55 protein-coding genes (1 of these 55 running past the window's edge) are annotated in these 56,879 nt (G+C 61.7%); 21 read left to right on the forward strand and 34 right to left on the reverse strand.

Translation table 11 applies throughout. The annotated features are described in order from the left end of the window. The 9 genes from F7R20_RS13215 to rpsB form a co-directional block, all read right to left on the reverse strand. Positions 1–439: POTRA domain-containing protein (locus F7R20_RS13215; RefSeq protein ID WP_280841985.1), on the reverse strand; the 439-nt coding region annotated here is incomplete at its 3' end. A gap of 74 nt (positions 440–513) precedes the next feature. After that, positions 514–1,866: an RIP metalloprotease RseP gene (gene rseP / locus F7R20_RS13220; protein WP_003198246.1), complete on the reverse strand. Its 1,353-nt coding sequence runs from the start codon at positions 1,864–1,866 to the stop codon at positions 514–516. A gap of 52 nt (positions 1,867–1,918) precedes the next feature. Continuing rightward, complete coding sequence (gene ispC / locus F7R20_RS13225; protein ID WP_003198244.1) at positions 1,919–3,109, reverse strand: 1-deoxy-D-xylulose-5-phosphate reductoisomerase; 1,191 nt, start codon at positions 3,107–3,109, stop codon at positions 1,919–1,921. Beyond that, the gene (locus F7R20_RS13230) at positions 3,106–3,912 is read right to left on the reverse strand and encodes a phosphatidate cytidylyltransferase (RefSeq protein ID WP_003198242.1); all 807 of its coding nucleotides are present in this window, start codon (positions 3,910–3,912) and stop codon (positions 3,106–3,108) included. The genes ispC and F7R20_RS13230 overlap by 4 nt, the downstream gene beginning before the upstream one ends. Beyond that, a complete protein-coding gene (gene uppS / locus F7R20_RS13235; protein ID WP_003198241.1) occupies positions 3,912–4,667 on the reverse strand; it encodes a polyprenyl diphosphate synthase in 756 nt (251 codons plus the stop codon). Before uppS ends, F7R20_RS13230 begins: the two co-directional genes overlap by 1 nt. 13 nt (positions 4,668–4,680) lie before the next feature. Continuing rightward, complete coding sequence (gene frr / locus F7R20_RS13240; protein WP_003198238.1) at positions 4,681–5,238, reverse strand: ribosome recycling factor; 558 nt, start codon at positions 5,236–5,238, stop codon at positions 4,681–4,683. Then, positions 5,235–5,978, reverse strand: a complete 744-nt coding sequence (gene pyrH / locus F7R20_RS13245; protein ID WP_003198235.1) for a UMP kinase — start codon at positions 5,976–5,978, stop codon at positions 5,235–5,237. Before pyrH ends, frr begins: the two co-directional genes overlap by 4 nt. A gap of 212 nt (positions 5,979–6,190) precedes the next feature. Then, positions 6,191–7,054, reverse strand: coding sequence for a translation elongation factor Ts (tsf, locus tag F7R20_RS13250; protein ID WP_003198233.1), 864 nt, complete (start codon positions 7,052–7,054; stop codon positions 6,191–6,193). Between the two features lie 194 nt (positions 7,055–7,248). Beyond that, positions 7,249–7,986, reverse strand: a complete 738-nt coding sequence (gene rpsB, locus F7R20_RS13255) for a 30S ribosomal protein S2 (RefSeq protein ID WP_003198231.1) — start codon at positions 7,984–7,986, stop codon at positions 7,249–7,251. Positions 7,987–8,418: 432 nt separating this feature from the next. Between rpsB and map the strand changes: the two genes are divergently transcribed. From map to F7R20_RS13280, 5 genes are all read left to right on the forward strand, one after another. Then, positions 8,419–9,201: a type I methionyl aminopeptidase gene (gene map / locus F7R20_RS13260; RefSeq protein WP_003198229.1), complete on the forward strand. Its 783-nt coding sequence runs from the start codon at positions 8,419–8,421 to the stop codon at positions 9,199–9,201. Positions 9,202–9,245: 44 nt separating this feature from the next. Then, positions 9,246–11,948, forward strand: coding sequence for a [protein-PII] uridylyltransferase (locus F7R20_RS13265; RefSeq protein ID WP_003198227.1), 2,703 nt, complete (start codon positions 9,246–9,248; stop codon positions 11,946–11,948). 136 nt (positions 11,949–12,084) lie between these two features. Continuing rightward, complete coding sequence (dapC, locus tag F7R20_RS13270; protein ID WP_003198225.1) at positions 12,085–13,284, forward strand: succinyldiaminopimelate transaminase; 1,200 nt, start codon at positions 12,085–12,087, stop codon at positions 13,282–13,284. A gap of 173 nt (positions 13,285–13,457) precedes the next feature. Then, entirely contained in the window at positions 13,458–13,799 is a 342-nt protein-coding gene (locus tag F7R20_RS13275) for a type II toxin-antitoxin system RelE/ParE family toxin (RefSeq protein WP_028237030.1), read from the forward strand. 10 nt (positions 13,800–13,809) lie between these two features. Beyond that, positions 13,810–14,112: an XRE family transcriptional regulator gene (locus F7R20_RS13280; RefSeq protein ID WP_003198220.1), complete on the forward strand. Its 303-nt coding sequence runs from the start codon at positions 13,810–13,812 to the stop codon at positions 14,110–14,112. Positions 14,113–14,292: 180 nt separating this feature from the next. On the opposite strand, the gene F7R20_RS13285 is transcribed toward F7R20_RS13280, so the two are convergent. The 3 genes from F7R20_RS13285 to F7R20_RS13295 form a co-directional block, all read right to left on the reverse strand. Next, entirely contained in the window at positions 14,293–14,652 is a 360-nt protein-coding gene (locus tag F7R20_RS13285; RefSeq protein ID WP_003198218.1) for a DUF6124 family protein, read from the reverse strand. A gap of 687 nt (positions 14,653–15,339) precedes the next feature. After that, positions 15,340–16,986: a Na+/H+ antiporter gene (locus F7R20_RS13290; protein WP_003198216.1), complete on the reverse strand. Its 1,647-nt coding sequence runs from the start codon at positions 16,984–16,986 to the stop codon at positions 15,340–15,342. Positions 16,987–17,169: 183 nt separating this feature from the next. Continuing rightward, positions 17,170–18,525: a hypothetical protein gene (locus F7R20_RS13295; protein ID WP_003198215.1), complete on the reverse strand. Its 1,356-nt coding sequence runs from the start codon at positions 18,523–18,525 to the stop codon at positions 17,170–17,172. A 176-nt stretch (positions 18,526–18,701) separates the two neighbouring features. Between F7R20_RS13295 and F7R20_RS13300 the strand changes: the two genes are divergently transcribed. The 4 genes from F7R20_RS13300 (at position 18,702) to F7R20_RS13315 (ending at position 21,850) form a co-directional block, all read left to right on the forward strand. Next, the gene (locus tag F7R20_RS13300) at positions 18,702–19,064 is read left to right on the forward strand and encodes an ArsC family reductase (protein WP_003198212.1); all 363 of its coding nucleotides are present in this window, start codon (positions 18,702–18,704) and stop codon (positions 19,062–19,064) included. Between the two features lie 32 nt (positions 19,065–19,096). Next, positions 19,097–20,131, forward strand: a complete 1,035-nt coding sequence (gene dapD, locus F7R20_RS13305) for a 2,3,4,5-tetrahydropyridine-2,6-dicarboxylate N-succinyltransferase (protein WP_003198211.1) — start codon at positions 19,097–19,099, stop codon at positions 20,129–20,131. 112 nt (positions 20,132–20,243) lie between these two features. After that, complete coding sequence (locus F7R20_RS13310; RefSeq protein ID WP_003198209.1) at positions 20,244–21,449, forward strand: cysteine desulfurase; 1,206 nt, start codon at positions 20,244–20,246, stop codon at positions 21,447–21,449. Then, positions 21,446–21,850, forward strand: a complete 405-nt coding sequence (locus F7R20_RS13315) for a SufE family protein (RefSeq protein WP_003198207.1) — start codon at positions 21,446–21,448, stop codon at positions 21,848–21,850. The genes F7R20_RS13310 and F7R20_RS13315 overlap by 4 nt, the downstream gene beginning before the upstream one ends. A gap of 117 nt (positions 21,851–21,967) precedes the next feature. On the opposite strand, the gene tcdA is transcribed toward F7R20_RS13315, so the two are convergent. Further along, positions 21,968–22,780, reverse strand: a complete 813-nt coding sequence (gene tcdA, locus F7R20_RS13320; protein WP_003198205.1) for a tRNA cyclic N6-threonylcarbamoyladenosine(37) synthase TcdA — start codon at positions 22,778–22,780, stop codon at positions 21,968–21,970. Between the two features lie 218 nt (positions 22,781–22,998). Between tcdA and dapE the strand changes: the two genes are divergently transcribed. From dapE to F7R20_RS13335, 3 genes are all read left to right on the forward strand, one after another. Continuing rightward, the gene (dapE, locus tag F7R20_RS13325; protein ID WP_003198203.1) at positions 22,999–24,150 is read left to right on the forward strand and encodes a succinyl-diaminopimelate desuccinylase; all 1,152 of its coding nucleotides are present in this window, start codon (positions 22,999–23,001) and stop codon (positions 24,148–24,150) included. Continuing rightward, positions 24,150–24,959, forward strand: coding sequence for a putative RNA methyltransferase (locus F7R20_RS13330; RefSeq protein ID WP_003198202.1), 810 nt, complete (start codon positions 24,150–24,152; stop codon positions 24,957–24,959). Before dapE ends, F7R20_RS13330 begins: the two co-directional genes overlap by 1 nt. An 82-nt stretch (positions 24,960–25,041) precedes the next feature. Beyond that, a complete protein-coding gene (locus F7R20_RS13335) occupies positions 25,042–25,419 on the forward strand; it encodes a hypothetical protein (RefSeq protein ID WP_003198200.1) in 378 nt (125 codons plus the stop codon). 147 nt (positions 25,420–25,566) lie between these two features. On the opposite strand, the gene F7R20_RS13340 is transcribed toward F7R20_RS13335, so the two are convergent. Further along, complete coding sequence (locus F7R20_RS13340; protein ID WP_003198198.1) at positions 25,567–25,776, reverse strand: cold shock domain-containing protein; 210 nt, start codon at positions 25,774–25,776, stop codon at positions 25,567–25,569. A gap of 240 nt (positions 25,777–26,016) precedes the next feature. Between F7R20_RS13340 and plsB the strand changes: the two genes are divergently transcribed. The 4 genes from plsB (at position 26,017) to F7R20_RS13360 (ending at position 30,288) form a co-directional block, all read left to right on the forward strand. Continuing rightward, positions 26,017–28,515 (forward strand): glycerol-3-phosphate 1-O-acyltransferase PlsB, encoded by a 2,499-nt coding sequence (plsB, locus tag F7R20_RS13345; RefSeq protein WP_003198195.1) that lies wholly within the window; start codon positions 26,017–26,019, stop codon positions 28,513–28,515. A 188-nt stretch (positions 28,516–28,703) separates the two neighbouring features. Next, positions 28,704–29,078 (forward strand): hypothetical protein, encoded by a 375-nt coding sequence (locus tag F7R20_RS13350; RefSeq protein WP_003198194.1) that lies wholly within the window; start codon positions 28,704–28,706, stop codon positions 29,076–29,078. Positions 29,079–29,169: 91 nt separating this feature from the next. Next, a complete protein-coding gene (locus F7R20_RS13355) occupies positions 29,170–29,565 on the forward strand; it encodes a YbaY family lipoprotein (RefSeq protein ID WP_003198192.1) in 396 nt (131 codons plus the stop codon). A gap of 33 nt (positions 29,566–29,598) precedes the next feature. After that, positions 29,599–30,288 (forward strand): DUF4197 domain-containing protein, encoded by a 690-nt coding sequence (locus tag F7R20_RS13360; protein WP_003198190.1) that lies wholly within the window; start codon positions 29,599–29,601, stop codon positions 30,286–30,288. Between the two features lie 135 nt (positions 30,289–30,423). Here F7R20_RS13360 and F7R20_RS13365 read toward each other — a convergent pair whose 3' ends face one another. Continuing rightward, the gene (locus F7R20_RS13365; protein ID WP_003198188.1) at positions 30,424–33,489 is read right to left on the reverse strand and encodes an efflux RND transporter permease subunit; all 3,066 of its coding nucleotides are present in this window, start codon (positions 33,487–33,489) and stop codon (positions 30,424–30,426) included. Between the two features lie 6 nt (positions 33,490–33,495). Continuing rightward, positions 33,496–34,596: an efflux RND transporter periplasmic adaptor subunit gene (locus F7R20_RS13370; protein WP_003198187.1), complete on the reverse strand. Its 1,101-nt coding sequence runs from the start codon at positions 34,594–34,596 to the stop codon at positions 33,496–33,498. Between the two features lie 94 nt (positions 34,597–34,690). Between F7R20_RS13370 and F7R20_RS13375 the strand changes: the two genes are divergently transcribed. Continuing rightward, positions 34,691–35,326, forward strand: a complete 636-nt coding sequence (locus F7R20_RS13375; protein WP_003198185.1) for a TetR/AcrR family transcriptional regulator — start codon at positions 34,691–34,693, stop codon at positions 35,324–35,326. A 229-nt stretch (positions 35,327–35,555) separates the two neighbouring features. Here F7R20_RS13375 and F7R20_RS13380 read toward each other — a convergent pair whose 3' ends face one another. Further along, positions 35,556–36,338 carry a class I SAM-dependent methyltransferase gene (locus F7R20_RS13380; RefSeq protein WP_003198183.1) on the reverse strand — a complete coding sequence of 261 codons (783 nt, stop codon included), beginning with the start codon at positions 36,336–36,338 and terminating at the stop codon, positions 35,556–35,558. Positions 36,339–36,429: 91 nt separating this feature from the next. On the opposite strand from F7R20_RS13380, the gene F7R20_RS13385 reads away from it, so the two are divergent. Then, a complete protein-coding gene (locus F7R20_RS13385) occupies positions 36,430–37,050 on the forward strand; it encodes a hypothetical protein (protein ID WP_003198181.1) in 621 nt (206 codons plus the stop codon). Position 37,051: 1 nt separating this feature from the next. On the opposite strand, the gene F7R20_RS13390 is transcribed toward F7R20_RS13385, so the two are convergent. The 7 genes from F7R20_RS13390 to ppc all read right to left on the reverse strand — a co-directional run bounded on the left by F7R20_RS13390 (position 37,052) and on the right by ppc (position 44,521). After that, positions 37,052–37,750 carry an extensin-like domain-containing protein gene (locus F7R20_RS13390; RefSeq protein ID WP_003198180.1) on the reverse strand — a complete coding sequence of 233 codons (699 nt, stop codon included), beginning with the start codon at positions 37,748–37,750 and terminating at the stop codon, positions 37,052–37,054. Positions 37,751–37,766: 16 nt separating this feature from the next. Then, positions 37,767–38,588 (reverse strand): isocitrate lyase/PEP mutase family protein, encoded by an 822-nt coding sequence (locus tag F7R20_RS13395; protein WP_003198178.1) that lies wholly within the window; start codon positions 38,586–38,588, stop codon positions 37,767–37,769. Positions 38,589–38,621: 33 nt separating this feature from the next. Next, positions 38,622–39,482 carry a DUF72 domain-containing protein gene (locus tag F7R20_RS13400; protein ID WP_003198176.1) on the reverse strand — a complete coding sequence of 287 codons (861 nt, stop codon included), beginning with the start codon at positions 39,480–39,482 and terminating at the stop codon, positions 38,622–38,624. After that, the gene (locus F7R20_RS13405) at positions 39,482–39,793 is read right to left on the reverse strand and encodes a hypothetical protein (RefSeq protein WP_003198174.1); all 312 of its coding nucleotides are present in this window, start codon (positions 39,791–39,793) and stop codon (positions 39,482–39,484) included. The genes F7R20_RS13400 and F7R20_RS13405 overlap by 1 nt, the downstream gene beginning before the upstream one ends. 386 nt (positions 39,794–40,179) lie before the next feature. Beyond that, complete coding sequence (tsaB, locus tag F7R20_RS13410) at positions 40,180–40,857, reverse strand: tRNA (adenosine(37)-N6)-threonylcarbamoyltransferase complex dimerization subunit type 1 TsaB (RefSeq protein ID WP_003198172.1); 678 nt, start codon at positions 40,855–40,857, stop codon at positions 40,180–40,182. A 94-nt stretch (positions 40,858–40,951) separates the two neighbouring features. Continuing rightward, positions 40,952–41,599, reverse strand: a complete 648-nt coding sequence (adk, locus tag F7R20_RS13415) for an adenylate kinase (protein ID WP_003198170.1) — start codon at positions 41,597–41,599, stop codon at positions 40,952–40,954. Positions 41,600–41,890: 291 nt separating this feature from the next. Then, entirely contained in the window at positions 41,891–44,521 is a 2,631-nt protein-coding gene (gene ppc, locus F7R20_RS13420) for a phosphoenolpyruvate carboxylase (protein WP_003198168.1), read from the reverse strand. Between the two features lie 180 nt (positions 44,522–44,701). Between ppc and F7R20_RS13425 the strand changes: the two genes are divergently transcribed. The 3 genes from F7R20_RS13425 (at position 44,702) to F7R20_RS13435 (ending at position 46,583) form a co-directional block, all read left to right on the forward strand. Further along, positions 44,702–45,046, forward strand: coding sequence for a hypothetical protein (locus tag F7R20_RS13425; protein WP_003198166.1), 345 nt, complete (start codon positions 44,702–44,704; stop codon positions 45,044–45,046). 283 nt (positions 45,047–45,329) lie between these two features. Next, on the forward strand, positions 45,330–45,743 hold the full coding sequence (locus F7R20_RS13430; RefSeq protein WP_003198164.1) for a DUF4398 domain-containing protein: 414 nt from the start codon (positions 45,330–45,332) through the stop codon (positions 45,741–45,743). Between the two features lie 51 nt (positions 45,744–45,794). Continuing rightward, positions 45,795–46,583, forward strand: coding sequence for an OmpA family protein (locus tag F7R20_RS13435; RefSeq protein ID WP_027913149.1), 789 nt, complete (start codon positions 45,795–45,797; stop codon positions 46,581–46,583). 188 nt (positions 46,584–46,771) lie between these two features. Here F7R20_RS13435 and F7R20_RS13440 read toward each other — a convergent pair whose 3' ends face one another. The 10 genes from F7R20_RS13440 to F7R20_RS13485 form a co-directional block, all read right to left on the reverse strand. Beyond that, entirely contained in the window at positions 46,772–47,101 is a 330-nt protein-coding gene (locus F7R20_RS13440) for a hypothetical protein (protein ID WP_003198160.1), read from the reverse strand. Further along, entirely contained in the window at positions 47,098–48,003 is a 906-nt protein-coding gene (locus F7R20_RS13445; RefSeq protein WP_003198158.1) for an alpha/beta hydrolase, read from the reverse strand. Before F7R20_RS13445 ends, F7R20_RS13440 begins: the two co-directional genes overlap by 4 nt. A gap of 145 nt (positions 48,004–48,148) precedes the next feature. After that, positions 48,149–49,426 carry a flavohemoglobin expression-modulating QEGLA motif protein gene (locus F7R20_RS13450; protein WP_003185001.1) on the reverse strand — a complete coding sequence of 426 codons (1,278 nt, stop codon included), beginning with the start codon at positions 49,424–49,426 and terminating at the stop codon, positions 48,149–48,151. Between the two features lie 36 nt (positions 49,427–49,462). Then, positions 49,463–50,017 (reverse strand): hypothetical protein, encoded by a 555-nt coding sequence (locus tag F7R20_RS13455; RefSeq protein WP_003198156.1) that lies wholly within the window; start codon positions 50,015–50,017, stop codon positions 49,463–49,465. Between the two features lie 141 nt (positions 50,018–50,158). Then, entirely contained in the window at positions 50,159–50,875 is a 717-nt protein-coding gene (locus tag F7R20_RS13460) for a TetR/AcrR family transcriptional regulator (RefSeq protein WP_003198153.1), read from the reverse strand. A gap of 101 nt (positions 50,876–50,976) precedes the next feature. Continuing rightward, positions 50,977–52,479: a lysine--tRNA ligase gene (gene lysS, locus F7R20_RS13465; protein WP_003198151.1), complete on the reverse strand. Its 1,503-nt coding sequence runs from the start codon at positions 52,477–52,479 to the stop codon at positions 50,977–50,979. A 109-nt stretch (positions 52,480–52,588) separates the two neighbouring features. Continuing rightward, positions 52,589–53,684, reverse strand: a protein-coding gene (prfB, locus tag F7R20_RS13470; protein ID WP_095963568.1) for a peptide chain release factor 2 whose coding sequence is annotated in 2 segments (ribosomal slippage) — positions 52,589–53,611 and positions 53,613–53,684 — 1,095 coding nt in all. Because the reading frame shifts where the segments join, the coding sequence is not laid out codon by codon here. 157 nt (positions 53,685–53,841) lie between these two features. Continuing rightward, complete coding sequence (locus F7R20_RS13475) at positions 53,842–54,843, reverse strand: diguanylate cyclase domain-containing protein (protein ID WP_003198149.1); 1,002 nt, start codon at positions 54,841–54,843, stop codon at positions 53,842–53,844. A gap of 45 nt (positions 54,844–54,888) precedes the next feature. Next, positions 54,889–55,899 (reverse strand): chemotaxis response regulator protein-glutamate methylesterase, encoded by a 1,011-nt coding sequence (cheB, locus tag F7R20_RS13480; protein ID WP_003198147.1) that lies wholly within the window; start codon positions 55,897–55,899, stop codon positions 54,889–54,891. Then, positions 55,896–56,879, reverse strand: partial view of a hybrid sensor histidine kinase/response regulator gene (locus tag F7R20_RS13485; RefSeq protein WP_003198145.1) — the 3' portion only. The gene runs 1,281 nt beyond the window's last position; 984 of the gene's 2,265 nt are visible here — the last part of the coding sequence; its start codon lies beyond the right edge, outside the window; it ends in the stop codon at positions 55,896–55,898. Before F7R20_RS13485 ends, cheB begins: the two co-directional genes overlap by 4 nt.

A 56,879-nucleotide genomic window follows, 5' to 3' on the forward strand; every position in this document is an offset into this window, starting at 1 on the left:
AGTAGCGGCCCTGGGCAACGTACTGGCGTTGCAGCTCGTTACGTACACCTTCGAGGGTGGCGCGCTGGAAGATCTCGCCTTCGGCCAGGCCGGATTGCTTGAGGCCTTTCATCAGGTCTTCAGTGGAGATCGCCTTGTTGCCTTCGATCTCGATACTGGCGACCGACGGGCGCTCGACAACGGTGATGACCAGGACATTGCCGTCACGGCCCAGTTGGATATCTTGAAAGAAGCCGGTCTTGAACAGCGCACGAGTGGATTCCACCAGGCGCCGATCATCCGCCTGCTCGCCGACGTTCAACGGCAAGGCACCAAAGACGCTACCCGCGGAGACCCGCTGGAGGCCATTGACGCGAATATCAGAGATAGTGAAGGACTCGGCGTGAACTTCGGCGATCATCAATACGGTGAGAACCGCAGTTAGCAGCAGACGTTTCATGAAGTCCTTTCTTATTCCAACTGGCAATAAACAAACTGCCGCAAAATGCGGCAGATTCGCAATTCAGCGAAGCGTTACAGACGACCCAGATCGTTGACGAGGGCAAGCAACATGACCCCGACCACCAAGCTGATACCGATCTGTATCCCCCAACCCTGCACCCGATCCGACAAGGGACGACCACGCGCCCACTCGATCAGATAAAACAGCAAATGCCCCCCATCCAGTACCGGGATGGGCAGCAAATTCAGAACCCCCAGGCTAATGCTCAGATAAGCAAGGAAATTCAGGAAATCAGCGACGCCCGACTGGGCAGAAGCGCCCGCCACTTTAGCAATGGTTATCGGTCCACTCAAGTTTTTTACCGAGAGCTCGCCGAACAACATTTTCTTGAGCGAGTCCAGCGTCAGGACACTCATGGTCCAGGTACGACGCGCACCTTCGCCAATCGCCGCCACAGGGCCGAAACTGACCTCGCGAATCATTTCCGGCGGCCAGTCGACAGCCTTGACGCCCGCCCCCAGGTAACCGGTCGGCGCCTTGCTCTCGCCACGGGCGGCCAGGGCCACCGGGACATCGATTGGAGCACCGTCGCGCTCGATGCGCAGCACAATCTTGCTATCAGGACGTACGCGAACCGAATCGACCACCTGCTGCCAGTCGCTGACCGGCTGGCCGTCGAGCGCCAGCAACCGATCGCCGGTCTTCAAGCCTGCGGCCTGGGCCGGGCCTTTCGGATCAAGCTCGGCGAGTATCGGCGGCATCGCCGGACGCCATGGACGGATCCCCAGGGACCGGATCGGATCCGGCTCGTCGGCGCCCTTGAGCCATTTGTCCAAGACCAGTTCACGAGGCGAATCCACCGTGGAGCCCTGCTCGCGCACCATCAGTTGCAACGAGCCACTCTCACCCAGGCGACGCACCAGCTGCAGATTGACCGCCGCCCAGCCCGAGGTCGGCTCGCCATCGATAGCGACGATTTCCTGCCCGGCACCCAGCCCGGCACGGGCGGCAACGCTACCCGACTCCACCGCACCAATGACCGGACGCACCTGCTCGCTGCCCAGCATGGCCAGGCCCCAGAAAAACACCATGGCCAGCAGGAAGTTGGCGATCGGCCCTGCGGCGACGATGGCGATACGCTGACGGACGGTCTTGCGATTGAAGGATTGATCGAGCTGGTCGGCCGGGACTTCGCCTTCGCGCTCGTCGAGCATCTTGACGTAGCCGCCCAGCGGGATGGCCGCTACGACGAACTCGGTGCCTTTCTTGTCGTGCCAGCGCAACAAGGGCATGCCAAAGCCCACGGAAAAACGCAGGACCTTGACGCCACAGCGCCGCGCGACCCAGAAATGACCGAATTCGTGAAATGTGACCAACACCCCCAAGGCAACCAGGGTGCCGACAATCATATAGAGCGCGCTCATCTGTTTTCTCCGCAATCCTGTCCAGGGCAACCCTGGCTAACGTATCGCAGCTTCAACGCCCGTGGCGCCGCAGCCATTGGCCCGCCAATTCACGAGCCCTGGCATCCGCCGTAAATACCGTATCGAGGTCATTGACCGAAACCACGGCCTCGAGATTCAAGACTTCCTCGATGATACTCGCGATCTCGAGGTAACGGACACGTCCATCGAGAAACGCTGCAACCGCCACTTCATTGGCGGCGTTAAGCATGGCCGGCGCACTGTCGCCCGCCTCGGCCGCCTGGCGCGCCAGGCGCAGGCAGGGGAAACGCTGCTCATCGGGCGCCTGGAAGTCCAGGCGAGCGATGGCGAACAGGTCCAGCGGCGCAACACCCGAATCGATGCGCTCTGGCCAGGCCAGGGCATTGGCGATCGGAGTGCGCATGTCCGGATTGCCCAACTGGGCCAGCACCGAACCGTCGACGTAGTCCACCAGGGAATGAATCACGCTCTGGGGATGAATCACCACCTCGACCTGGGACGGCTTGGCATCGAACAGCCAACAGGCCTCGATCAGCTCCAGCCCCTTGTTCATCATGCTGGCCGAATCCACGGAAATCTTGCGCCCCATGGACCAATTCGGGTGCGCACAGGCCTGCTCGGGTGAAACATGCACCAATTCTTCCAGCGGTGTCTGCCGGAACGGACCACCGGAGGCTGTCAGCAAAATCCGCCGGACACCCACCGCGCCGAGGCCACGGGAAAAATCCTGCGGCATGCACTGAAAAATCGCATTGTGCTCGCTGTCGATGGGCAGCAACACCGAACCGCTTTTGCGCACAGCCTGCATGAACAGCGCGCCGGACATCACCAGCGCTTCTTTGTTGGCCAGCAGGATCTTCTTGCCGGCCTCCACCGCCGCCAGCGTCGGACGCAAGCCCGCCGCACCGACAATTGCCGCCATCACGGCGTCGACTTCGGGGTCGGACGCCACTTGGCAGAGGCCCTCCTCTCCCACCAGCACACGGGTTTGCAAGCCAGCGGCGCGCAGATCGTCCTGCAGCGCCCGCGCCACGGCGGCCTCAGGCACCACGGCAAACCGCGGCGTGTGACGTATGCACAAGGCCAGCAACTCACTCATGCGCGTGAAGCCACTGAGGGCGAACACCTGGTAACGCTGCGGATGCCGACCAATGACGTCAAGCGTACTCAGGCCGATCGAACCGGTCGCACCAAGGACCGTGATCTGCTGGGGGCGACTCACGACGCCGCCATCCACAACAGCACGGCAAAGATCGGGATCGCGGCGGTAAGGCTGTCGATGCGATCCAGCACGCCACCGTGACCGGGCAACAGGTTACTGCTGTCCTTGATCCCCGATTGACGCTTGAACATGCTTTCGGTCAGGTCGCCGACCACGGACACAAATACGATCAAGGCGGCGCCAATAAGGCCCATCAGCAGCTGCGCGACCGTCCAGTCCCGCACGAAGCCGACCACGGTCGTGATCACCAGGCTCAAGACCAGGCCACCATAGACCCCTTCCCAGCTCTTGCCAGGGCTGACCTTCGGCGCCAGCTTGCGCTTGCCGAAGGCCTTGCCGGAGAAGTAGGCGCCGACGTCAGCACCCCAGACCAGCACCATCACGGCCATGATCTGCCAGTTGCCCAACGGGCCTTGCTTGATCCAGATCAGCCCCTGCCAGGCCGGCAACAGGATCAACAGGCCGATCACCAGCTTGGTCGCGGCATTGGCCCAATGCTGGGTAGTCTGCGGGTAGGTCAAGACCAGGAAGGTCGCCGTCGCCCACCACAGCACCGCAGCGCCCAGCACCCAAGGCGCGAGGCCAGGCACCACGTACATGATGAACAGCATGGCCGCCACGGCCGCCGCGTAGGCCACGCGCGCCGACTGCGCAGGAAAACCCGCCAGCCGCGCCCATTCCCACGCACCCAAGGTCACGACCAGCCCGATGAACAGCGCAAAACTGGCGCCTTCGAGCAGGAAGAAACCACCCAGGGCGATAGGCAACAGGATCAAGGCAGTGATGATTCGTTGTTTAAGCATTAAACCCGGGCTCCAGCTTCGATCTGCTCGCTCGTTTTACCGAAGCGACGCTGACGGGAAGCGAAATCGGCCAGTGCGGTGCGCATGGCTTCGTGTTTGAAGTCCGGCCAGAACAGGTCGGAGAAGTACAACTCGGCATACGCCAACTGCCAGAGCAGGAAGTTGCTGATGCGATGTTCGCCACCGGTACGGATGCACAGGTCCGGCAACGGCAGGTCGCCGGTCGCCAGGCAGGTCTGCAACAGTTCCGGCGTGATGTCTTCCGGGCGCAAGTGCCCGGCCTGGACTTCCCGCGCCAGCCGCTGGGCAGCCTGGGCAATGTCCCACTGACCACCATAGTTGGCGGCGATCTGCAGGACAAACCGATCAGGGCCTGCCGTCGCGGATTCGGCTTCGCGCATCGCAGCCTGCAATTCAGGATGGAAGCGCGAGCGATCACCGATGATCCGCAGGCTGATCTTGTTCTCGTTGAGGCGCTTGGCCTCACGACGCAGGGCCTTGAGGAACAGGTCCATCAAGGCACTGACTTCATCGGCCGGACGCTGCCAGTTCTCACTGGAGAAGGCGAACAGGGTCAGCACCTCGACCCCTGCCTCGGCGCACACCTCGATGACCGCACGAACCGCGTCGACCCCCGCCTTGTGCCCGGCAACGCCAGGCATAAAGCGTTTCTTGGCCCAGCGGTTATTGCCGTCCATGATGATCGCCACGTGGCGCGGCACCGCGAACGGCACGGCCTGCTTGGTCTTTTCCATGAAAACGAGACCCTTATACGGCCATCAGGTCTTTTTCTTTCTGCGCCAAATCCGCGTCGATCTTAGCCACGTACTTCTTGGTCAGGTCGTCGATCTCGCCAGTGGCACGACGCTCTTCGTCTTCGCTGATTTCCTTTTCCTTGACCAGGTCCTTGAGCTGGCTGTTGGCATCACGACGGATGTTGCGCACGGCAACACGGGCGTCTTCAGCCACATCACGGGCCTGCTTGGTGAAGCCCTTGCGGGTCTCCTCGGTCAGGGCCGGCATGGAGATCAGCAGCAGCTCACCCAGGTTGGTCGGGTTCAGGTTCAGACCGGCACTGCCGATGGCCTTGTCGACTGCGCCCAGCATGTTGCGCTCAAAGGCCACGACCTGCAGGGTGCGAGCGTCCTTGACGGTGATGTTGGCCACTTGCTTGATCGGGGTGTCGGAGCCGTAGTACGGAACCATCACGCCTTCAAGGATGCTCGGGTGCGCCTGGCCGGTGCGGATGCGACCGAAGTTGTGCGCCAGGGACTCCAGGGATTTCTGCATGCGCTGTTCAGCGTCTTTCTTGATTTCGTTGATCATTGTTGAACTTCCTCGATCAGTGTTCCTTCGGCGCCGCCATGGACGATATTCAGCAGGGCACCGGGCTTGTTCATGTTAAAGACGCGCAGCGGCATCTTGTGGTCGCGGCACAGGCAGATAGCCGTCAGATCCATTACACCCAGCTTGCGATCCAGCACTTCATCGTAGGTCAGATGATCGAACTTCTCGGCATGCGGGTCCTTGAACGGGTCAGCGGTATACACGCCATCGACCTTGGTTGCCTTGAGCACGACATCGGCATCGATCTCGATCGCTCGCAGGCAGGCGGCCGAATCCGTGGTGAAGAACGGATTACCGGTACCGGCGGCAAAAATCACCACTTCCTTGGAATTGAGGTGGCGCATGGCTTTGCGGCGGTCGTAGTGATCGGTCACGCCAACCATGGAAATGGCCGACATCACGATGGCCGAGATATTGGCACGCTCCAGCGCGTCGCGCATAGCCAGGGCGTTCATCACAGTGGCCAGCATGCCCATGTGGTCGCCCGTGACCCGATCCATGCCGGCCGCGCTCAGCGCTGCGCCGCGGAACAGGTTGCCGCCGCCGATGACCAGGCCGACCTGAACGCCGATCCCGACCAGCTGGCCGACTTCCAGGGCCATGCGATCCAGCACTTTCGGATCGATCCCGAACTCTTCCGAGCCCATCAGGGCCTCGCCGCTAAGCTTGAGTAGAATGCGTTTATAGCGAGCCTGATAACCACTGCCCTGCTGAGCCATTGCGAATCTCTCCTGCGGCGTATTTTCGAAAATTCTTTGCAAGCTGTTTTCAGCCTGCGTTCACTCTAGCTTGACGCTGACACAGCGTCATCGGAACACGGCTTTGTAAGCCAGTTCCGACAGGAAACCAATAAAAATCGGCATCCCCATCCGAAAAGAGGCTGCGCGCGTGAGCGGGCAGCCTCTTCAGGGCGACAGTTATAAAAACTGTCTTATTGCTTGCTGGCAGCCAGCTGAGCAGCAACTTCTTCAGCGAAGTTGTCTACTGGCTTCTCGATGCCTTCGCCCACTTTGAAGTAGGTGAAGGAAACGATTTCAGCGCCGCCTTTCTTGGCCAGTTCACCGACCTTGATTTCAGGGTTCTTGACGAACGCCTGCTCAACCAGGCTGGCTTCAGCCAGGAACTTGGTGATACGACCGGCAACCATTTTTTCAACGATTTCGGCTGGTTTGCCTTTGATCTTGTCTTCGTTGAGCTGCATGAACACGGCTTTCTCGCGCTCAATGGCATCAGCGGAAACTTCCGACGGCAGCAGGAACTCAGGGTTGCTGGCAGCGACGTGCATCGCGATGTCCTTGGCCAGCTCGATGCTGCCGCCTTTGAGGGCTACAACGACGCCGATCTTGTTGCCGTGCAGGTAGGAACCGACAACATCACCTTCGACGCGAACCAGACGACGGATGTTGACGTTTTCGCCTACTTTGGCAACCAGGGCTTCACGAGCCGATTCCTGAGCGGCGATCAGCGGAGCTGCGTCGGTCAGTTTGTCGGCGAATGCTTTTTCTACGCTGGCAGCAACGAATGCCTTGAAGTCGTCTTGCAGAGCCAGGAAGTCAGTCTGCGAGTTGACTTCGATGATAACGGCAGCCTTACCGTCATCCTTGATGCCGATCGCGCCTTCAGCGGCAACGTTGCCCGCTTTCTTGGCAGCCTTGATGGCGCCCGAAGCACGCATGTCATCAATGGCTTTTTCGATGTCGCCGCCAGCCTTGGTCAAGGCTTTCTTGCAGTCCATCATGCCTTCGCCGGTACGCTCGCGCAGTTCTTTGACCAACGCTGCAGTAATCTCTGCCATTTCAAAATCCTCTTGGATAGGTTTTCAACCATTCCACCCGATCGAACGGGCGATCAATTCTTCCTGGAAAACCACTGCTTATAGGCCGCGGCAGGTTACAAACAGGTCACTGCGCTGGCGGCAAATGGTTTTCGAGGTGGCAAAAAGGGGGCCAAGCCCCCTTTTTGCTTACTGAGTCAACGCCAGGGCGTCAATTACTCAGCGGCTGCTGCCGGAGCTTCTTCAGCGAAGACTTCGGTGCCGCCATTCACGTTGTTGCGACCACGGATAACAGCGTCAGCCATCGAACCCATGTACAGCTGGATGGCGCGGATGGCGTCATCGTTGCCTGGGATGATGTAGTCAACGCCTTCCGGGCTGCTGTTGGTATCGACAACGCCGATGACCGGGATACCCAGCTTGTTGGCTTCGGTGATCGCGATGCGCTCGTGATCAACGTCGATCACGAACAGTGCGTCAGGCAGACCGCCCATGTCCTTGATACCGCCCAGGGAGCGGTCCAGCTTCTCAAGATCGCGAGTGCGCATCAGCGCTTCTTTCTTGGTCAGCTTGGCGAAAGTACCGTCTTCGGACTGGACTTCAAGGTCACGCAGACGCTTGATGGAAGCGCGAATGGTCTTGAAGTTGGTCAGCATGCCGCCCAACCAGCGGTGATCGACGTACGGCGAACCGCAACGTGCTGCTTCTTCAGCAACGATCTTGCCAGCGGAACGCTTGGTGCCGACGAACAGAATCTTGTTTTTGCCCTGGGCCAGGCGCTCTACGAAGGTCAGTGCTTCGTTGAACATCGGCAGGGTTTTTTCAAGGTTGATGATGTGGATCTTGTTACGCGCGCCGAAAATGTACTTGCCCATTTTCGGGTTCCAGTAACGGGTCTGGTGACCGAAGTGCACACCGGCCTTCAGCATATCGCGCATGTTGACTTGGGACATGATAGTTCCTTGATAAGTCGGGTTTGGCCTCCACGTATCCCAATGACCAACCAGCGGCTATAAAAGCCAAAGGCACCCAGGTCATCGTGTCGACACGTGTGTGGATTTAAGCTTACGGGGTCATCCCCGGAAAGCGGCGCATTTTATACCACAGCAAGGGCGAAAACGGAACACGGATTCTGAAATCCTCTGCGGTGAGTGGAATGTGGGAGCAAGGCTTGCCCGCGATGAAGGCTACGCGGTCCTTCAGAAATCGAGTCGCCTGCTTCGCGAGCAAGCTTTGCTCCCACTCGCCCCCCTTGCCACAGAGTTCGGGCTGGGGAGTTCTTTGCGCTGATCGTCTGTTAGAATCGCCTCTTTCAGGGCCACGTGAACCATCATCCGCCGCCCATTTCGTTTTGAACAGCGCCGTCAGGCGCAGAGAGAGCCTGTATGACCGTTACCCTCAAGACTCCCGAGGACATCGCCAAAATGCGTGTCGCCGGCAAACTCGCCGCCGATGTGCTGGAGATGATCGCCGACTACGTCAAGCCTGGCGTGACCACCGAAGAGCTGGACCGCATCTGCCATGACTACATCGTCAACGAGCAGAAAGCCATCCCGGCCCCGCTCAACTACAAAGGCTTCCCGAAGTCGATCTGCACCTCGATCAACCACGTGGTCTGCCACGGCATCCCCAACGAAAAACCGTTGAAGGATGGCGACACCCTGAACATCGACGTCACCGTCATCAAGGACGGCTTTCACGGCGACACCAGCCGCATGTTCCATGTCGGCAACGTGCCGGAGTGGGCCCAGCGCCTGTCCAAGGTCACCCAGGAATGCATGTACATGGCCATCGAACTGGTGAAACCGGGCTGCCGCCTGGGGGACATCGGCGAAGTGATCCAGAAGCACGCGCAGAAAAACGGCTTCTCGGTGGTTCGCGAGTTCTGCGGCCATGGCATCGGCAAGGTGTTCCACGAAGAACCGCAGATCCTGCACTACGGCCGTGCCGGCACGGGCATGGAACTGCAGGCGGGCATGACCTTCACCATCGAGCCGATGATCAACCAGGGGCGCGCCGACACCAAGGTGCTGGGCGACGGCTGGACTGCCATCACCAAGGATCGCAAGCTGTCGGCCCAGTGGGAACACACCTTGCTGGTCACCGAGACCGGATACGAGATCTTCACCCTGCGCAGCGATGACACCATCCCTCGCGTTTCCGCCTGATCCGAACCCAGCCTATAGATATAGATAGAAAGGAAAGTCATTCAATGCCGCAGGTGGATCCCGAACTCTTCGACCGCGGCCAGTTCCAGGCTGAACTGGCCCTGAAGGCAAGCCCCATCTCGGCGTTCAAGAAGGCGATCCGCCAGGCCCACGAAGTGCTCGACCAGCGCTTTCGCAGTGGCCGGGACATTCGGCGGCTGATCGAGGACCGCGCCTGGTTCGTCGATAACATCCTGCAAAAGGCCTGGGAGCAGTTCAACTGGAGCGAGGATGCCGACATCGCGCTGGTCGCGGTCGGCGGCTACGGGCGCGGCGAACTGCACCCCTACTCCGACATCGATCTGCTGATCCTGCTCGACAGCGCCGATCATGAAGTTTTCCGTGACTCCATCGAACGGTTCCTGACGCTGCTGTGGGACATCGGCCTGGAAGTCGGCCAGAGCGTGCGTTCGGTGCAGGAATGCGCCGACGAGGCCCGCGCCGACCTGACGGTGATCACCAACCTGATGGAAAGCCGCACCATTGCCGGCCCCGAGCACCTGCGCCAGCGCATGCTCGATGTCACCAGCACGGCGCACATGTGGCCCAGCAAGGACTTTTTCCTGGCCAAGCGCGCCGAGCAGAAGGCCCGCCACCACAAGTACAACGACACCGAATACAACCTGGAGCCCAACGTCAAGGGCTCGCCCGGCGGGCTGCGGGACATCCAGACGATCCTGTGGGTCGCCCGTCGCCAGTACGGTACGCTGAACCTGCGCGCCCTGGCCGGTGAAGGTTTCCTGGTGGAAAGCGAAAACGCCTTGCTGGCCTCGTCCCAGGAATTTCTGTGGAAGGTCCGCTACGCCCTGCACATGCTGGCCGGGCGCTCCGAGGACCGCCTGCTGTTCGACCATCAGCGCTCCATCGCCAGCCTGTTGGGTTTCGAAGGGCAGGATGCCAAGCAAACCATCGAAAACTTCATGCAGCAGTACTACCGCGTGGTGATGAGCATTGCCCAGCTCAGCGAATTGATCATCCAGCACTTCGAGGAAGTCATCCTCGCCCCCGAAGACGAAGAACCGCCGCAGCCGATCAACTCTCGTTTCCAACTGCACGACGGCTACATCGAGGCGCGCAACGCCAATGTATTCCGCCGCACGCCGTTCGCCATGCTGGAAATCTTCGTGCTCATGGCCCAGCAGCCGGAAATCAAGGGTGTACGCGCCGACACCATTCGCCTGCTGCGGGAAAACCGTCACCTGATCGATGAAGACTTCCGCCACGACATCCGCAACACCAGCCTGTTCATCGAGTTGTTCAAGTGCAAGATCGGCGTGCACCGCAACCTGCGACGCATGAACCGCTACGGGATCCTCGGGCGTTATCTGCCGGAGTTCGGCTTCATCGTCGGGCAGATGCAACATGACCTGTTCCACATCTACACGGTCGATGCCCACACCCTGAACCTGATCAAGCACCTGCGTAAGCTGCAGTACACCCAGGTGTCGGAGAAATTCCCGCTGGCCAGCAAGCTCATGGCCAAGTTGCCCAAGCCCGAACTGATCTACATGGCAGGGCTGTACCACGACATCGGCAAGGGCCGCCAAGGCGATCATTCCGAGATTGGTGCGGTGGATGCCGAGGCGTTCTGCCAGCGCCATCAACTGCCCCTGTGGGACAGCCGGCTGATCGTCTGGCTGGTGCAGAACCACCTGATGATGTCCACCACCGCCCAGCGCAAGGACTTGTCCGACCCGCAGGTGATCCACGACTTCGCCCAGAACGTCGGCGATGAAACACGTCTGGATTACCTCTACGTGCTGACCGTGGCCGACATCAACGCCACCAATCCGACCCTGTGGAATTCCTGGCGCGCCAGTCTGTTGCGCCAGCTCTACACCGAGACCAAGCGCGCCTTGCGCCGCGGCCTGGAAAACCCGGTGGACCGCGAAGAGCAGATCCGTCGCACCCAAAGCGCAGCCCTGGACATCCTGGTGCGCGGCGGCACCGATCCGGACGACGTCGAGCAGCTCTGGTCGCAACTGGGCGATGACTATTTCCTGCGCCATACCGCCGGCGACGTGGCCTGGCACAGCGACGCGATCCTCCAGCAACCGGCCGATGGCGGGCCGCTGGTGCTGATCAAGGAAACCACCCAGCGCGAGTTCGAAGGTGGCACGCAGATCTTCATCTACGCCCCGGACCAGCACGACTTCTTCGCCGTGACCGTGGCGGCGATGGACCAGCTCAACCTCAACATTCACGACGCCCGGGTCATTACCTCCAGCAGCCAGTTCACCCTCGACACCTACATCGTGCTCGACACCGACGGCGACTCGATTGGCGATAACCCGGCGCGGGTCAAGCAGATCCGCGACGGCCTGACCGAAGCCCTGCGCAACCCGGCGGACTACCCGACCATCATCCAGCGCCGGGTGCCGCGCCAGCTCAAGCACTTCGCCTTCGCGCCGCAGGTGACGATCCACAACGACGCCCAGCGCCAGGTCACCGTGCTGGAGCTCAGCGCTCCGGACCGCCCGGGCCTGCTGGCGCGGATCGGCCATATTTTCCTGGAGTTCGACCTGTCGCTGCAAAACGCCAAGATCGCCACCCTCGGCGAACGGGTGGAAGACGTCTTCTTCATCACCGACGCACATAACCAGCCGCTGTCCGATCCGCAGCTGTGCAGCCGCTTGCAGGAAGCGATCGTGCAGCATTTGAGCGTCAACCAGGAACCCGATGCTCACATGACACGTATCAGCATCTGAACGAACAATCTCCCTCTGTGGGAGCGAGCTTGCTCGCGATAGCGACGGAGCATCCAGCATTGATGCTGCCTGACTCACCGCCATCGCGAGCAAGCTCGCTCCCACAAGGACCGCGCCCACATTGACGAGGCCCTTGATGAACAACGCTCTGAACCAGCTCCAGCCCTACCCGTTCGAAAAGCTCCGCGCCTTGCTTGGCAGCGTCACGCCCAACCCGGACAAACGCCCGATCGCCCTGTCCATCGGCGAACCCAAGCATCGCTCGCCCAGCTTCGTGGCTGAGGCCCTGGCCAGCAATCTGGAAAAGATGGCGGTCTACCCGACCACCCTCGGCATCCCCGAGTTGCGTGAGGCCATCACCGGTTGGTGCGAGCGCCGCTTCAACGTGCCAAACGGCTGGCTGGACCCGGCGCGCCATGTGCTGCCGGTCAATGGCACCCGTGAAGCCCTGTTCGCTTTCACCCAGACCGTAGTCAACCGTGGCGACGACGCCCTGGTGGTCAGCCCGAACCCGTTCTATCAGATCTACGAAGGCGCGGCGTTCCTGGCCGGGGCCAAGCCGCACTACCTGCCGTGCCTGGACGCGAACGGCTTCAATCCGGATTTCGATGCGGTATCGCCGGACATCTGGAAACGCTGCCAGATCCTGTTCCTGTGCTCCCCTGGCAACCCGACCGGCGCGCTGATCCCGGTGGATGTACTGAAGAAACTCATCGCCCTGGCTGACGAATATGACTTCGTCATCGCCGCGGACGAGTGCTACAGCGAACTGTACTTCGACGAACAAACCCCGCCGCCGGGGCTGCTCAGCGCCTGCGTCGAACTCGGTCGCAAGGATTTCAAGCGCTGCGTGGTGTTCCACAGCCTGTCCAAACGCTCCAACCTGCCGGGCCTGCGTTCCGGTTTCGTCGCTGGCGACGCGGACATCCTCAAGGGTTTCCTGCTGTACCGCACCTACCATGGCTGCGCGATGCCGGTTCAGACCCAACTGGCGAGCATTGCCGCGTGGAACGACGAAGTGCACGTACGCGCCAACCGCGCGCTGTACCGGGAGAAATTCGACGCGGTGCTGGAGATCCTCAGCCCGGTGCTGGACGTGCAACGCCCCGATGGCAGCTTCTACCTGTGGCCGAACGTGGCGGGCGACGATGCGGCGTTCTGCCGGGACCTGTTCGAACAGGAACACGTGACGGTCGTGCCGGGCTCCTACCTGTCCCGCGACGTGGACGGCGTCAACCCAGGCGCCGGGCGCGTGCGCATGGCCTTGGTTGCGCCATTGGCTGAATGCGTGGAAGCGGCCGAGCGGATTCGCGCGTTCATCCAACGTCGGGGTTAATCACCCCATCGATCGTTCCCACGCTCTGCGTCACCTCCCCGAAGCGGAACGCGGAGCGTCCCTGGCGGCATTCCCACGCGGAGCGTGGGAACGATCCATAACACCGCCTCCCCTGTACAAATCTTCAGTAACGCCCAGGTTGCGCAATGCACCTATTTCGGTACACTCCACTCATGGTTGATATCGCCCCCATACTGAACGTACGTTTCTTCCGCACAGACGCCGGGAATGAGCCTGTTCGCGAATGGCTGACTGACCTGCCTCGCGAGCATAGACGGATGATCGGAACTGACATCAAGACCGTTCAGATTGGTTGGCCTATAGGTATGCCGGTGGTTCGCAAGCTGGACACTGGGCTATGGGAGGTCAGAATTGACCTTGGAGATACCATCGCCCGCGTTCTCTTCACTGTGGTGGGCTCTGACATGGTTCTACTCCACGCTTTCATAAAGAAAAGTCAAAAAACGCCAACCACCGACATGGCAACCGCCAAGCAGCGCAAAGCAAGACTATGAGGCACAGCAAATGAACAAGCACATCGGATCTGATTTTGACGACTTCCTCGCCGAGCAAGGTATCGCCGAAGAAGTTTCCGCAGCTGCGCTCAAACGCGTTATTGCCTGGCAGATTGCCGAAGCAATGAGGCTTCAGAAAGTGACCAAAAAAGCCTTGGCACAGCGGATGCACACCAGTCGCACTGCTGTTGATCGTGCGCTGGATCAGAACGATGCGGGAATGACGCTGGCAACACTTGCCAGCGCAGCGCGTGCGTTGGGTCAGAGGGTGGAAGTACGGTTGGTGCCCGAGCAGGAAGAGGCCCACGCCTAAGCGCTGCTGTGGCGAGGGGATTTATCCCCGCTGGGCTGCGTAGCGGCCCCTGAAGCAGTCAACTCAATCTGCCTGACGTATTCCGTTTGAACCTTCCCACGCTCTGCGTGGGAAGGTTCAAACACCACAAATCCCCTGTGGGAGCAAAGCTTGCTCGCGATGAGGTCGGCACTTATTACATCAAGTCCGAAGCTCTACCCGGTCCAGGCACTTGTTCGCCAACAACATCCCCAACTCAATCATCTGGGCCACCCCCAATGCTACATGTCGTCGCGAGCCGTCCTGATCGAAGGCAAGGTCGTTGAGCATTGCATTGGCCGAAGCCAGGGTTTCACTGAGGTTGGCCAGCAACACTTCGGTGTCGATACCTTCAGCCACAGTGAATAACTGTACCGAGGGCTTGGGTTCTGACTTGCTGTCGTCAGGTTTGAGGTATTGATCCAGCACACGGTCAGCGGCCTCTTGCAGCTTTTCGGGTGCGTAATCGCCGTAAGGGAAAGTGGAGGCCGGCTTTGGAGGATTGGGAGTTTCTTTGATCATGTTTATAGCTCCTAGAGAAGTGGGAGCCGCCACCGAGTCTTCTCACGGACCGGAGGGTGGCAGCCGTACGCGGGGTGAGAATCCGAGCCTCTAGGAGCCCGGCCATGCCGAAGCATGCCCGCGCACAGCCGCCATAACATAATGCGCAGACGAAAAGCGCCTGCACTTTATATGGTCGACGCCTGCGCGCCTAGAGGAGTTCGGATTCTCACGTCCGGTCGCTGAATTGGCAGCGACACCCAGAGGCTAGAGCTCTCGCTTCCGACGGACAACCTTAAAAACTTGTCGGAAACTTCGGCGCGTCTGACAGACCACGATCACTTGCTCAGACAAGAAAAGAAATAAAACGCACCTCCATAAAGCAAGCCATTGATTTCACTGGTTAAGCACCTCAACAGATCTCACACAGCCCTGTTTCAAGAATCAAGCTGGCTTGAATTCGTTATTACCGGCAGCCATGATCGCCCCGTCACCAGTGAACGCTGGCAGGAGTCTGGGTCCCTCTTCGGGTTGACCCAGCCACGCAGACGGGGCCAAGCAAGCTCAGTTGCGTGTCGATTGAAGCCGCCTTCGGGCGGCTTTGCTTTTTATGAGAACAAGGCACGCCGGGCTTTGTTGCGCCTGAAATGCCGAAGCTCCGCAAAGTGGTGGGATCTCCCCTCGCCACAAAGGGCCGGCGCATCATTGCTACTTACCCAACCCCAAATTCGCTTCAGCCAAATCCAACTCCCCCAGCACCTCACGCAACACATCATCCCCAATCTGATGATGACGACTGAGGCGATACAACTCCAACCGCTGCGCCCGGTAAGCCTTCAAGCGCAGCCGGCGTTCCAGCAGGTCCATTTCGAACGCCAGCGCCTGGGCTTCGGCGGAGTCGTTGAACACCTCCAACTGATGGCGATACTCAGACATCAGCCGCGCCTTGACCTCGGTCGCCAGCGCCGCCTGGGCCGCATCCGGCGTACTGGTCGCTTCGGCCGGCTCCTCCACTTCCAGTGCATGAATCGCCGCTTCAGCGGTTTTGCGCCAGGCCTCGCGAACTTCGTTGCGACGCTTGTCATCGGGGCTCTTCTCGATGCCACGCAGCAGCAGTGGCAAGGCAATGCAGGCCGCAATCAGCGACAGCAGAATCACCCCGGCGGCAATGAAGATCAGCAAGTCGCGCTCCGGGAATTCAACACCAGCGCTTAACAACAACGGTACCGACAACACCCCCGCCAACGTCACCGCCCCGCGCACACCGCCGAAGGTCAGCAACCAGCAGGAACGCGCCGTCGGCACCAGGGTCAACTCGCCCTTGCCGCGCCAGCGGCGCAACAGCCCGGATACGCGCCAGATGCTTTGTACCCAGACAAACCGCAGCACCAACAACACCAGGAAAATCGCCACCACGTCCAGGCAGCGATAGAACAACGCTGGCCACAACGTCGGCTCATGGCTGGTCACCGCCTTGACGATGTCCGGCAGTTGCAAGCCCAGCAGCAGGAAGATCAAGCCATTGAAGGCAAATTCCAACAGCGACCAGACACTGCGATTGAGCAGACGCGTGCCGGTCTGGCGTGGCAGCAGGTCGAGCCAGCTCTGCATCATCCCCGCCGCCACCGCCGAGAGAATCCCCGAGGCGCCCAAGCGTTCAGCCAGCACATAGGCCGCGAACGGCAGTAACAACATGAATACTACGTGGGTGGCCGGATCGTCCCAGCCCCGGGCAATCATCCAGGCCCGCAAGCGGCCCACTAGCCAACTCAAAGCCACGCCTACCAGCAATCCACCAATCGCCACCAGGACAAAGGTCAGGCTCGCGCCCGCCAGGGAAAACACGCCGGTGATCGCCGCCGCCAGGGCGAACTTGAAGGTCACCAGGCCCGACGCATCGTTCATCAAGGCTTCGCCCTGGAGCATGTGCATCAACGGCGCGGGCAAGCGGTCCCGGGCAATCGCCGAGACCGCCACGGCGTCGGTGGGTGACAGGACTGCAGCCAGGGCGAAGGCCACCGGCAACGGGATACCGGGCAGCAGCCAATGAATGAAATACCCCGCCCCAACTACCGTAAACAGCACCAACCCCACCGCCAGCGTCAGGATCGGCCCGCGCAGGCGCCAGAGTTCACGCTTGGGCATGCGCCAACCATCGGAGAACAGCAGCGGCGGCAGGAACAGAAACAGGAACAACTCGGGATCAAGCGCCACATGCAGCCCCAGCGAGGGCCAGGCCAGCACGGCGCCAGCACCAATCTGCACCAGGGGCAACGGCAGCGGGATCAACCGTCCGATCAGGCGCGACACGCCCACCAGCATCAACAGGATCAGGACGGTATAGGCGCTTTGCATAACGGACTTCCAATGACAGCCATACACATCTGCGGCAACAGCTGGCCGGTGAAGTGCCATATTAACTGCCACGGTGAACCGCTGCCTTTGCACATTGGTCGCACCTCAGCGGCGTCAATGCGCAGGCGCCCCTTGGCCGCTCCCAACCTCCACGCGGCAGGAGCGACCGACGACTATCCGACGCTAAACAGCTCGCTCGGCGGCATTGAGGGTCGAGCGGCCCGAGACAACATCGACGCCGTCACCCTCATTGTCGCTGTCTTCCCCGATCTGTTCGGCCGTCGACATTTCGACCAAGGGCAACATTCCCTGCAGCTCATCCGGATGAGCGGGACCGGCGGATAGCCTGTCCAACGCGGCGGAGGCCTTGTCCGCCAACGGCTGGGTCATCACTCCCGTTGTCACCCAGGCGGCGAGCACCGGGGCCATCGTGGCCGTAACCGTCGCCTTCCCCGCCGCCGCAACACCCGCAGGCGAAATCCCGGCGCTCCTGGCTGCGTTGACAGCGGCGGTCTGGGCCATGCCGATCGCAGTAATACCGCCGGCCAACGCTCCGAGACCACTGACCAGGCCTGTCGGCGTAACCAAGGCTTGCAGCGATTTGCTGCCATCGCGCATCGCGTCCAGCGGCAGACTGCCGACCCGCTTCGCAATGCCCATCGCAGCACTCCCTACGCCATAATTCTTGAGGTCCTTGTAACGCTGGTGCCAGTCTTGACGCCCCAACAGGTATTCCGGGCCAATCCGGTGTTTGGATTTATCGATGGAATGTTGCAGGTCATAGGCGGCCATGCCTGAAAGCGGAGAGCCGATGGCAGCTATCACTGAGTCCACCTTGCTGCCCGTTTGCGCATCGACGGTCTTCGTCACGACGGGTTGGATGACCGTACGCAACACGTTTCGCGCGGAGAAGGTCTGGAAAGTCAGGCTGCCTTCGATAGCCTGGGTCGTCAGGCTCGGCTTCACCGCCTGGGCGGCTTCCTGCATGACCGGCTCCAGATCGGCATTTTCGGCCACCAGCCACTGGGTGTCGCTGGTGGCACGCTTGATCAGGCCGTTGCCGACCGTGTCGCTGGCGCTGCTGACCAGGCCGGCAATCGCCGACAGTGCCAACGGCGCGGTAATCGAGCCATTGCCGGTCACCGCCGGGACGAAGTCCAGCGCGATGGACGCCGCGCCGAAGGGAACCGAACGAAGGAATCCAACAGTGTCATGGGCTGCACGATCCAGCCGCGAGCCTTTGGTCAGCACGGCATCGACGCTTTCCGCGGTTTCCCCGTCATTGGCCAAGGTACGCGAACGATCGTCGATCAGTGCTTCGAAGGTCTCGCGATTGGCACCGTTCATATGCGGCTCGAATACCCGGGTGAGCTGGGCCTTGATTGCACCAGTCCGATTTGCCAGGTCCTGTTCAGCCGTGACGGGGCCGATCGGGACAGATGCAGCGGTCCCGGTGGCCGATGTCGTTGAATGGGGCGGGAGGGTTTCTTCAGTCTGATTGGTCAGTGGATGGGGCGGTGTCAGGGAGATGGAATCCATGGGCGGGTCTCTTGTGCGCAAAAGTGCTGGGTTTACCTGCGCTGTGTGGCCACCTCTTTCCTATCGGTTCCGCCTCGTCCGATCCGTCGCGACAGTCAAGGCACTGAAAGGAACGACGTGGCATAATCGTCCGCTGATTTTCAGGACGATACCGGGAACGTTTTGGGGGAGCATTCATGCCCAAGGAAAACAAGCACTTACAGCTTTTCGGCATCAAAGCCTGCGATACGATGAAAAAAGCGCGTACCTGGCTCGATGAGCACGCGGTGCGCTATGACTTTCACGATTACAAAACTGCCGGCATCGACCGTGAGCGCCTGACCCAATGGTGCAACGAGCATGGCTGGCAAGTGGTGTTGAACCGTGCCGGTACGACCTTTCGCAAACTCGACGACGAACGCAAAGCCGATCTCGACCAGCCGAAAGCCATCGAACTGATGCTCGCCCAACCCTCGATGATCAAGCGCCCGGTGCTTGACCTCGGTGACCGAACCCTGATTGGCTTCAAGCCAGATATTTATGCGGCAGAGATCAAGTAAGCCTGCCCAGTCCATTTTGTAGAGGTAATTTCATGTCCACTACCCTGTTCAGCCTGGCCTTCGGTGTCGGCACTCAAAACCGTCAAGGCGCCTGGCTGGAAGTGTTCTACGCACAGCCGCTGCTCAACCCGTCGGCTGACATCGTCGCAGCCATCGCGCCGATTCTCGGCTACAGCGAAGGCAACCAGGCCATCACCTTCACCACCGCCCAGGCCTCGCAACTGGCAGAAGCACTCAAGGGTGTCGATGCCGCGCAAGCCGCGCTGCTGACCCGCCTGGCCGAAAGCCACAAGCCGCTGGTCGCCACGCTGCTGGCCGAAGACGCCCAACTGTCTTCCACCCCTGAGGCCTACCTCAAGCTGCACCTGCTGTCCCATCGCCTGGTCAAGCCTCATGGCCTGAACCTGGCCGGCATCTTCCCGCTGCTGCCGAACGTGGCCTGGACCAGCCAGGGCGCGATCGACTTGAGCGAACTGGCTGAGCATCAGCTCGAAGCCCGCCTGCGTGGCGAGCTGCTGGAAGTGTTCTCGGTGGACAAGTTCCCGAAAATGACCGACTACGTGGTTCCGGCCGGCGTGCGTATCGCCGATGCCGCACGGGTCCGCCTGGGCGCCTACGTGGGCGAAGGCACCACCGTGATGCACGAAGGTTTCGTCAACTTCAACGCTGGCACCGAAGGCCCGGGCATGATCGAAGGCCGTGTTTCGGCGGGCGTATTCGTCGGCAAGGGCTCGGACCTGGGCGGCGGTTGCTCGACCATGGGCACCCTGTCGGGCGGCGGCAACATCGTGATCAAGGTCGGCGAAGGCTGCCTGATCGGCGCCAACGCCGGCATCGGTATCCCACTGGGCGACCGCAACACCGTGGAGTCGGGCCTGTACGTGACCGCCGGCACCAAAGTGAAGCTGCTGGACGAAAACAACCAACTGGTCAAAGTGGTCAAGGCCCGCGACCTGGCCGGCCAGCCTGACCTGTTGTTCCGCCGCAACTCCGAGACCGGTGCGGTGGAATGCAAGACGCACAAATCGGCCATCGAGCTGAACGAAGCACTGCACGCCCACAACTAAGCTTCACACCACCACCTGTGGGAGCGAGCCTTTTTGTGGGAGCCAAGCTTGGCTCCCACAAAAAAAGCCCGCTCCCACAGGGTCCGGCGTCATTCGAGCAGGGCCCGAAAGCATGTTGATCCAATCCCCCTGGCGTGCCGATTTCCCGGCCATCGCCGCCCTGCAACGGCAAGGCCAGACCTACCTGGACAGCGCCGCCACCACGCAAAAACCCCAAGCACTGCTGGATGCCCTGACGCATTACTACGTCAATGGCGCGGCCAACGTGCACCGTGCGCAACATTTGCCGGGCGCCCATGCCACACAGGCGTTCGAGGACAGCCGCCTCAAGGTTTCGCAGTGGCTCAATGCCGGAAACTGCGGACAAGTAGTCTTCACCCACGGCGCCACTTCGGCGCTGAACCTACTGGCCTATGGGCTGGAACATCTATTCAACCCGGGCGATGAGATCGTCATCAGCGCCCTGGAACACCACGCCAACCTGCTGCCGTGGCAGCAACTGGCCGAACGCCGTTCATTGACCCTGGTGGTGTTGCCACTGGATGCCGACGGGGTGATCGACCCTGGCGCCGCCGCCGAACTGATCGGCCCGCGTACGCGCTTGCTGGCGGTGAGCCAGTTATCCAATGTGCTCGGGGCCTGGCAGCCGGTGCCGGCGCTGCTGGCGCTGGCCAAGGCCCAGGGCGCGCTGACGGTGATCGACGGCGCCCAAGGCGTGGTTCACGGTCGCCACAACGTGGAGGCGCTGGGTTGCGACTTTTACGTGTTTTCCAGCCACAAACTCTACGGCCCCGATGGGCTGGGCGTGCTGTTTGGCCGTACCGAAGCCCTCGGCAATTTGCGTCATTGGCAGTTCGGCGGCGAAATGGTGCAACAGGCCGATTACCACAGCGCCAGCTTCCGCCCGGCGCCGCTGGGTTTCGAAGCGGGCACGCCGCCGATTGCCAGCGTGATCGGCCTGGGGGCGACCCTGGATTACCTGTCCGACCTCGACCCGCTGGCGGTCATCGAGCATGAGGCAGCGCTGCATGACTACCTGCTCCATGGCCTGTTGGCCCGCAACGGCGTTCGCCTGGTGGGCAACCCGCGCCTGGCCCTGGTCAGCTTCGTGGTCGAAGGCATCCACAACGCCGACCTGGCCCACCTGCTGACCGAGCAAGGCATCGCCGTGCGCGCCGGGCATCACTGCGCAATGCCGTTGTTCAAGCATTTGAATCTGTCGGGGGCGATTCGGGTGTCGATGGCGCTGTACAACGACTCCGCTGATCTCGAGCGTTTCTTCGAGGCGCTGGACCAGGCCCTGGAGATGCTCCGATGAACCTGCCCGCCGAGGCCGCCACCGCGCTGCAGATTTTCCAGGACGCGTCAGGTTGGGAACAACGCGCCCGACTGCTGATGCAATGGGGCGAGCGCCTGCCGCCCCTGAGCGACGAAGACAAGTGCGAGGCCAACCTCGTCCACGGCTGTGAAAGTCAGGTGTGGCTGGTGGGTCAGTTGCACGACGGGCATTGGCAGTTTTGCGCCAGCAGCGATGCGCGGTTGATCCGTGGGCTGGTGGCGTTGCTGTTGGCGCGGGTCAACGGATTGTCCGCTGAAGAGTTGCAGCAGGTGGATTTGCCGGGCTGGTTCAATCAGTTGGGATTGTCGCGACAGTTGTCGCCGTCGCGTAGCAATGGCTTGAATGCAGTGTTGAAGCGGATGCTTGAGCTGACTGAATGATCGCCATCGCGAGCAGGCTCGCTCCCACAGGGGATCCGTGTCGTACACAAAATTTGTGTTCCTTAAGATCCAATGTGGGAGCGAGCCTGCTCGCGATGAAGGCATCAGCTCCAGTGCTCAAACCTGAGGCTTGACCCTATCCGCCGGCCGCCGCACACCCGCCACGATCTTATCCACAGCCTTGGTCGCCGCGACCATGCCGAACGTCGCCGTCACCATCATCACCGCGCCGAACCCGCCGGCGCAGTCGAGCTTGACGCCGTCGCCGACAAAACTCTTCTGCAAGCAAATGCTGCCGTCCGGTTTCGGGTAGCGCAGTTGTTCGGTGGAGAACACGCAGGGCACGCTGTAGTGACGGGTCACGGTGCGGGAAAAGCCGTAGTCGCGGCGCAAGGTGGAGCGCACCTTGGAGGCCAGCGGATCGTTGAACGTACGGTTCAAGTCGCAAACCTGGATCAGCGTCGGGTCGATCTGCCCGCCCGCGCCGCCGGTGGTGATGATCTGGATCTTGCGGCGCTTGCACCAGGCGATCAGCGCAGCCTTGGCGTTGACGCTGTCGATGCAGTCGATCACGCAATCGATGTTCGGCGTGATGTATTCGGCCATGGTGTCGCGGGTGACGAAGTCGGCCACCGCGTGCACGGTGCAGTCGGGGTTGATCCCGCGCAGCCGCTCGGCCATCACCTCCACCTTGGGTTTGCCGACGGTACTGTCCAGGGCGTGCAACTGACGGTTGGCGTTGCTGACGCAGACATCGTCCAGGTCAAACAGCGAGATCTCGCCCACGCCGCAACGGGCAATGGCTTCCGCCGCCCAGGAGCCGACACCGCCAACCCCGACAATCGCCACATGGGCCGCCCGCAGGCGCTCCAGGCCTTCGATGCCATACAAACGGGCGATACCGGCAAACCGTGGATCTTCTGTACTCATGACCATTACCCCAAAAACCGGCGCGCATTATAGGGCTTTGTCTCGGCAATTTAAGCAAAACCTCTGTGGGAGCGAGCTTGCTCCCACAGGTTTTGTGCTCCACCTGTCCCGCACCAGGGGCCCATGGTGGTCGTTTTGCTATAAGATAACCGCCATTTTGCGCGAGCCAGTCCGCGCCTGCATAAGCCTTGCGTTCACACTATATTCCCGGAGCTTTCATGACGGCCCACGCCGACCTCTCGCCGACCCTGCAACTCGCCTGCGACCTGATCCGCCGTCCGTCCGTGACGCCGGTGGATGCCGATTGCCAGAAACTGATGATGCAGCGCCTGGGCAACGCGGGCTTTGCGCTCGAACCGATGCGTATCGAGGATGTGGATAACTTCTGGGCCAGCCATGGCAAGCATGACGGCCCGGTGCTGTGCTTCGCCGGGCACACCGACGTGGTGCCGACCGGTCCGGTGCAGGCCTGGCAGCTCGACCCGTTCGATGCGGTCATCGACGAACAGGGCATGCTCTGCGGCCGTGGCGCGGCAGACATGAAAGGCAGCCTGGCGGCGATGGTTGTGGCGGCCGAACGGTTCGTCGCCGACTACCCGGACCACAAGGGCTCACTGACCTTCCTGATTACCAGCGATGAAGAAGGCCCGGCCCACCACGGCACCAAAGCCGTGGTCGAACGCCTCAAGGCCCGTCAGGAACGACTGGACTGGTGCATCGTCGGCGAACCGTCGAGCACCACGCTGGTGGGCGACGTGGTCAAGAATGGCCGGCGCGGTTCCCTCGGCGCGAAGTTGACCGTGCGCGGCAAGCAAGGTCACGTGGCTTATCCACACCTGGCGAAGAACCCGATCCACCTGGCCGCGCCCGCCTTGGCTGAACTGGCCGCCGAGCATTGGGACCACGGCAACGACTTCTTCCCGCCGACCAGTTTCCAGATCTCCAACCTCAATTCCGGCACCGGCGCGACCAACGTGATCCCCGGTGATCTGGTGGCGGTGTTCAACTTCCGCTTTTCCACCGAATCCACCGTCGAAGGCCTGCAACAGCGCGTTGCCGATATCCTCGACAAGCATCAGCTGGACTGGCACATCGACTGGGCGCTGTCCGGCCTGCCGTTCCTCACCGAACCCGGTGCGCTGCTCGACGCCGTATCGTCGAGCATCAAGGACGTCACCGGGCGCGAGACCCAGGCGTCCACCAGCGGCGGCACGTCCGACGGTCGCTTCATCGCCACCATGGGCACGCAAGTGGTGGAGCTGGGGCCGGTCAACGCGACCATCCACCAGGTCAACGAACGCGTGCTGGCCGCCGATCTCGATGTGCTGACCGAGATCTACTACAAGACGCTGATCAAGTTGCTCGCCTGATGCTCGCCTGCCCGATCTGCAGTGAACCGCTGAACGCGGTGGACAACGGCGTGGTCTGCCCGGCCGGCCACCGCTTCGACCGCGCGCGGCAGGGTTACCTGAACCTGCTGCCGGTGCAGCACAAGAACAGCCGCGACCCCGGTGACAACCAGGCGATGGTCGAAGCCCGCCGCGACTTCCTCAACGCCGGGCATTACGCCCCGGTCGCCCGGCGCCTGGCGGAACTGGCCGCCGAACGCGCGCCCGGACGCTGGCTGGACATCGGCTGTGGCGAGGGCTACTACACCGCGCAGATCGCCGAAGCGTTGCCCAACGCCGATGGCTATGCCCTGGACATTTCCCGCGAGGCGGTCAAGCGCGCCTGCAAACGCAACCCGCAGCTGACCTGGTTGATCGCCAGCATGGCCCGGGTGCCGCTGGCGGACGGCTGCTGCCAGTTCCTGGCCAGCGTATTCAGCCCGCTGGACTGGCAGGAGGCCAAGCGCTTGCTCAGCCCCGGCGGCGGCCTGATGAAAGTCGGCCCCACCGCCGGCCACTTGATGGAATTGCGCGAGCGCCTGTACGACGAAGTGCGCGAGTACACCGACGACAAGCACCTGGCCCTGGTGCCGCCGGGCATGGTGCTGGATCACAGCGAAACCCTCGAATTCAAGCTGACCCTCGACAGTGGCCAGGACCGCGCCAACCTGCTGGCCATGACGCCCCACGGCTGGCGCGCCAGTGCCGAACGCCGTGCCAGCGTGATCGAGCAGGCCGAGCCGTTCCAGGTCACGGTGTCGATGCGCTACGATTATTTCGTTCTTCAATAACCTTTTGATTCCGGTCCCGGGCAACCGCTCGGGCCCCGTTAAATCCGCGAATGGATTTTTCAAGACCGCAGCGAGGACATCCATGCGCCAACCCGATATCGAGATTTACCTCAAAGACGCCGACGTCGACCACAAGGCCATCGCCGCCTGGCTCGGCCAGGCCCTGGGCCCGTGCAGCGACTGGGTGCAGAAAGGCCAGACCTACAAGTGCAAGGCCGGCAACATCCCGGTGACCTGGCTGCCCAAGGCCGTGGGCAAATGGAACAGCCTGTACCTGGAAAGTGACCAGACCCCGTGGGAAGACGACATCGCCTGCGCCCGCGCCGCCTTCGCCGCACTGAATGTCGAAGTGCGCTGCGCGCCTGGGTCATGGGTCGAGGAAGAAGGCGAGGAGTCGGCGGATCGCTGGATTCGCATCAGCGCCGATGGGGAAGAAGAGATTACCTGGAAGACGGCGTGACGCTGACTTCCAGCCCACCGAAGAGCCAATGTGGGAGCGAGCTTGCTCGCGATAGCGGTAGATCAGCCAGATTAGAAGTGACTGACACACCGCTATCGCGAGCAAGCTCGCTCCCACAATGGTTTTTGTGTAGGCAGTGAATGCGGGTTACAACCCCACCACATCCTCAGCCTGCAAGCCCTTCTGCCCTTCCACGACCGCGTACTCGACCTGCTGGCCTTCGGTCAGTGAACGGTGGCCTTCGCCGCGGATGGCGCGGTAATGCACGAACACATCCGCCCCGCCCTCACGCTGGATGAAGCCGTAGCCCTTCGCGTCGTTGAACCACTTCACACTGCCGGTTTCCCGTGCTGCCATGATGCTCACTCCCATTTTTATTTTTTGAGTCGGCTTTTCCCGCCCAACCGCAAAAGGCAAAGCCGTACGAACTTTAGCCACCCTCCGGCCATCCATAAGGGAGGCCGTGGCAGTCACTGGCCGAGTATATGACACACGAGAAAACTCTCAACTGACTTTACTTCGGCGCTTTTTTGCCGATTTTCGGCGAATCCGGCACACTGGCGCCCGCCCCATCCCATTCACTCATGCAGAAGCCGTATGACCCGCTCCCCGTTCCGCCGTCTTGTGTTTGGCACCCTGCGCCGACTGTTGTACCTCTGGGTTCGCTCAGAGACGATCAACCAGTCGTCCTTCACCCTCAACCTCGACCGCAGTCGTCCGGTGTTCTACGTCCTGCAAGATCCTTCGCTCACTGACCTGGCGGTGCTCGACACCGAATGCACCAAGGCCGGCCTGCCCCGTCCGGTGCTGCCGGTCTCGGTGGGCAACCTGCTGGAACCGGCGGCGTTTTTCTACCTGACGCCAGCGCCGGACTGGATCGGCCGCCAGGACAAGCGCGGTGCGCCGCCCACCCTGACTCGGCTGGTCAACGCCTTGACCCACAATGCCGCCGAAGACGCCCAGATCATCCCGGTCAGCGTGTTCTGGGGGCAGTCGCCCGACAGCGAATCCAGTCCCTGGAAACTGTTGTTCGCCGACAGTTGGGCCGTCACCGGACGCCTGCGCCGCCTGTTGAGCATCATGATTCTGGGGCGCAAGACTCGCGTGCAGTTCTCCGCGCCGATCCACCTGCGCGAGCTGATCGAACACGACAAGGGCCACGAACGCACTGTACGCATGGCCCAGCGGATCCTGCGGGTGCATTTCCGCAATCTGAAAGCAGCGGTCATCGGCCCCGACATCTCCCACCGACGCAACCTGGTCAAGGGCCTGTTGAACCAGCCGCTGGTCAAGCAGGCGATTGCCGAGGAAGCCGAGCGGGAAAAGATCTCCGCCGAAAAAGCCAAGGCCCAGGCCCTGCGCTACGGCAACGAGATCGCCTCGGACTACACCTACACCGCGATCCGTTTCCTGGAAGTGGTGCTGAGCTGGTTCTGGAACAAGATCTACGACGGCATCAAGGTCAACCACATCGAAGGCGTGCAGAACGTCGCCCAAGGCCACGAAGTCATCTACGTGCCGTGCCACCGCAGCCACATCGACTACCTGCTGCTGTCGTACCTGCTGTTTCGCAACGGCCTGACGCCACCGCACATCGCCGCCGGCATCAACCTCAACATGCCGGTGATCGGCGGCCTGCTGCGCCGTGGCGGGGCGTTTTTCATGCGTCGCACCTTCAAGGGCAACCCGCTCTACACCGCCGTGTTCAACGAATACCTGCACACGCTGTTCACCAAAGGTTTTCCGGTGGAGTACTTCGTCGAGGGCGGGCGTTCGCGCACCGGGCGCATGCTGCAACCCAAGACCGGCATGCTCGCCATCACCCTGCGCAGCTTCCTGCGCTCGTCGCGCATGCCCATCGTGTTCGTGCCGGTCTACATCGGTTATGAGCGCGTACTGGAAGGCCGCACCTACCTGGGCGAACTGCGCGGGGCCAGCAAGAAAAAAGAATCGATCTTCGACATCTTCAAGGTCATCGGCGCCCTCAAGCAACGCTTCGGCCAGGTGGCGGTGAACTTCGGCGAACCGATCAAGCTGGCGGAATTCCTCGACGGCGAACAACCGGATTGGCGCCAGCAGGAACTGGGCCCGCAATTCAAACCGGCCTGGCTCAACGCGACCACCAACCGCCTCGGCGAGCGCGTGGCCCGGCACCTGAACGAAGCCGCGGCGATCAACCCGGTCAACCTCGTCGCCCTGGCGCTGTTGTCCACCAGCCGCCTGGCCCTGGACGACCGCGCCATGGCCCGGGTGCTCGACCTGTACCTGGCGTTGCTGCGCAAGGTCCCGTACTCGCCCCACACCACCCTGCCCGAAGGCGATGGCCGGGCGCTGATCGAACATGTAAAAGGCATGGACCTGCTGTCGGAACAGAGCGATGCCCTGGGCAAGATTCTGTACCTGGATGAGCAGAACGCGGTACTGATGACCTACTACCGCAACAACGTCCTGCACATCTTCGCCCTGCCGGCGTTGCTGGCGAGTTTCTTCCAGAGCAGCTCGCGCATGAGCCGCGAGCAGATCCTGCGCTACACCCATGCGTTGTACCCGTACCTGCAATCGGAGCTGTTCATTCGCTGGTCGCTGGAAGAACTGGATGGCGTGGTCGACCAGTGGCTCGAAGCATTCGTCGAACAGGGCCTGCTGCGTTTCGAAAATGACCTGTACCTGCGTCCGGCGCCGAGTTCGCGGCACTTCGTGCTGCTGACCCTGCTGTCAAAAAGCATCGCCCAGACCTTGCAGCGCTTCTACATGACTGTTTCGCTGCTGCTCAACAGCGGCCAGAACACCATCAGCGCCGAAGAACTGGAAGACCTCTGCACCGTCATGGCCCAGCGCCTGTCGATCCTGCATGGCCTGAATGCGCCGGAGTTCTTCGACAAGAGCCTGTTCCGCCACTTCATCCAGACCATGCTCGACCTCGACGTACTGCGCCGCGACGAGGCCGGCAAACTCAGCTACCACGAACTGCTGGGCGAACTGGCCGAAGGCGCGGCCAAGCGAGTGCTGCCGGCGGAAATTCGCCTGTCGATCCGCCAGGTGGCGCTGCATCGCAGTGAAGATGCCGCAGAGGTCGCCATCAGCCCCGACAGTTGAAGGTTGTCGATCACTCACCGAGAAGCATGGAACGCTTGCGGTGAGTTGATGGGACAGTCAACCAGCTTACTCCGACGCTGCGCAGCGGCTAAGGCGACGTCAAACCAAGAAAAGACCTACAGAGAACTTTGGAGCAGGCCTTTAGGATGGGCTCACGTCAATGTCGACGTACTGAAAAGGAATTCAGCATGAACATCATCACGTTAACCCTGCAACTGCCCGAAGGCTTTCAACTCCCGGAAGCCGCTCGCACCGAAGTCAGTGTGCAAAATGCTGCCGGCGCTCAGATCAGCGCCAGCGGCGGCCAGGGTTCCAACATGGCGCCTAAGGAGCCAGTGACCCAGCAGCCTTGGCAATATCGCTTTCTCCTCGACCCCAAGACGACGCCCGTAGGGGAGGAACTCTCGGTCAAGGCACAAGCGTACGAAGGTGACACCGCGCTTTTTCTTGAAACCGAACAGGCCTTCACCTGGGATGGCGGCAATCAACACGTTGACATCCTGCTGAGCCTGGCGCCAGCATCGATGGCTGAAACTGTTCAAGCGCCCGCGTTCGGTTCCTGAACCGCGACGTTACGAATGGATGCTTGGACGCAAATCCGCTAAATGCTCATTGACGCCCGCGTGGCTGGCGTCAATGAGCCAGGTGCTTCCAATGAAAAAACTCGCTCTGCTTGCATCCATGGCGCTACTGGCCGCTTGCCAATCGACAACCCCACCCTCCGCGTCCCTCGATGGCGAAGTCTTCTATCTGCAACGCATTGCCCTGCCGCCCAACGCTACCTTGAGCGTGAGCCTGCAGGACGTTTCCCTGGCCGACGCCCCTGCGGTGGTACTCGATGAGCAGAGCGGCCCGATCAAAGGCCAGGTCCCACTGCCGTTCCACCTCAGTTATGATCCGGCCCAGGTCAAGCCCGGGCATCGTTATGCCGTGAGTGCCCGCATCGAAGTGGACGGCCAGTTGATGTTCATCACCACTGAACAACACGCCGTGCAACTCGATGGCAAGGATCCGCAGCCGTTGAAGATCCGCGTCAACGCCGCACGCTGATTCCTTTTTCAAACTTTCATCAAGGACGCCATCATGCTTCTTTCAACCTTCCGTTTCACCAGCCTGTGCGCAGGCCTGCTGATCTGCGCCAATGCCATGGCCCTGTCCCTGGGCGACCTGTCGCAAAAAGACGCCACGGGCGGACTCAAGGACGCCTTGACCCAAGGCGCGCAGGTAGCGGTCAAGCAACTGGGCACACCCGGCGGCTTCAGCAACAACCCGGATGTGAAGATCGAACTGCCGGGCAAGCTCGGCAAAGTCGCCAGCAAGATGAAAGCCTTCGGCATGGGTGATCAGGTCGATCAACTGGAAACCAGCATGAACCAGGCCGCCGAAGCTGCGGTGGTCCAGGCCCAGCCGATCCTGGTCAATGCCGTGAAGAACATGAGCGTGGACGATGCCAAGGGCATTCTCAGCGGCGGCCAAGACTCCGCCACGCAATACCTGAACAAGAGCAGCCGCGAGCAGATCCGCGCCAAGTTCCTGCCCATCGTCAAGCAAGCCACCGACAAGGTCGGCCTGGCGCAGAAATACAATGCCTTCGCCGGCCAGGCCGCGACCTTCGGCGTGCTGGACGCCAAGAGCGCCAACATCGAAAACTACGTGACCGAGCAGGCGCTGGACGGGTTGTTCGAGATGATCGGCAAGCAGGAAGCCACCATTCGCCAGAATCCGGCGGCTGCGGCGACCAGTTTGGCGAAGAAGGTTTTCGGTACGCTCTGAGTCTCAATCCGAAACAACTGTGGGAGCGAGCTTGCTCGCGATGGCGGTATTGGCTTCAACATCTTGGTTGACTGTTACACCGCTATCGCGAGCAAGCTCGCTCCCACATTGGATCTGTTCTGGCCTCTGAACGCCTCAGGTTTTCTTGACCCTGAACCACGCCGCATACAACGCCGGCAGGAACAACAGCGTCAACGCCGTCGCCACAATCAACCCGCCCATTATCGCCACGGCCATCGGGCCGAAGAACAGGCTGCGTGACAGCGGGATCATCGCCAGCACCGCCGCCAGTGCGGTGAGCACAATCGGGCGGAAGCGGCGTACCGTCGCTTCGATGATCGCCTGCCAGGGCGACAGCCCCGCCTTGATGTCCTGTTCGATCTGGTCCACCAGGATCACCGAGTTGCGCATGATCATCCCCGACAGCGCGATCGTGCCGAGCATGGCGACGAAACCAAACGGCTGGCGGAACATCAACAGGAACAGCGTGACACCGATCAACCCCAGCGGTGCGGTGAGAAACACCATGACGGTGCGTGAGAAACTGCGCAGTTGCAGCATCAGCAAGGTCAGCACCACCACGATGAACAACGGCACCCCGGCGTTCACCGATTTCTGGCCGCGGGCCGAATCCTCTACCGTACCGCCCACCTCCAGCAGGTATCCGTCCGGCAGTTCTGCACGAATCGGGTCCAGGGTCGGGAAGATCTGCTGCACCAAGGTCGCCGGTTGTTCCTTGCCGTAGATATCGGCCCGTACGGTCACGCTCGGCAAGCGGTTGCGGTGCCAGATCACGCCTTCTTCGAAGCCGTATTCCAGGGTCGCAATCTGCGACAGGGCAACGCTCTTGCCGTTGTCGGTCGGCACCGCCAGGCTCGGCAGCAACGACAGTTCGGTGCGCTCATGCACCGTGCCACGCAGCAGGATTTCGATCAGCTCGTTGTCTTCCCGATACTGACTGACGCTGGAGCCAGTGAGGGAGCTGCGCAGGAAACTCGCCAGGTTGGCCGTGCTCACGCCCAGGGCTCGGGCGCGGTCCTGGTCGACGTTCAGGTACACCACCTTGCTCGGCTCTTCCCAGTCCAGGTGCACATTGGTCACGTAAGGGTTTTCGCGAACTTTCTCCGCCACTTTGCGCGCCAGGGCGCGAACCTTTTCGATGTGTTCGCCCGTGACGCGGAACTGCACCGGGTAGCCGACTGGAGGGCCGTTTTCCAGACGGGTGACCCGCGAGCGCAGGGTCGGGAATTGTTCGTTCAGGGTCGAGATCAACCAACTGCGCAAAGGCTCGCGGTCTTCGATGGTCTTGGCCAGCACCACGAACTGGGCGAAGCTGGACGCTGGCAATTGTTGATCCAGCGGCAGGTAGAAACGCGGCGAACCGGTGCCGACGTAGGCCACGTAATTGTCGATGCCCACGTGGTCCTTGAGCAGCGCTTCAAGGCGCTTGACCTGCTCGGCGGTGTTGCTCAGGGAGGCGCCTTCCTGCAGCTTCAGGTCGACCATCAGTTCCAGCCGCCCCGATGCCGGGAAGAACTGCTGCGGCACGAAACGGAACAACACCACCGAGCCGACGAACAACAGCACGGTCAGGATGATGACGGTTTTGCGACGACGCACGCACCACTCCACCATCCGCCGGACACGCTTATAGAACGGCGTGCCGTACGGGTCGGTCTGGCCGTCAGCCGTGCCATGTTTGGCCGCGTGAATTTTCGCCAGGTCCGGCAGGAGCTTTTCCCCCAGGTAAGGCACGAACACCACGGCAGCCACCCAGGACGCCAGCAGCGCCAGGGTCACGACCTGGAAAATCGAACGGGTGTATTCGCCGGTGCCCGATTGCGCAGTGGCGATTGGCAGGAAGCCAGCCGCGGTGATCAACGTACCGGTGAGCATCGGGAATGCCGTGCTGGTCCACGCGAAACTGGCGGCCTTGATCCGGTCGAAGCCCTGCTCCATCTTGATCGCCATCATCTCCACCGCGATGATCGCGTCGTCCACCAGCAGCCCCAGTGCCAATACCAGCGCACCGAGGGAAATCTTGTGCAGGCCGATACCCAGGTAATACATCGCGGCAAACGTCATTGCCAGCACCAGCGGGATCGCCAGGGCCACCACCATCCCAGTGCGCAGCCCCAAGGAGAAGAAGCTCACCAGCAACACAATCGTCAGAGCTTCCACCAGCACCTGGACGAACTCACCAACCCCGGTCTTCACCGCCGCCGGTTGGTCCGACACCTTGCGCAATTGCATGCCGGCCGGGAGCGTGTTCTGGATCCGGGCAAAATCGACCTCGAGGGCCTTGCCCAACACCAGGATGTCACCACCTTCCTTCATGGCCACGGCCAGGCCAATGGCGTCTTCGCCCATGAAACGCATGCGTGGCGCCGGTGGATCGTTGAACCCCCGGCGCACATCGGCCAGATCGCTGATGCGGAACGTACGATCGGCAACCCGGATCGGGAAGTTGCGGATCTCTTCCACGGACTGAAAATTCCCGGAAACCCGTAGCTGCAATCGCTCGCTGCCGGTTTCGAAGAAGCCGGCGGTCGATACGGCGTTCTGCTCTTCCAGAGCCTGCTGGACCGCCGCCAAGGGCAGGCCGAGGGTCGCCAGCTTGACGTTCGACAGCTCGATCCAGATCTTCTCGTCCTGCAAACCGAGCAGCTCGACCTTGCCCACGTCCTTGACCCGTTGCAGCTGGATCTGGACGCGATCGGCGTAGTCCTTGAGCACGGCGTAGTCGAAGCCGTCACCGGTCAGCGCATAGATGTTGCCGAAGGTGGTGCCGAATTCATCGTTGAAAAATGGCCCTTGGATACCCGGCGGCAAGGTGTGGCGGATGTCACTGATCTTCTTGCGTATCTGGTACCACAGCTCGGGAATCTGCACCGAATGCAGGGAGTCGCGGGCCACGAAGGTCACCTGGGACTCGCCCGGACGGGAGAACGAGACGATCCGTTCGTAATCGCCGGTTTCCATCAGCTTCTTTTCAATGCGCTCAGTGACCTGACGCGAGACTTCCTCGGCCGTGGCGCCCGGCCAGTTGGTGCGGATGACCATGGCCTTGAAGGTGAACGGTGGGTCTTCGCTCTGGCCGAGCTTGGTGTAGGAAAGCGCGCCAACGATCGCCAGCAACAGCATCAGGAACAGTACAATCTGGCGGTTGCGCAGCGCCCATTCGGAAAGATTGAAACCCATCGGGGATTACTCCTTGGCCGTCAGGTTGACCACGCGGTTGGAGCGATCCACCGGCCGCACCTGCTGGCCGTCGAGGAGCACATGCACGCCGGCCGCCACCACCCAGTCATCTGGGTTGAGGCCTTCAAGCACCGGAACGGTCTTTTCGCCGAAGGCGCCGACCCGCACCGGGACTTTTTTCAGGGTGTTGTTGGCGTTGACCACCCAAACGTACGTCGCGCCATTTTCAGCCGTCAGGGCCGACAAGGGCACCGACAGCGGCACCTTGTCGGCAGTCTGGATAAACACCCGGGCGCTCTGGCCCAGCTCGGCCGGGACACTGCCAGCGGTGAAGGCCACACGGGCGGCGAAGGTACGGGACTTGGGGTCGGCGGCCGGCGAGAGCTCGCGAATACGTCCGCTGAAACGCTGGTCGGGCTGGCTCCACAGTTCGACCGAAACCGGCTGGCCGATCTTGAACCGGCCAAAACCCTGTTCCGGCAGGCTGATCAGCACTTCACGCTCGCCGTCGGTCGCCAGGGTGAACACCGTTTGACCGGCCGCCACCACCTGCCCGACCTCCACCGAACGCCGCGCAACCACGCCATCCTGGGGCGCACGCAGCACCGAATAGCTGGCCTGGTTGTTGGCGACGTCGAACTCGGCCTTGATCTGCTTGAGCCGCGCGGTGCCGGAGCGGTAAAGGTTTTCGGCATTGTCGTACTGGGAGCGGCTGACCATCTGCCGTTCCATCAAGGTTTTGTAGCGGTCACGCTCGGCGCGCACCAGATTCAGGTTGGCCTCGGCGGCAGCGACCTGGGCACGGGAGGCCTCCAGTTGCAGGCGCACATCTTCGGGATCGAGTTCGGCCAGTGGTTGATTGGCCTTGACCCGCTGGCCCTCTTCGACCAGTCGTCGGCTCACCTTGCCGCCAATGCGAAAGGCCAGGTCGGGCTCGAACCGTGCTCGCACTTCACCGGGGTAACTGTCCATCGCCTGGGTTGAAGGTTGTGGTTTCACCACCAGGGCCGGGCGCACGGCGACCGGGACCGGCTCGTCATGACCGCACGCAGACAATAAAAAAGCCAGGGTGACTGGCACGGCGAGGGGCAAGGCATAGCGGAACATGGCGAGTGACCTTTCGCTAATGGTGCTTGGAATAATTATACTGGCGAGTATGTTATTAATAGCAAACTCACCAGTCCAGTATTAAAGCGAAGAAATGTCGAACAATCCTCCAATCCCTTCCGGCCCCGGCCGTCCCAAGGACTTGGCCAAGCGCCAGGCCATTCTCGACGCGGCGAAGAAACTGTTCATGCATCTGGGTTATGCCAGCACCAGTATGGACGCCGTCGCCACTGAGGCGGGCGTGTCGAAACTTACGGTCTACAGCCATTTCAAGGACAAGGAGACGCTATTTTCCTCCGCCGTGATCGCCAAGTGTGAGGAACAGGTACCGACGCTTTTTTTTGAATGGCCTGACGGCGTTCCGATCGAAAATGTGTTGTTGAACATCGCTCGCGGTTTCAACCAACTGATCAACAGCGACGAATCGCTGAATCTGCATCGGTTGATCATGGCCTTGGGTAGCCAGGACCCGAAGCTGTCGTCGATTTTCTTCGAAGCCGGCCCGCAACGGATACTCTCAGGCATGGAACGCCTGCTGACCAAGGTCAACCAGCACGGCGCCCTGAGCATCGACAAACCGCGCAACGCCGCCGAGCATTTCTTCTGCCTGATCAAGGGCGCAGCGAACTTCCGCCTGTTGTATGGCTGCGGCGCGCCACTGGAACCTGAAGCGGCCGAGGCCCATGTGCAGGAAGTGGTGGAGTTGTTTATGCGGGCTTATCGGCCTTAGGCCTGCCACCGGTTTCTCTGACTGAGGTGGACCTGCGGGAGCAAAGCTTTCCCTGACAGAGGTTGACCTGTGGGAGCAAAGCTTTCCCCGACAGAGGTTGACCTGTGGGAGCAAAGCTTGCTCGCGATGGCGGCGCTGCGATCTCTCAGAACACCGCGTCATCGTTCATCGCGAGCAAGCTTTGCTCCCACAGATCATTCTTCTCCGACAGAACACCTTTTCCCACAGATCAGGGCTTGAGCGCTTTCTTCGGGTAGATATCGTAGCGACTGGATTTGCCATCGAGCCCATGACTCGGCTTCGGCCCTTCGATGCACGGAGCCTTGCGTGGGCGCTTGACCACTACCCGGTGGGTCGCCAGGGCCAGGGCCGCAGCGAGCAGCGCCGGGGCGTCCGGGTCATCGCCCACCAGAGGGCGGAACAGGCGCATTTCCTTCTTCACCAAGGCGGTTTTCTCCCGGTGGGGAAACATCGGGTCCAGGTAGATCACCTGGGGCGGTTCGCCTTCCCAGTCGCGCATCACTTCGATGGAATTGCCCTTGAGCAAACGCATGCGCGCCACGATCGGCGCCACGTCGAAATCCTCCGCCGCGCGGGCCAGGCCATCCTCCAGCAGGGCCCCAATCAACGGTTGACGCTCGATCAGGCTCATTTCGCAGCCCAGGCTGGCCAGCACAAACGCATCCTTGCCCAACCCGGCCGTGGCATCCAGCACCCGCGGACGCACACCTTGGGCGATACCGACCGCCTTGGCGATCATCTGGCCGCTGCCGCCACCGTACAAACGCCGATGGGCTGCTCCGCCCTCGACAAAGTCCACCCGCACCGGTCCTGGCGCGTCCGGGCCCAGTTGCTGCAACTGCAATCCCTGCTCGCCGATCTGCAAGGCAAACTCGCCATCGTCCACTTGCAAAGGCAGGCCAAGCCGCTCGGCCCAGTGCTCGGCCTGCGATTGGAAGGCCGGGGCCAGGGCCTCGACATGGATGCGGCAGGCCGCGGGTTGCTCACTCATGGAAACATGCTCAAAAAATTAAGGATCGGCAAAAACGGCCGATAACAACGGTGAACGGCATTTTGCCAGAGCTGAGCGTCGACCGAGAAAAATGTCAGACATTCAATCCACATCGATAGGCGTTATCTCCCCTTACGGCGATTACAGCCTGCGTAACACCCAAGCGCTGAGCGGCGTCAGTCACCTGTGGCAGGATTTTTTTGCCCGGGCCCTGGCCGATCAACTGGGTGATAACGCACCGGCACCTGGCAGCTACCAGCCAGTGGCCCTCGATGAAGCGGTTGAACCGACCCTCGGCGCCGAACTGCTGGAGCACATCGTCAGCCAGCGCACCTGCGAAGTGACCGAAACACCGGTCAAGCCGCCTGAGCCGCTGTTCCTGCCCATCGCTGAATTCGAACTCGACCTGCTGGACAAGCCGTTCCCGCCTTTCCCAGCGGAAGAAATCGCCGCCCAGCAAAAACAGCAGACCTTCGAAAGCAATTGGGTTCGCCCACTCGTCCTCACCGCCGGCCAACCACTGCCGGAGCCCGGCCCTGCACCGCAACCGCGCCCACTGCACCTGCCGATTGCCGAGTTCGAACTCGACCTGCTGGACAAGCCGTTCCCGCCCTTCCCGGAAGAGGAATTGGTGGCGCAGCAGAAACAACTGGACTTCGACACCCGCTGGGCACGTCCGATCGTGCTGCAGAACCTGCGCATCGCCGCTTAAATCAGCGACAGATCCACCAAGGCCCCACATCCAGATGAAAATGGTTGCGGTGCGCCGCGTTGTAATCCGGGCTCAAGACCACACTGAACATATCGCAGGCACCGTCGCGGGCCTGACGTAGAAAGCGCGCATCGGCATTGTCCTTGGGCCAGTCCTTGAGCACGCTGACCGTGCGCCCATCGGCCAGGCGAAACCCGGCGATGTCCAGCGCACTGGCAGTGGCGTGCTGGCTACGCGAGCCGTTCTCACGACCGTACATGTTGCGACAGGCGAAACTGCCGAGGTGATCGACTCGCGTCACTTTCTGCCCATAGACCGCCGCTGCCGCCGGCTGCAACCCATGGCGCTCGAACAGCGCGAAGGCCACGGCCAGCGGGCAACTGGCGAGGAAACTGCTGCTCAGCGCTACCTCACCGCCCTGCACCCTCAGCACGTTGGTCAGCGGGCAATCGGTATTGGCGCCGCTGTCAGCCTGGCGAGCGGTGCGCAGCCCCGACGTGGCGAGGGCCTGGTCGCACAGCTGTGGGTCGTTGCGCAGGGCCATGAGCTTGAAACGGGTCAGCAGGTTCGGCGCAAGGTTGACGTCCAGGGGCGCCCAGGGATTCCATTGGGGCGGCACCGCCACCCAGCCGCGCCATACCCCCAGCACTGCGACGCCAACGAGCAGTGCCACGACCGCAAGAACTTTCAAAAACCGCACGATGTTGCCTCGGGCATCAACCCTTGAATAATTGGTTGGCCTGCTTGAACGGCATCGAGCGGCGCGTGAAGGTGAACGTGCCCTGCTGCTGGATTTCCTCGGCGGCGCGGAAGAACTCGCCAAGCGCGGCCAGGGCCAACGCCGATCCGACGCTGATGCGCTTGACGCCCAACTCGCTCAACTGCGCGACGGTCAGGTCCAGCGCCCCGGACATCAGCACATTCACCGGTTTCGGCGCCACGGCCCGCACCACGGCAAGCACTTGCTCGGCGCTGCTCAGCCCCGGGGCGTACAACACGTCGGCACCTGCGTCTGCGAAAGCCTTCAAGCGGCGAATGGTGTCGTCCAGGTCCGGATTGCCGTGCAGGAAGTTCTCCGCCCGGGCCGTCAGCAGGAAGGGATACGGCAGGCTGCGCACCGCGTCGGCGGCGGCCTTGACCCGCGCCACGGCATGGTCGAAGCAATAGATCGGGCTGTCTTCGCGCCCCGTGGCATCTTCGATCGAACCACCCACCGCACCGGCCTGCGCCGCACGGAGCAGGTTACGCGCGCAATCGTCGGGGGCATCGGCAAAACCGTTCTCCAGGTCTACAGCCACGGGCAGGTCGGTGGCCGCCACAATCGCCCGCACATTGGCCAGCGTGTCCTCCAGGCCCAGCGCGCCATCGGGCCGGCCCAAGGAAAAGGCGTGGCCGGCGCTGGTGGTCGCCAGGGTTTCAAAGCCGAGGCTGGCCAGCATCTTGGCCGAACCGGCATCCCACGGGTTGGGAATGACAAAAGCCCCTTCACGTTCGTGCAAGGCCTTGAACGCCTGGGCTCGACGAGTTTGCGCATCCATGTAGTTCGCTCCTGAGCAGAGAAGGAATGGGCCTCAGAGCAAACCCAGTTGCTCGGCGGCGGGCTCTCTATATAGCTCAGGCAGGGCCGGCAATCCAGGCAAACGACTCATCAGGCGAGTGTGGAAGCGTTGCGCGAGTTTGGCCGCCAGCAGGTTGTCGGCGGTGTGCAGGAAGATATAGGGCGTGCGCCCCTCTTCGATCCATCCGGCGATTTTTTCCACCCACGGCGTCAGGAACGGTTCATTGGCTTCCAGCACCGGATGACCGATGAAGCGCACTTGCGGACATTGGGTGAACGCCGCAGGCCGGAGCGGCACGCGAGGCTTTTTCGATTGCGCGTGAAGCACCGCAGGATCAAGCGAGGTGCAACTGAACAAGGCCCGGGGATCGAGACAGATGCGTTCAACACCACGATCGAGCAACAGGCGATTGAGGCGCCGTTCGGCATCGCCCTTGGCGAAGAACTCATCGTGACGGACCTCCACGGCCAAGGGGCGCTGCAAGGCGTCGATGAACCCCGCCAGTTCCGGCAACCGATTCGGGGTGAAGGCCTTGGACAGTTGCAGCCAGTACGGCGAGACGCGCTCACCCAAGGGACTGAGCAGTTGCAGGAAGGTTTCGGTGGCCGTCAGGCGCTCGCGCAAGTCGCCGTTGTGGCTGATGTCACCGGGAAACTTGGCGGTGAAGCGAAAGTGCTCGGGCATGATTTCGGCCCAGCGCTGGACCGTGGCCGCAGACGGGCTGGCGTAGAAGGTCGTATTGCCTTCCACGGCATTGAACACTTGGGAATAGAGATTCAGGAAGTCGGTGCTTTTGGCGTCCTGGGGATAAAGATAATCACGCCAGGCGTTTTCGCTCCAGGAGGGGCAGCCCAGGTAGTAAGGCAAGACCATCAGATGTAGAGATCGAGACCCAGCACTTCCATATCCCAATCGACGAAACCGGCGGTGCTCAGGTAGCTCGCCAGGGCCGTGGCGACACTGCGGCTCATTGCACGGTGATAGAGCATGTCTTGCTGGCGGGCGGGAAGATTGCTCAGGCGTTGCGCGGAGGCTTTGGCGGCACGGGCGGCCAATTGCTCTTCAGACGGGAACTCCAGTTCGCCATCGATATCATCATCGAAGGATTCTTGCTCAGCGATTTTGCCTGCACGAGGCTTGCGCTTGATGGGATAGGACTGGGATGAAAAGCCGTCTATACGCATAACAGAATGCTCGGTATCAATGATGGCAATTTAGCGGCACTTTCGCAGCCGCGCAAATGCGCAAGTGATAACTAGAACACATAAAGCCCAAAAGGTTTAAAAACGGCCTGAAAAAATGACGACTGGCAATATTGGGTGTGACTTTTGGGGGCGTAAATAACTTTGAGAAGAGGAATGACTTTTGATCGTTCCTCACACTCCGCGTGGGAATGCCGCCAGGGACGCTCCGCGTTCCGCTTCTGGAAGGTGACGCAGAGCGTCACGGGATGCATTACCACGCAGAGCGTGGGAACGATCAGGCTGCGGCGGCGGTGGAAGATCGTTCCTCACGCTCCGCGTGGGAATGCCGCCAGGGACGCTCCGCGTTCCGCTTCTGGAGGCTGGGTTTATCGCTCGGATTTTGGCGTTGCGACCTTGTCCCGCAAGTACACCGGCTGCGCATCATCGGCCACAATGGCTTCACCACGGGCCCAGGCGAAGCGCGCCAGGGCCAGCAGGTCTTCGGCGTGAGGCAGCAAGGTGGCGTCCTGGCCGGTCAGGCTGACGGCGATGCGCTCGCCGTAGCCCCAGCCGGTACCGGCACCGAACCAATCACCGTCGGCCCCGCTCGGCAACGCCGCCGCTTCGGGCGGCAATACCGCTTCGGCACCCACCAGACGCATCTCGCCGTCGGTTTCGCGATAGCAGCCCCAGTACACCTCGTCCATGCGCGCATCGATGGCCGCTGCGACTTGGCGGGCGCCTTGTTCGCGCAAAGCGCGCTGGGCCAGCACCGCCAGGTTCGACACCGGCAACACCGGCCGCTCCAGGGCAAACGCCAGTCCTTGCACCACGCCGATGGCGATGCGCACGCCGGTAAAAGCCCCCGGCCCGCGACCGAAGGCAATCGCGTCCACTGCCTGCAAGGTCGTCCCGGCATCGCTCAGCAGTTTCTGGATCATCGGCAACAGCTTCTGCGCATGCAGGCGCGGGATCACCTCGTAATGGCTCGTGACCTTGCCGTCGTGCAGCAAGGCAACGGAGCAAGCTTCAGTCGCGGTGTCCAGGGCCAGCAAGGTGCTCATCGATGTGTCCGTAAATCAGGTGGAAAAAAAGTGCGCCAGTATAAACAACTACGGCCCGCAAGCGGGCCGTAGTTGTTGCAACTGATCAGACTTTTCAGCTCAGCGCTTCGAGCACCTTGCCGGTGATCGCATCGACCGTGCCAACGCCCGGGATGTGGCTGTACTTCGGCTTGCCCTGGGCAGCCGACAGATTCTGGTAGAACGCCACCAGCGGCTTGGTCTGGGAATGGTAGACCGACAGGCGATGACGCACGGTTTCTTCGGTGTCGTCCTTGCGCTGCACCAGCTCTTCACCGGTGACGTCGTCCTTGCCCGCGACTTTCGGCGGGTTGTAGACGGTGTGGTAGACACGGCCGGACGGCTCGTGGACACGACGACCGGCAATGCGCTGGACGATCTCTTCGTCGTCGACCGCGATTTCGACCACGTGATCGAGCTCAACACCGGCAGTCACCAGGGCTTCAGCCTGGGGAATGGTGCGTGGGAAGCCGTCGAACAGGAAGCCGTTGGCGCAATCGGCTTGAGCGATACGATCCTTGACCAGGGCGATGATCAGGTCATCCGACACCAGGCCGCCGGCATCCATGATGCTCTTGGCCTTGACGCCCAGCTCGGTGCCCGCCTTGACTGCGGCACGCAGCATGTCGCCAGTGGAAATTTGCGGGATACCGAATTTTTCGGTGATGAACTTTGCCTGAGTACCTTTACCGGCCCCGGGAGCTCCCAGCAGAATGACGCGCATCGATGTGCTCCTCAATTTTTTTATGTAAAACGCTCGGATTCGCCTCGTGGGGCCAATCTTCGAAAAACAGGATCGTGACCGCCCAAACGGCCAAAGGCTGATCAAGATACACAGCAGGCCCGACCCACACAAGCCGCCGAAAGTCGGAGGAACCCGCGCCCGATACGACCTTCGGAGGGGGTGGCGAGAGTCGCAACCGGGCAACGAACTGTCGCCTGGCCAACCTGTTCCCTCCCCCGACGGACAACGCCCGGGAACGCCGGGCGAGCCGTTTCGGTGCGCTGCCTAACCTTAGCCGGTATTGCGCAAACCGGCGGCAATCCCCGCCACAGACACCAGCAACGCCTGTTCCACGGGGCTGCCCTGGGCTACATCCTGCTGCCGCGAGCGCGCCAACAGTTCGGCCTGCAACAGGTGCAGCGGGTCAAGGTAAGTGTTGCGCAGACGAATGAATTCCAGCGTGGCTGGGCTATGTGCCAGTAGCTGCGACTGACCGGTCAACCCAAGGACCACCGAGCAGGCCTGCGACAATAGGTCGCGTAAATGCGCACCCAAAGGCAGCAGCCCAGGTTCCACCAAACGCTCGTCGTAGGAGCGGGCAATATCGGCGTCGGCCTTGGCCAGCACCATCTCCAGCATGTCGATGCGGGTCCGGAAGAACGGCCATTGCTCGCGCATCTGCCCCAGCAACTCACCTTCGCCACGCTCCAGGGCCTTGCTCAGTGCGGTTTCCCAGCCGAGCCAGGCCGGCAGCATCAGGCGGGTCTGGGTCCAGCCGAAGATCCACGGGATCGCCCGCAGGCTTTCGATGCCACCGGCCCGACGCTTGGCCGGACGGCTGCCCAGGGGCAGGCGCCCCAGTTCCTGCTCGGGGGTGGACTGGCGGAAGTACTCGACAAATTGCGGGTTTTCCCGCACCACGGCGCGGTAGGCCTTGACGCCATCGGCCGCCAGTTCGTCCATCAGGTGCCGCCACTGCGGCGTGGGCGGCGGCGGTGGCAGCAGCGTCGCTTCAAGCACCGCAGCGAGATAAAGGTTGAGGTTCTGTTCGGCGATGTCCGGCAGGCCGAATTTGAAACGAATCATTTCACCTTGCTCAGTGGTACGGAAACGCCCGGCCACCGAACCCGGCGGCTGGGACAGGATCGCCGCGTGCGCCGGACCACCACCACGGCCCACGGTGCCGCCGCGACCATGGAACAACAGCAGTTCGACTTGCTGCTCGCGGCAGATGTCCACCAACCGCTCCTGGGCCCGATACTGCGCCCAGGCCGCCGCGGTGGTCCCGGCGTCCTTGGCCGAATCGGAATAGCCGATCATCACTTCCTGAGGACCTTGCAGCCGCGAGCGATAGCCGGGCAGCAGCAACAGCCGCTCGATCACCGGCCCGGCGTTGTCCAGGTCGGCCAGGGTCTCGAACAGCGGCACCACCCGCATTGGCCGCAACACGCCGGCGTCCTTCAATAACAGCTGCACCGCGAGGACATCGGAAGCCGCACCGGCCATGGAGATCACGTAGGAACCCAGGGATGCCGCTGGCGCCGCAGCCACTTCCCGGCACGTCGCCAAAACTTCCGCCGTGTCAGCCGATGGCTTGAAATGGGCCGGCAGCAGCGGACGCCGGTTGCTCAGTTCCGCCAGCAAGAAGCTGATGCGCTGCTCCTCGTTCCAATCCTCATAGCGCCCCAGGCCCAGGTAGTCGGTTATTTCCGTCATGGCAGCGGTATGGCGCGTCGAGTCCTGGCGCACGTCGAGGCGCACCAGGAACAGGCCGAAGGTCACTGCCCGGCGCAGGCAATCTAGCAGCGGCCCGTCGGCAATCACGCCCATGCCGCATTCGTGCAACGAGTGGTAGCACAGCTCCAGGGGGTCCAGCAGCTCGCGGTTGTGCTGCAACACATCGGCGCTTGGCGGCGTGGCGGCGCTCAGGGAGGCGTGGGCCCAGTTGCGAGTGGCGCGCAGGCGTTCACGCAGTTGCTTGAGCACGGCGCGATAAGGTTCGGCGCTGTCGCCGGCCTGGGCACGCAAGGCCTCGCTGGCGTGTTGCATCGACAGCTCGGCCGCCAGTTGATCGACGTCACGCAGGTACAGGTCCGCCGCCATCCACCGCGCCAGCAACAGCACCTCGCGGGTCACGGCGGCGGTAACATTCGGGTTGCCGTCACGGTCGCCGCCCATCCACGAGGCAAAACGGATCGGCGCGGCCTCCAGCGGCAGGCGCAAGCCGGTGGCGGCATGCAGCGCCTGGTCAGCCTTGCGCAGGTAATTGGGAATGGCCTGCCACAGCGAGTGCTCGATTACCGCGAACCCCCACTTGGCCTCGTCCACCGGGGTCGGCCGGGTGCGGCGGATTTCTTCAGTGTGCCAGGCTTCGGCGATCAAGCGTTGCAGGCGTTCGTGAATCTGCGCGCGCTCGGCGCTGGTCAGGTCGCGGTGATCCTGGGCGGCCAATTGCGCGGCAATGGCGTCGTATTTCTGGATCAGCGTACGGCGAGCCACTTCCGTGGGGTGGGCCGTGAGAACCAATTCGATCTCCAGCCGCCCCAATTGCCGGGCCAGGGCCTCTGCGCCATGGCCTTCGGCCCGCAACCGGGCGAGCAACTCGGGCAACACCCGCGCCTCGAAGGGTTCCGGCTGCGATTCTTCGCGGCGGTGGATAAGTTGGTATTGCTCGGCGATGTTGGCCAGGTTGAGAAACTGGTTGAACGCCCGCGCCACCGGCAGCAGTTCGTCCTCGCTCAACTGGTTGAGGCTGGCGCTGAGTTCGGCGTCCACGGAACCGCGTCGATCAGCCTTGGCACCCTTGCGGATCTGCTCGATCTTGTCGAGAAACGTGTCCCCGTATTGTTCACGGATGGTGTTGCCCAATAGCTCACCGAGCAGGTGAACGTCTTCGCGCAAGCGTGCATCGATATCGGTCATCAGCATTTCTCCAGCAAAAAAGTCCGGACAGCTCTTGGATTAGAGAGTGCCGATGCCCACCGTTTCTGACAAGCGACGAAGGGACTTTAAACCTTGCAGGACAAAGCTAGTCTCATGATTAAGCCACACCACGGCTTGTCACTCACCGCGCCTGCCACGAGCAGGCTTATTGAGGTCATCATGAAAATTCGTGAGCTTGCCCAGCATTGGGAAGAAAACGCCAAGGGCCGTCTGACCCAGACTGGCTACACGATTCATCTGGACGTGGAAGCCGCCGCACGGCTGGCGGCGATCTGCGACATGTACCCCAAGCGCCAGCCCGAGGAGCTGCTCGGCGAGCTGATCGGGGCGGCACTGGAAGAGCTGGAAGCAAGCTTCCCCTACATCAAGGGTTCGCAAGTCGTCGCGACCGATGAAGAAGGCGACCCGCTGTACGAAGACGTGGGTCCGACCCCGCGATTCCTCGCCTTGTCCCGGCGGCATCTGCACGAACTTTCCTCGCAGAACGACAAATCCAAACACTGACCGCTTTCATTCCTGGTTGCGACTTTCCGGCGCGATGCTTTCCCACCCGCGCCGGAATACCGCTGCGCGCCTTGAAAGTTCAGCTTTTCTGCGACTGACCGATCAGTCAGTAATTCTTTTGGCGAATGGCCATCTTCGCTGAACTTTTGAAAAACGCCTCGGGTCACACCGAGTAACCATACTGGAACGGTTGTTTAAATAAACGCGCCTTGGCGCCAGCACCAAACCAGACGTCACGGCTTCGGTCCCAGCATGGATTTGTAGTTTTTTCAGGAGTTTTCCAATGGAGTTGAAGCCTATGAATACCTGCACTGCCAAACCCTCGTCCACTGGCCTGCGCGGCTTGAAGTTGGCTGCCCTGGCGATCGGTAGCAGCTTCATTCTCGCCGGTTGCGCCGGTAATCCACCTTCGGAGCAGTACGCGGTGACCCAATCGGCGGTCAATAGCGCCGTCAGCGCCGGCGGTACCGAATTCGCGGCTGTGGAAATGAAATCGGCCCAGGACAAACTCAAGCAGGCCGAAATCGCCATGCATGACAAGAAATACGACGAAGCCAAGCGTCTGGCCGAACAGGCCGAGTGGGACGCCCGCGTCGCCGAGCGCAAGGCTCAGGCCGCCAAGGCCGAACAAGCACTCAAGGACTCTCAGAAAGGGGTTCAGGAACTGCGTCAGGAAGGCATGAACAAGGTTCAGTAAGCCGTTCACGCCACGACGTACTTCTCATTGATAAAAGGACGACAGACTATGATGCACAAACACTTGATGATGCCCGCCCTGCTCGCTGCCTGCGTAGCCCTGGCCGCTTGCTCCCACGACCCGAACGCGAACCTGGAACAGGCACGGACCAACTACAACGGCCTGCAGGCTGATCCAGCGGCGACCAAAGTGGCTGCATTGGAAACCAAGGACGCCGCCGACTTCCTGGCCAAGGCTGACAAGGCCTACATGGACAAGGAAGACGAAGCCAAGGTCGACCAGTTGGCCTACTTGACCAACCAGCGCGTCGAAGTGGCCAAGCAGACCATCGCCCTGCGCAACGCCGAAGCCGAGCTTAAAAACGCCGGTGACGAACGTGCCCGTGCCCTGCTCGATGCGCGTAATGCGCAGATCAAGCAACTGCAGGACAGCCTCAACGCCAAGCAGACCGAACGCGGTACGCTGGTGACCTTCGGCGACGTGCTGTTCGCCACCAACAAGTCCGACCTGCGCGCCAGCGGCATGACGAATGTGAGCAAACTGGCGCAGTTCCTCCAGGAAAACCCGGACCGCAAGGTGATCATCGAAGGCTACACCGACAGCACCGGTTCGGATTCCTATAACCAGTCCCTGTCCGAGCGCCGCGCCAGTTCTGTGCAACTCGCGCTGGTGAAGATGGGCGTCGACCCGGCTCGCATCGTGACACAGGGCTACGGCAAGGAATTCCCGGTGGCTGACAACACCAGCGTCTCGGGCCGTGCCATGAACCGGCGCGTGGAAGTGACCATCTCCAACGACAACCAGCCAGTGGCCCCACGTTCGACCATGAGCGCCAACTGATCGGCTGAGAGCAACAAAAAAGCCCCGCCTGATTTCTAGTCAGGCGGGGCTTTTTTCATGGCCGAATAGGTTTGGCTGTACACAACCCCTGTGGGAGCGAGCTTGCTCGCGATGGCGGCGTGTCAGGCACTATTTATGCTGCTGAACCACCGCTATCGCGAGCAAGCTCGCTCCCACAGGGGTCTCGCTTATGGCTGAAGTTTCTGCGGCGTTTCCTGGCCCATGCAGCGCACCGCGCGTTTCTTCTCGTTGATCAGCACGCCGGTCAGGCCTTTCTGCTCGGTGTCGAACAACACCAGCACACCATCGATGCATTGGGCGACCTGGGGGGCCGGCTCCAGGGAAACCTTGTAGTCCTCGCCCGGTACGGTCTTGAGCATGGTGAACTGGTTGAGCAGCAACGCGTCCTCGGGCTTGGCGAAGTGCAGGTAGCCGTAGTACCACAGCGTCGCAACGGTGCCGAGGATGCTGCAGATACCGGTGATGATCAGGGGGATGGCGTTACGTTCTTCGCTCATTGCGGACTCTCTGGTGATTCAACGGGTGATTTCGGGTAATTCGGGACCTCGCCCAGGCGGCGCAGGCCGTCGAAGTGCTGGGGGTCGTCGAGGTAGCGCAGCATCACGGTGCGCCAGGTTGGGTCGGCGAATGTCTGCACATGGCCGCCGCGTGTCAACTGCAAGACCCGCGGCGGCGGCGCAGCTTGATACAGGCGGATGCCATTGGAAAGGGGCACGATGGGGTCGTCCAGGCTGTGGTAGATCAATTTCGGCACGCCATTCAATTGCGCCACGGAACTGATCGCGCTGTCACCGTCCGGTACCAGCCAGGACAATGGCACCTGGAACGGCCAGGTCAACCACGAGGTGCTCAGGGCAAACCGGCCGACGTCACGATAGCTGGCAGGCACGCCATCGAGCACCAGGGCCTTGAGCTGCCGTTGGCGCTGCGGGTGCTCGACCAGGTAATGCACCGCCAGCGCACCGCCCAGGCTCTGGCCGAGCAGCACCAGAGGCTTGCCCTGCACCTCGGGCGCCTGGTCGAGCCATTGGAACGCGGCGTCAATGTCCTGGTAAATCGCCGGCAGGCTCGGCTCGCCTTCGGACAGGCCATAACCCCGGTAGTCGACCATCAACACCTGGTAGCCCTGCTCCGGCAACCACCAGCTCCCGCCCAGGTGCCAGGCCAGGTTGCCACCGTTGCCGTGCAAATGCAGGACCGTGCCCTTGACCTCCACACCCGGTTTGACCGGCAGCCACCAGCCGTGGAGCTTGAGACCGTCGGCGGTGGTCAAGGTGACGTCGCGGTATTCGAGCCTGGCCCGCTCCGGGGTGAACGGCAGGCCGTGCTCGGGGTAGAACAGCAGGGAGCTGCAACCGCTCAGGGCCAGCAGCAGGCAAATGATGCCGAGGGTTCGCATCCGGTGAAACCTCGCAAGTCAGAAGTAAACGCAGTCCCCCTGTGGGAGCGAGCTCGCTCGCGATAGCGGTGGGTCAGTCACAGCCGTACTGACTGTGCTGACGCTATCGCGAGCAAGCTCGCTCCCACAGGGATTGGTGGTGCGATTAGAGGATATTGGAATAATCCGCTTCGATCCGGTCCAGGCTCAGGTGGTTCAGGAAGTTGGAGAAACACATCCAGGCCGACAGGGCGTTCATGTCGCGGAACTGCTCGGGCAGGTACTTGGGCGGTACGACCAGGCCTTCGTCCACCAGTTGCCGCAACGTGCGCATGTCCTCGAGGGTGGTCTTGCCGCAGAACAGCAGCGGCACCTGTTCCAGCTTGCCCTTGCGCACGGCCAACTGAATGTAGTTGTAAACCATGATGAAGCCTTTGAGGTAGGACAAGTCTTTGGTGAATGGCAGCCCCGTCGGCACCGACCCTCGGAAAACCCGACTGGCGTTGCCGTAGCTTTCGGCCATTTCAAAACCCTGCTCGCGGAAGAACTCGAAGACCTGCAGGAAATCGGCGCCCTCCTCCACCATGTGAATGGCCCGGGTGCGGTTGGTCAGTTTGCGCAGGCGGCTCGGGTAGGAGGCGAAGGTGATGATTTCCATCAGGATCGCCAGGCCTTCCTGAGTCACCGTGGACGAGGGTGGGCCCTTGGACAGGAAGGTGCAGATCGGCTGGTTGAGGCCGTTGAGGGTGGTGCCGACGTGCACCAACCCTTCGTGGACTTCCAGCGCTCGTACGTCGCGCTCGTTGAACATCGCATCGGTGCGGATCTTGATGTAGTCCGCGCCCGCCGCTGCGTCGGCCACGATGCCATCGGACTCGAACACCCGGATGGTTTCCTCGGCTTCGCCAAACACCCGGTTGAGGCGGTGTTGCAGCAGGCTGACGGCTTCCTTGGCGCTGAGGACTTTCGGCTCGTCCTTGAGGTCGCCACGGCCATCGATGTTGTTCAGGTAATCGGAGAGCATCAGGCCCAGGTCGGCCAGGGTCGGGTCGCCGGCGTGGAAAGCATCGGAGGCGGCGCCATAGAGCTCCTGGGAGATCAACCCGAAATCCTCGGTGCCACGCGCCTCGAGCATGCGCACCACCATGCGGTATTCCTTGCACATGCGGCGCATGATCTGGCCAACCGGGTTGAACTGCCCAAGCTGGCGGGTGATGTCGCGCTCGATGTTCTGGAACTCCAGCTTCACCTTGCTCGAATCGAAGGACAGTGGCCGGTTGAGGTAATAGTCGCGATCCACCGCGGGCATTTCCTTGCCCTTGGCCTTGAGAAAGCCCTTGCGGATGTTCTCGTCCCACTTCACCGCGTCGAGGATGCGAATCGGCGTTTGCGCCAGCACAATGCGATCGGACAAGGTGCGTATCGTCTGCTGGTAATCGTCCACCCGGAACTCCTGTGAAAAAACGTCCGCTTGTTGCTGTTATTGGGATTTGACCAGCCGCTGGTAGCGCACGGCCTCCGAGAACACATCGGAATTGGCCGGGTCGTCGAGGTAACTGAAAACCTTGTTCATGTCGCTGTCCACTAGCACGCCATCGCCTTCCTCGCTCTGGTTCGGCTGGCCGCTGAGGCGTTTCTGGGCGATGGCCTGGTTGATCTGATCCAGGTCCAGGTTGTAGACCACCAATTCTTGCTTGTCGGTCAACTCGAAACCGGCGATCAAATAATGGCCGCCAAACCGGGCCGGCACCTTGGCTGACACGTACCAGCGGCTGCCATGACGGGAAACGGTCAGCGGGATGGCTTCGCGCTCATGGGGCCTGGCCCTGAAGTAGCTGATGGCCTGGTAGCGGTGCTTGCCGACCTTCGTCAGCTCCAGGTTCAACGGTTCGCCCCAGGCATTGGTGCTGGTCCAGTGACCGAGCAGGCCCTCGGGCGCCGCTTCGCTGTCAGGCAACGGCGCCTTGAACGACACCAGACAACCACTGAGCAGCAGCAACGACACGGCCAGTACAACGGCACGCCAGGCTTTCATTTGAACTCCCTATGGCACACAACGCGTTGATCGTTCCCACGCTCTGCGTGGGAATGCAGCCATGGACGCTCCGCGTCCACTGTGACGCAGAGCGTCACGGGATTCATTCCCACGCGGAGCGTGGGAACGATCAGTTCGGGGTTACACCGACGCCAGTACCAGGTGCATGTAGCGGGTCAGGATGCCGAGCATATCTTCATCGGCTACCGGCTCGGCGCCATTGAGCAAGCCCTGATATTCCATCCGTCCGATAATCGCCGTCAACACTTTGGCATCCTGTTGCGGCTCACGGGAGCCCAATACCTGGAAAAACTGACAGGTGCCGTGCAGCAAAATCTGCTGGTGGGAACGCACCAACACCGCCAGGCGCGGGTTGAGCAGCGCTTCCTGGCGGAAGGCCTGTTCGGCCATCAGGTATTCACGGCGACTGTCCAATTGGTGTTGCACGTAGTCGGCGGTCATCCGGGCAATGTCGTCCGCCAGCTGCGAGCGCGATTGGGCGCTGCCGTCACCGTAAGCGACCATTTCCCGCAGCAGGCCTTCGTTGTTGGTCCACAGCTTGGCCATGAACGCCGCGCTGCGTTCCACATACTGGGCGAAGGTATCGGTGAGCAAGTCATCGATGTCCTTGAAATAATACGTGGTGGCCGACAGCGGCACGCCCGCTTCGGCGGCCACGGCGCGGTGACGCACGGCTCGCACGCCGTCGCGCACCACAATGCGCATGGCCGCGTCGAGAATCTCCTGGCGACGCTGCTCACTGCCCTGTCGGCTGGCCTTGCGGCCCTGGTACTGAACACTTTCAGCGACAGCCGTGGCGACGCCCGCTGCACCTTCTGAAGCCATTGCACGATTCACGACAGGTCTTCCTCGCTCTTTGAAAAAGTAACCAATTGATACGTTTGTACCAGACAGGCAATAAAAAGCCGCCCTTCCAGGCGGCTTTTTAGTTGAAGCACTTACGCTTGAGGCCGCATGTGCGGGAAGAGAATCACGTCCCGGATCGACGGTGAGTTGGTCAACAACATCACCAGGCGATCGATGCCGATGCCTTCGCCAGCGGTCGGCGGCATGCCGTACTCCAGGGCACGCACGAAGTCGGCATCGTAGTGCATGGCTTCGTCGTCGCCGGCGTCCTTGTCAGCCACCTGGGCCATGAAACGCTCGGCCTGGTCTTCTGCATCGTTGAGCTCGGAATAGGCGTTGGCGATTTCACGGCCACCGATGAACAGCTCGAAACGGTCGGTCACGCTTGGGTTCTCGTCGTTACGACGGGCCAGCGGCGACACTTCGAACGGGTACTGGGTGATGAAGTGCGGCTGCTCCAGCTTGTGCTCGACCAGCTCTTCGAAAATCATCACTTGCAGCTTGCCCAGACCTTCGAAGCCGAGCACCTTGGCACCGGCCTTCTTGGCGATGGCGCGAGCCTTTTCGATGTCGTTCAGATCATCGGCAGTCAGTTCAGGGTTGTACTTGAGGATCGAGTCGAACACCGACAGGCGCACGAACGGCTCGCCGAAGTGGAACACCTTGTCGCCGTACGGCACGTCGGTCGTCCCGAGAACAAGCTGGGCCAGCTCGCGGAACAGTTCCTCGGTCAGGTCCATGTTGTCTTCGTAGTCGGCGTAGGCCTGGTAGAACTCGAGCATGGTGAACTCGGGGTTGTGCCGGGTCGAAACACCTTCGTTACGGAAGTTGCGGTTGATCTCGAAGACCTTTTCGAAGCCACCCACAACCAGACGCTTGAGGTACAGCTCCGGCGCGATACGCAGGAACATTTCCATGTCCAGGGCGTTGTGGTGGGTTTCGAACGGCTTGGCCGCCGCACCGCCAGGGATGGTCTGCAGCATCGGCGTCTCGACTTCCAGGAAGTCACGCTTCATCAGGAAGCTGCGGATGTGGGCGATGACTTGCGAGCGCACGCGGAACGTCTGGCGCACGTCTTCGTTGACGATCAGGTCGACGTAGCGCTGGCGATAGCGCTGCTCGGTGTCGGTCAGGCCGTGGTGCTTGTCCGGCAGCGGGCGCAGGGACTTGGTCAGCAGGCGCACGCTGGTCATCTCGACGTACAGGTCGCCCTTGCCGGAACGGGCCAGGGTGCCTTCGGCGGCAATGATGTCGCCCAGGTCCCAGGTCTTGACGGCGGCCAGGGTTTCTTCCGGCAGGGTCTTGCGGTTGACGTAGACCTGGAGGCGCCCGGTCATGTCCTGGATCACCATGAACGAACCACGATCGAGCACGATACGACCGGCCACCTTGACTGGAATCGCCGCCTCGGCCAGCTCTTCCTTGGTCTTGTCCGCATACTGCTTCTGCAAGACGTCGCAGTAGGCGTCGCGGCGGAAGTCGTTGGGGAAGGCCTGGCCCTTGGCGCGCTCGGCAGCAAGCTTTTCCTTGCGCAGGGCGATCAGGGAGTTTTCTTCCTGTTGCAGGGCTTGCGGGTCGAGTTCTAGGTCGCTCATGTCTTTAAGGATTCCATCACAGGTTCGTTGCCCCCGGCCCCGGGCCGGAGTTTGCGGGCGAGTCATGCTCCTTGATGGAAGCATGCCTGCCCGCCGCATGGGTGTCGCGTTACAGCCCTTGTTTGAGGCTGGCGATCAGGTATTCATCGATATCGCCATCGAGCACCTTGTCGCAATCGCTGCGTTCGATGCTGGTCCGCAGATCCTTGATCCGCGAGGCATCGAGCACGTACGAACGGATCTGGTGACCCCAGCCGATGTCCGACTTGGTGTCTTCCAGCGCCTGGGACGCCGCGTTGCGCTTCTGCACTTCCTGCTCGTACAGGCGAGCCCGGAGCATCTTCATCGCGGTGTCTTTGTTGGCGTGCTGGGAACGCTCGTTCTGGCAGCTGACCACGGTGTTGGTCGGTACGTGGGTAATCCGTACGGCCGAGTCGGTGGTGTTAACGTGCTGACCACCGGCCCCGGAGGAACGGTAGGTGTCGATGCGCAAGTCCGCCGGGTTGATCTCGATCTCGATGTTGTCATCGATTTCCGGCGAAACGAATACGGCCGAGAACGAGGTGTGGCGGCGGTTGCCGGAGTCGAACGGGCTCTTGCGCACCAGGCGGTGCACGCCGATCTCGGTCCGCAGCCAGCCAAAGGCGTATTCGCCCTTGATGTGCACGGTGGCGCCCTTGATCCCGGCGACTTCACCGGCCGACAGTTCCATGATGGTGGCGTCGAAACCGCGTTTATCAGCCCAGCGCAGGTACATTCGCAGCAGGATGTTGGCCCAGTCCTGGGCTTCGGTGCCGCCGGAGCCGGCCTGGATGTCCAGGTAGGCGTTGTTCATGTCCATCTCGCCGCTGAACATGCGACGGAATTCCAGCTTGGCGAGGTTCTCGTCGAGACGTGTCAGCTCGGCGACGACATCGCCGACCGCGCCCTCATCGTTCTCTTCGACAGCCATGTCCAGCAGGTCGCGGCAATCGGCCAGGCCGCTGGACAACTCGTCCAGGGTCTCGACGATCTGCGCCAGCGCAGAACGCTCGCGGCCCAGTTCCTGGGCGTACGAAGGGTTGTTCCAGACATTCGGATCTTCAAGCTCGCGATTGACTTCGGTCAGACGCTCATGCTTTTGATCGTAGTCAAAGATACCCCCGAATAGTTTCGGAGCGCTCGGACAGGTCCTTGATGGTGTTAAGGATCGGGTTGATTTCCATGGCGGGCAGCACTCGTTGGCGAACTTTTGAAAGCCGGCGAGTATAACGTAATCAAGCGCCAGCGGCAGCCCGCCTGGCGGCTTTAGGGGTAATGAGGTTCAGGGATTGATCTGCACAATCCCCCTCACCACAAAAAGCCTCTTCGCCAAGCAGGGATTTATTCAACCCCCACCCGATTACGCCCATTGTGCTTGGCCAGGTACAGCCCCTTGTCCGCCGCCGAGATCAATTGCCGGCAATCGCTACCCTGCTGGGGGATGAAGGTCGAGACGCCGATGCTGACGGTCAGGTTTTCGCCGCCGTCGGGCGTGGTGTGGGGGATTTTCAGGGCGACGACGCCCTGGCGCAGTTTCTCGGCCATCAGCCGGGCGCCGCCCGGCGAGGTGCCGGGCAGGACCAGGGCGAACTCCTCGCCGCCGTAACGGGCCGGCAAGTCGGATGGACGGCTGCACGCCTCGCGGATCGCCGTGGCGACCTTGCGCAGCGCTTCGTCACCTTCCAAATGGCCGAAGTTGTCGTTGTAGGCCTTGAAGTAGTCCACATCGATCATCAGCAGCGACAGCTGGCTCTGGTCGCGCATCGCCCTGCGCCATTCCAACTCCAGGTATTCGTCGAAGTGGCGACGATTGGACAACCCGGTCAGGCCGTCGGAGTTCATCAAGCGTTGCAGCACCAGGTTGGTGTCGAGCAGTTGCTGCTGGCTGACCCGCAGTGCCCGATAGGCCGCGTCGCGTTGCAAAAGCATCATGTAGGAACGCGAGTGATAGCGGATGCGCGCCACCAGCTCGATGTTGTCCGGCAACTTGACCAGGTAGTCGTTGGCCCCGGCGGCGAACGCCGCGCTCTTGACCAGCGGGTCCTCCTTGGTGGACAGGACAATGATCGGGATATCGCGGGTGGCCGGATGGTTACGGTACTCGCGCACCAGGCTCAGGCCATCCAGGCCGGGCATCACCAGGTCCTGGAGAATCACCGTCGGCTTGATGCGAACCGCATGGGCGATGGCCTGGTGAGGATCGGAGCAGAAATGGAAGTCGATGTTGTCTTCGTTCGATAGCCCGCGCCGCACCGCCTCGCCGATCATCGCCTGATCGTCGATGAGCAAGACCATGGCCGCGTTCTCATCGCGCTTGAAATCGTCTAGCTGCAGATCATTCATGGTGGCTTACCTGAGTACGCCCTGGGGCAACACTGGCGGGGTTCTTCATGGGGTAAAAATCTCCAACAGCCGAGGCGCGATAGCGTCCAGGGCGAGAATATGGGCGGCGGCGTCGATGGCGGCCGCCGCTTTGGGCATCCCGTACACCGCACTGCTGCGCTGGTCCTGGGCGATGGTCACATAGCCCTGTTCGCGCATGAGCTTAAGCCCTTGTGCACCGTCGCGACCCATGCCGGTGAGCAATACGCCCACCGCGTCACCGCTCCAGTACTGGGCGACACTTTCAAAAAACACGTCGATGGAGGGCCGGTAGATCTCGTTCACCGGCTCGGCGGTGTAGGCCAGGGTACCGTCCTTCAACAAACGCAGATGATGGTTGGTCCCGGCCAGCAACACCGTGCCGCTCTGCGGCGTCTCGCCGTGCCGGGCCAGGCGCACCGTGTGGCCCGAGACACTGCCCAGCCACTCGGCCATGCCCGCGGCAAACACCTCGTCCACATGCTGGACCAGCACGATGGCCGGGGCAAAGTTACGCGGCAGCGCCTTGAGCAGCACCTCCAGCGCCGCCGGACCGCCCGCCGACGACCCGATGGCCACCAGGCTCTTGCGCGACACTGCCGCACGCTGCGCCGTCGGCACCGGTCGTTCACGCTTGTTGCGCTCACCGATCAGCCAGCCGATGTTGGTGATCTTGCGCAGCAACGGCGCCGCCGCATCTGCCGGGTTACCGACGCCCAGGGCCGGGGTATCGACCACATCCAGCGCGCCATGGCCCATGGCCTCGAACACCCGGTGGACGTTCTGCTGGCTGTCACCGGTGACGATCACAACAGCGCAGGGACTGTCGGCCATGATCCTTCGGGTGGCCTCCACGCCATCCATGATCGGCATGAACAAGTCCATGAGGATCAGGTCCGGGGTGTATTCGGCGCAGCGCTGCACCGCCTCGGCCCCATTGGCCGCCACCCAGACCAGTTGATGCGCCGGCTCGAACGCCAGGGCGCGGCGCAGGGCTTCGACCGCCAGGGGCATGTCATTGACGATGGCGATCTTCAAGCGCGTGCCCCTCCGATCAATTCAACCACGGCGTCGAGCAAGGCGTCGTCGTGGAAACTCGCCTTGGCCAGATAATAGTCGGCGCCAGCGTCCAGGCCACGGCGGCGATCCTCTTCGCGGTCCTTGTAGGACACCACCATCACCGGCAGCGATTGCAGTCGGTTGTCACGCCGCAACAGCGACACCAGTTCAATACCGTCCATGCGCGGCATGTCGATGTCGGTGATCAGCAAGTCGAAATCCTCCGAGCGCAAGGCGTTCCAACCGTCCATGCCATCCACCGCCACCGCCACGTCGTAGCCGCGATTGAGCAACAACTTGCGCTGCAGCTCGCGCACAGTCAGGGAATCGTCCACCACCAGGATCCGCTTGCGCGGGGCCTGGGCCTGGTTCTGCCGGGCGATGCGCTCCAGGCGTCCGGTATCGAGCAACTTGTCCACCGAACGCAACAGGTCTTCGACATCGACAATCAACACCACTGAGCCATCGTCGAGCAACGCCCCGGCGGAAATGTCCTGGACCTTGCCCAGGCGTTCGTCCAGGGGCAGGACCACCAGGGTCCGCTCGCCAACGAAGCGCTCCACCGCCACGCCGTAGATCGTTTCGCGCTCGCGGATCACCACGACCTTGAGGGTCTGGCTGCTGCCTTGCGTCGCCGGGCGATTGAGCAATTGGCTGGCGGCGACCAGCCCGATATGCCGGCCCTCGTGCCAGAAATGCTGGCGGCCTTCGACCTGGACGATGTCCTCCGGCGCCAGGTCGCACATGCGTCCGATGTGGGCCAGGGGAAAGGCGTACGCTTCATCGCCGACTTCCACCACCAGGCTGCGCACCACCGACAGCGTCAGCGGCACCTCAAGATGGAAACGACTGCCCTCGCCCGCCGTCTGCTCCAGCACCACCGCGCCGCGCAACTGCCGGACCATGTGCTGGACCGCGTCCAGGCCGACGCCGCGCCCGGACACTTCGGTGACTTTGTC

This window comes from Pseudomonas brassicacearum subsp. brassicacearum (genome assembly GCF_008801605.1).
Lineage (GTDB): Bacteria > Pseudomonadota > Gammaproteobacteria > Pseudomonadales > Pseudomonadaceae > Aquipseudomonas > Aquipseudomonas brassicacearum.

Excerpts from the sequence above, each read along its gene's own strand:
- rseP (WP_003198246.1), bottom strand. The coding sequence starts at position 1,866 with ATGAGCGCGCTCTATATGATTGTCGGCACCCTGGTTGCCTTGGGGGTG.
- F7R20_RS13230 (WP_003198242.1), bottom strand. The coding sequence starts at position 3,912 with ATGCTTAAACAACGAATCATCACTGCCTTGATCCTGTTGCCTATCGCC.
- uppS (WP_003198241.1), bottom strand. The coding sequence starts at position 4,667 with ATGGAAAAGACCAAGCAGGCCGTGCCGTTCGCGGTGCCGCGCCACGTG.
- frr (WP_003198238.1), bottom strand. The coding sequence starts at position 5,238 with ATGATCAACGAAATCAAGAAAGACGCTGAACAGCGCATGCAGAAATCC.
- pyrH (WP_003198235.1), bottom strand. The coding sequence starts at position 5,978 with ATGGCTCAGCAGGGCAGTGGTTATCAGGCTCGCTATAAACGCATTCTA.
- tsf (WP_003198233.1), bottom strand. The coding sequence starts at position 7,054 with ATGGCAGAGATTACTGCAGCGTTGGTCAAAGAACTGCGCGAGCGTACC.
- rpsB (WP_003198231.1), bottom strand. The coding sequence starts at position 7,986 with ATGTCCCAAGTCAACATGCGCGATATGCTGAAGGCCGGTGTGCACTTC.
- map (WP_003198229.1), top strand. The coding sequence starts at position 8,419 with ATGACCGTTACCCTCAAGACTCCCGAGGACATCGCCAAAATGCGTGTC.
- F7R20_RS13265 (WP_003198227.1), top strand. The coding sequence starts at position 9,246 with ATGCCGCAGGTGGATCCCGAACTCTTCGACCGCGGCCAGTTCCAGGCT.
- dapC (WP_003198225.1), top strand. The coding sequence starts at position 12,085 with ATGAACAACGCTCTGAACCAGCTCCAGCCCTACCCGTTCGAAAAGCTC.
- F7R20_RS13275 (WP_028237030.1), top strand. The coding sequence starts at position 13,458 with ATGGTTGATATCGCCCCCATACTGAACGTACGTTTCTTCCGCACAGAC.
- F7R20_RS13280 (WP_003198220.1), top strand. The coding sequence starts at position 13,810 with ATGAACAAGCACATCGGATCTGATTTTGACGACTTCCTCGCCGAGCAA.
- F7R20_RS13285 (WP_003198218.1), bottom strand. The coding sequence starts at position 14,652 with ATGATCAAAGAAACTCCCAATCCTCCAAAGCCGGCCTCCACTTTCCCT.
- F7R20_RS13290 (WP_003198216.1), bottom strand. The coding sequence starts at position 16,986 with ATGCAAAGCGCCTATACCGTCCTGATCCTGTTGATGCTGGTGGGCGTG.
- F7R20_RS13295 (WP_003198215.1), bottom strand. The coding sequence starts at position 18,525 with ATGGATTCCATCTCCCTGACACCGCCCCATCCACTGACCAATCAGACT.
- F7R20_RS13300 (WP_003198212.1), top strand. The coding sequence starts at position 18,702 with ATGCCCAAGGAAAACAAGCACTTACAGCTTTTCGGCATCAAAGCCTGC.
- dapD (WP_003198211.1), top strand. The coding sequence starts at position 19,097 with ATGTCCACTACCCTGTTCAGCCTGGCCTTCGGTGTCGGCACTCAAAAC.
- F7R20_RS13310 (WP_003198209.1), top strand. The coding sequence starts at position 20,244 with ATGTTGATCCAATCCCCCTGGCGTGCCGATTTCCCGGCCATCGCCGCC.
- F7R20_RS13315 (WP_003198207.1), top strand. The coding sequence starts at position 21,446 with ATGAACCTGCCCGCCGAGGCCGCCACCGCGCTGCAGATTTTCCAGGAC.
- tcdA (WP_003198205.1), bottom strand. The coding sequence starts at position 22,780 with ATGAGTACAGAAGATCCACGGTTTGCCGGTATCGCCCGTTTGTATGGC.
- dapE (WP_003198203.1), top strand. The coding sequence starts at position 22,999 with ATGACGGCCCACGCCGACCTCTCGCCGACCCTGCAACTCGCCTGCGAC.
- F7R20_RS13330 (WP_003198202.1), top strand. The coding sequence starts at position 24,150 with ATGCTCGCCTGCCCGATCTGCAGTGAACCGCTGAACGCGGTGGACAAC.
- F7R20_RS13335 (WP_003198200.1), top strand. The coding sequence starts at position 25,042 with ATGCGCCAACCCGATATCGAGATTTACCTCAAAGACGCCGACGTCGAC.
- F7R20_RS13340 (WP_003198198.1), bottom strand. The coding sequence starts at position 25,776 with ATGGCAGCACGGGAAACCGGCAGTGTGAAGTGGTTCAACGACGCGAAG.
- plsB (WP_003198195.1), top strand. The coding sequence starts at position 26,017 with ATGACCCGCTCCCCGTTCCGCCGTCTTGTGTTTGGCACCCTGCGCCGA.
- F7R20_RS13350 (WP_003198194.1), top strand. The coding sequence starts at position 28,704 with ATGAACATCATCACGTTAACCCTGCAACTGCCCGAAGGCTTTCAACTC.
- F7R20_RS13355 (WP_003198192.1), top strand. The coding sequence starts at position 29,170 with ATGAAAAAACTCGCTCTGCTTGCATCCATGGCGCTACTGGCCGCTTGC.
- F7R20_RS13360 (WP_003198190.1), top strand. The coding sequence starts at position 29,599 with ATGCTTCTTTCAACCTTCCGTTTCACCAGCCTGTGCGCAGGCCTGCTG.
- F7R20_RS13365 (WP_003198188.1), bottom strand. The coding sequence starts at position 33,489 with ATGGGTTTCAATCTTTCCGAATGGGCGCTGCGCAACCGCCAGATTGTA.
- F7R20_RS13370 (WP_003198187.1), bottom strand. The coding sequence starts at position 34,596 with ATGTTCCGCTATGCCTTGCCCCTCGCCGTGCCAGTCACCCTGGCTTTT.
- F7R20_RS13375 (WP_003198185.1), top strand. The coding sequence starts at position 34,691 with ATGTCGAACAATCCTCCAATCCCTTCCGGCCCCGGCCGTCCCAAGGAC.
- F7R20_RS13380 (WP_003198183.1), bottom strand. The coding sequence starts at position 36,338 with ATGAGTGAGCAACCCGCGGCCTGCCGCATCCATGTCGAGGCCCTGGCC.
- F7R20_RS13385 (WP_003198181.1), top strand. The coding sequence starts at position 36,430 with ATGTCAGACATTCAATCCACATCGATAGGCGTTATCTCCCCTTACGGC.
- F7R20_RS13395 (WP_003198178.1), bottom strand. The coding sequence starts at position 38,588 with ATGGATGCGCAAACTCGTCGAGCCCAGGCGTTCAAGGCCTTGCACGAA.
- F7R20_RS13400 (WP_003198176.1), bottom strand. The coding sequence starts at position 39,482 with ATGGTCTTGCCTTACTACCTGGGCTGCCCCTCCTGGAGCGAAAACGCC.
- F7R20_RS13405 (WP_003198174.1), bottom strand. The coding sequence starts at position 39,793 with ATGCGTATAGACGGCTTTTCATCCCAGTCCTATCCCATCAAGCGCAAG.
- tsaB (WP_003198172.1), bottom strand. The coding sequence starts at position 40,857 with ATGAGCACCTTGCTGGCCCTGGACACCGCGACTGAAGCTTGCTCCGTT.
- adk (WP_003198170.1), bottom strand. The coding sequence starts at position 41,599 with ATGCGCGTCATTCTGCTGGGAGCTCCCGGGGCCGGTAAAGGTACTCAG.
- ppc (WP_003198168.1), bottom strand. The coding sequence starts at position 44,521 with ATGACCGATATCGATGCACGCTTGCGCGAAGACGTTCACCTGCTCGGT.
- F7R20_RS13425 (WP_003198166.1), top strand. The coding sequence starts at position 44,702 with ATGAAAATTCGTGAGCTTGCCCAGCATTGGGAAGAAAACGCCAAGGGC.
- F7R20_RS13430 (WP_003198164.1), top strand. The coding sequence starts at position 45,330 with ATGGAGTTGAAGCCTATGAATACCTGCACTGCCAAACCCTCGTCCACT.
- F7R20_RS13435 (WP_027913149.1), top strand. The coding sequence starts at position 45,795 with ATGCACAAACACTTGATGATGCCCGCCCTGCTCGCTGCCTGCGTAGCC.
- F7R20_RS13440 (WP_003198160.1), bottom strand. The coding sequence starts at position 47,101 with ATGAGCGAAGAACGTAACGCCATCCCCCTGATCATCACCGGTATCTGC.
- F7R20_RS13445 (WP_003198158.1), bottom strand. The coding sequence starts at position 48,003 with ATGCGAACCCTCGGCATCATTTGCCTGCTGCTGGCCCTGAGCGGTTGC.
- F7R20_RS13455 (WP_003198156.1), bottom strand. The coding sequence starts at position 50,017 with ATGAAAGCCTGGCGTGCCGTTGTACTGGCCGTGTCGTTGCTGCTGCTC.
- lysS (WP_003198151.1), bottom strand. The coding sequence starts at position 52,479 with ATGAGCGACCTAGAACTCGACCCGCAAGCCCTGCAACAGGAAGAAAAC.
- F7R20_RS13475 (WP_003198149.1), bottom strand. The coding sequence starts at position 54,843 with ATGAATGATCTGCAGCTAGACGATTTCAAGCGCGATGAGAACGCGGCC.